Source organism: Pseudomonas sp. HMSC076A11, from assembly GCF_001810205.1.
In the GTDB taxonomy this organism is placed as follows: domain Bacteria; phylum Pseudomonadota; class Gammaproteobacteria; order Pseudomonadales; family Pseudomonadaceae; genus Pseudomonas; species Pseudomonas aeruginosa.
The window spans coordinates 1-51,015 of sequence record NZ_KV800309.1 but is presented as its reverse complement, the minus strand read 5'-3'; the positions used below and the strand labels follow the sequence as shown (position 1 = coordinate 51,015).

The 51,015-nt window shown below is 62.2% G+C and carries 41 protein-coding genes and 1 pseudogene; 29 read left to right on the top strand and 13 right to left on the bottom strand.

The genetic code is table 11. The features are described 5' to 3' along the window. Positions 1 to 258 precede the first annotated feature (258 nt). The 3 genes from HMPREF2716_RS15250 to HMPREF2716_RS15240 all read left to right on the top strand — a co-directional run bounded on the left by HMPREF2716_RS15250 (position 259) and on the right by HMPREF2716_RS15240 (position 4,141). A complete protein-coding gene (locus tag HMPREF2716_RS15250) occupies positions 259 to 783 on the top strand; it encodes an RNA polymerase sigma factor (RefSeq protein ID WP_003449595.1) in 525 nt (174 codons plus the stop codon). Beyond that, positions 780 to 1,622 carry a FecR family protein gene (locus tag HMPREF2716_RS15245; RefSeq protein WP_003101998.1) on the top strand — a complete coding sequence of 281 codons (843 nt, stop codon included), beginning with the start codon at positions 780 to 782 and terminating at the stop codon, positions 1,620 to 1,622. Before HMPREF2716_RS15250 ends, HMPREF2716_RS15245 begins: the two co-directional genes overlap by 4 nt. A gap of 77 nt (positions 1,623 to 1,699) precedes the next feature. Further along, complete coding sequence (locus HMPREF2716_RS15240) at positions 1,700 to 4,141, top strand: TonB-dependent receptor (RefSeq protein WP_070621944.1); 2,442 nt, start codon at positions 1,700 to 1,702, stop codon at positions 4,139 to 4,141. 161 nt (positions 4,142 to 4,302) lie between these two features. Here HMPREF2716_RS15240 and HMPREF2716_RS15235 read toward each other — a convergent pair whose 3' ends face one another. The 3 genes from HMPREF2716_RS15235 to HMPREF2716_RS15225 form a co-directional block, all read right to left on the bottom strand. After that, positions 4,303 to 5,139, bottom strand: a complete 837-nt coding sequence (locus tag HMPREF2716_RS15235; RefSeq protein WP_003102004.1) for a PhzF family phenazine biosynthesis protein — start codon at positions 5,137 to 5,139, stop codon at positions 4,303 to 4,305. A 218-nt stretch (positions 5,140 to 5,357) separates the two neighbouring features. Then, a complete protein-coding gene (locus HMPREF2716_RS15230) occupies positions 5,358 to 5,831 on the bottom strand; it encodes a methyltransferase family protein (protein ID WP_003086935.1) in 474 nt (157 codons plus the stop codon). Between the two features lie 21 nt (positions 5,832 to 5,852). Then, complete coding sequence (locus HMPREF2716_RS15225; protein ID WP_003086934.1) at positions 5,853 to 6,746, bottom strand: NAD(P)/FAD-dependent oxidoreductase; 894 nt, start codon at positions 6,744 to 6,746, stop codon at positions 5,853 to 5,855. Positions 6,747 to 6,857: 111 nt separating this feature from the next. Here HMPREF2716_RS15225 and HMPREF2716_RS15220 point away from each other — a divergent pair, with 111 nt between their 5' ends. Further along, complete coding sequence (locus tag HMPREF2716_RS15220; RefSeq protein ID WP_016253668.1) at positions 6,858 to 7,502, top strand: TetR/AcrR family transcriptional regulator; 645 nt, start codon at positions 6,858 to 6,860, stop codon at positions 7,500 to 7,502. Positions 7,503 to 8,067: 565 nt separating this feature from the next. Here HMPREF2716_RS15220 and HMPREF2716_RS15215 read toward each other — a convergent pair. From HMPREF2716_RS15215 to HMPREF2716_RS15200, 4 genes are all read right to left on the bottom strand, one after another. Continuing rightward, positions 8,068 to 8,874, bottom strand: a complete 807-nt coding sequence (locus HMPREF2716_RS15215; protein ID WP_003124979.1) for an oxidoreductase — start codon at positions 8,872 to 8,874, stop codon at positions 8,068 to 8,070. Positions 8,875 to 8,904: 30 nt separating this feature from the next. Further along, positions 8,905 to 11,994 carry an efflux RND transporter permease subunit gene (locus tag HMPREF2716_RS15210; RefSeq protein WP_016253667.1) on the bottom strand — a complete coding sequence of 1,030 codons (3,090 nt, stop codon included), beginning with the start codon at positions 11,992 to 11,994 and terminating at the stop codon, positions 8,905 to 8,907. Next, positions 11,991 to 13,106, bottom strand: coding sequence for an efflux RND transporter periplasmic adaptor subunit (locus HMPREF2716_RS15205; protein WP_003162328.1), 1,116 nt, complete (start codon positions 13,104 to 13,106; stop codon positions 11,991 to 11,993). Before HMPREF2716_RS15205 ends, HMPREF2716_RS15210 begins: the two co-directional genes overlap by 4 nt. Before the next feature lie 71 nt (positions 13,107 to 13,177). Continuing rightward, the gene (locus HMPREF2716_RS15200; protein WP_003133334.1) at positions 13,178 to 13,795 is read right to left on the bottom strand and encodes a TetR/AcrR family transcriptional regulator; all 618 of its coding nucleotides are present in this window, start codon (positions 13,793 to 13,795) and stop codon (positions 13,178 to 13,180) included. Between the two features lie 102 nt (positions 13,796 to 13,897). Here HMPREF2716_RS15200 and HMPREF2716_RS15195 point away from each other — a divergent pair, with 102 nt between their 5' ends. Together HMPREF2716_RS15195 and HMPREF2716_RS28805 are read left to right on the top strand one after the other, a co-directional pair. Continuing rightward, entirely contained in the window at positions 13,898 to 15,352 is a 1,455-nt protein-coding gene (locus HMPREF2716_RS15195; protein ID WP_016253666.1) for an efflux transporter outer membrane subunit, read from the top strand. Between the two features lie 652 nt (positions 15,353 to 16,004). Beyond that, positions 16,005 to 16,478 carry a GNAT family N-acetyltransferase gene (locus HMPREF2716_RS28805; RefSeq protein WP_071534053.1) on the top strand — a complete coding sequence of 158 codons (474 nt, stop codon included), beginning with the start codon at positions 16,005 to 16,007 and terminating at the stop codon, positions 16,476 to 16,478. Between the two features lie 363 nt (positions 16,479 to 16,841). Here HMPREF2716_RS28805 and HMPREF2716_RS15185 read toward each other — a convergent pair whose 3' ends face one another. Together HMPREF2716_RS15185 and fabF are read right to left on the bottom strand one after the other, a co-directional pair. Continuing rightward, positions 16,842 to 17,396 (bottom strand): hypothetical protein, encoded by a 555-nt coding sequence (locus tag HMPREF2716_RS15185; RefSeq protein WP_031758982.1) that lies wholly within the window; start codon positions 17,394 to 17,396, stop codon positions 16,842 to 16,844. A 319-nt stretch (positions 17,397 to 17,715) separates the two neighbouring features. Next, on the bottom strand, positions 17,716 to 18,984 hold the full coding sequence (gene fabF / locus HMPREF2716_RS15180; RefSeq protein ID WP_070621943.1) for a beta-ketoacyl-ACP synthase II: 1,269 nt from the start codon (positions 18,982 to 18,984) through the stop codon (positions 17,716 to 17,718). A gap of 108 nt (positions 18,985 to 19,092) precedes the next feature. Here fabF and HMPREF2716_RS15175 point away from each other — a divergent pair, with 108 nt between their 5' ends. Together HMPREF2716_RS15175 and pdxB are read left to right on the top strand one after the other, a co-directional pair. Continuing rightward, entirely contained in the window at positions 19,093 to 19,599 is a 507-nt protein-coding gene (locus HMPREF2716_RS15175; protein WP_070621942.1) for a winged helix-turn-helix transcriptional regulator, read from the top strand. A 214-nt stretch (positions 19,600 to 19,813) separates the two neighbouring features. Next, positions 19,814 to 20,956 carry a 4-phosphoerythronate dehydrogenase PdxB gene (gene pdxB / locus HMPREF2716_RS15170; protein WP_023119638.1) on the top strand — a complete coding sequence of 381 codons (1,143 nt, stop codon included), beginning with the start codon at positions 19,814 to 19,816 and terminating at the stop codon, positions 20,954 to 20,956. A gap of 20 nt (positions 20,957 to 20,976) precedes the next feature. On the opposite strand, the gene aceK is transcribed toward pdxB, so the two are convergent. After that, positions 20,977 to 22,710: a bifunctional isocitrate dehydrogenase kinase/phosphatase gene (aceK, locus tag HMPREF2716_RS15165; RefSeq protein WP_016263728.1), complete on the bottom strand. Its 1,734-nt coding sequence runs from the start codon at positions 22,708 to 22,710 to the stop codon at positions 20,977 to 20,979. Positions 22,711 to 22,845: 135 nt separating this feature from the next. Here aceK and HMPREF2716_RS15160 point away from each other — a divergent pair, with 135 nt between their 5' ends. Then, on the top strand, positions 22,846 to 23,379 hold the full coding sequence (locus HMPREF2716_RS15160; protein WP_003082887.1) for a GNAT family N-acetyltransferase: 534 nt from the start codon (positions 22,846 to 22,848) through the stop codon (positions 23,377 to 23,379). Positions 23,380 to 23,521: 142 nt separating this feature from the next. Further along, positions 23,522 to 23,884, top strand: coding sequence for a hypothetical protein (locus HMPREF2716_RS15155; RefSeq protein WP_003122979.1), 363 nt, complete (start codon positions 23,522 to 23,524; stop codon positions 23,882 to 23,884). Positions 23,885 to 23,973: 89 nt separating this feature from the next. Here HMPREF2716_RS15155 and HMPREF2716_RS15150 read toward each other — a convergent pair whose 3' ends face one another. Then, positions 23,974 to 24,807 carry an oxidoreductase gene (locus HMPREF2716_RS15150; RefSeq protein ID WP_034002602.1) on the bottom strand — a complete coding sequence of 278 codons (834 nt, stop codon included), beginning with the start codon at positions 24,805 to 24,807 and terminating at the stop codon, positions 23,974 to 23,976. Positions 24,808 to 24,898: 91 nt separating this feature from the next. On the opposite strand from HMPREF2716_RS15150, the gene HMPREF2716_RS15145 reads away from it, so the two are divergent. From HMPREF2716_RS15145 to HMPREF2716_RS15085, 13 genes are all read left to right on the top strand, one after another. After that, a complete protein-coding gene (locus HMPREF2716_RS15145; RefSeq protein WP_070621941.1) occupies positions 24,899 to 25,864 on the top strand; it encodes an AraC family transcriptional regulator in 966 nt (321 codons plus the stop codon). Positions 25,865 to 26,224: 360 nt separating this feature from the next. Further along, a complete protein-coding gene (locus tag HMPREF2716_RS15140) occupies positions 26,225 to 26,716 on the top strand; it encodes a hypothetical protein (RefSeq protein WP_033938632.1) in 492 nt (163 codons plus the stop codon). Continuing rightward, positions 26,700 to 28,979 (top strand): type II secretion system protein GspD, encoded by a 2,280-nt coding sequence (locus tag HMPREF2716_RS15135; RefSeq protein ID WP_033938626.1) that lies wholly within the window; start codon positions 26,700 to 26,702, stop codon positions 28,977 to 28,979. The genes HMPREF2716_RS15140 and HMPREF2716_RS15135 overlap by 17 nt, the downstream gene beginning before the upstream one ends. Positions 28,980 to 29,497: 518 nt before the next feature. After that, complete coding sequence (locus HMPREF2716_RS15130) at positions 29,498 to 31,303, top strand: hypothetical protein (RefSeq protein ID WP_073650819.1); 1,806 nt, start codon at positions 29,498 to 29,500, stop codon at positions 31,301 to 31,303. A gap of 147 nt (positions 31,304 to 31,450) precedes the next feature. Continuing rightward, positions 31,451 to 32,464 (top strand): UDP-glucose 4-epimerase GalE, encoded by a 1,014-nt coding sequence (galE, locus tag HMPREF2716_RS15125; RefSeq protein ID WP_016263724.1) that lies wholly within the window; start codon positions 31,451 to 31,453, stop codon positions 32,462 to 32,464. Positions 32,465 to 32,487: 23 nt separating this feature from the next. Continuing rightward, complete coding sequence (locus HMPREF2716_RS15120) at positions 32,488 to 33,612, top strand: glycosyltransferase family 4 protein (RefSeq protein ID WP_031627961.1); 1,125 nt, start codon at positions 32,488 to 32,490, stop codon at positions 33,610 to 33,612. 19 nt (positions 33,613 to 33,631) lie between these two features. Continuing rightward, positions 33,632 to 34,900, top strand: a complete 1,269-nt coding sequence (locus HMPREF2716_RS15115) for an ABC transporter ATP-binding protein (RefSeq protein WP_031627960.1) — start codon at positions 33,632 to 33,634, stop codon at positions 34,898 to 34,900. A 146-nt stretch (positions 34,901 to 35,046) separates the two neighbouring features. After that, entirely contained in the window at positions 35,047 to 36,603 is a 1,557-nt protein-coding gene (locus HMPREF2716_RS15110) for a sulfotransferase (protein WP_034037189.1), read from the top strand. Between the two features lie 16 nt (positions 36,604 to 36,619). Continuing rightward, complete coding sequence (locus tag HMPREF2716_RS15105) at positions 36,620 to 37,348, top strand: glycosyltransferase family A protein (protein WP_023085035.1); 729 nt, start codon at positions 36,620 to 36,622, stop codon at positions 37,346 to 37,348. A gap of 96 nt (positions 37,349 to 37,444) precedes the next feature. Then, on the top strand, positions 37,445 to 38,929 hold the full coding sequence (locus HMPREF2716_RS15100) for a glycosyltransferase family 4 protein (RefSeq protein ID WP_003122969.1): 1,485 nt from the start codon (positions 37,445 to 37,447) through the stop codon (positions 38,927 to 38,929). A gap of 5 nt (positions 38,930 to 38,934) precedes the next feature. Next, positions 38,935 to 40,149 carry a glycosyltransferase family 2 protein gene (locus HMPREF2716_RS15095; protein ID WP_170869040.1) on the top strand — a complete coding sequence of 405 codons (1,215 nt, stop codon included), beginning with the start codon at positions 38,935 to 38,937 and terminating at the stop codon, positions 40,147 to 40,149. After that, positions 40,146 to 41,918 carry a glycosyltransferase family 4 protein gene (locus HMPREF2716_RS15090; RefSeq protein ID WP_043495217.1) on the top strand — a complete coding sequence of 591 codons (1,773 nt, stop codon included), beginning with the start codon at positions 40,146 to 40,148 and terminating at the stop codon, positions 41,916 to 41,918. Before HMPREF2716_RS15095 ends, HMPREF2716_RS15090 begins: the two co-directional genes overlap by 4 nt. Before the next feature lie 21 nt (positions 41,919 to 41,939). Further along, the gene (locus HMPREF2716_RS15085) at positions 41,940 to 43,163 is read left to right on the top strand and encodes a sulfotransferase family protein (RefSeq protein ID WP_170869039.1); all 1,224 of its coding nucleotides are present in this window, start codon (positions 41,940 to 41,942) and stop codon (positions 43,161 to 43,163) included. 56 nt (positions 43,164 to 43,219) lie between these two features. Here the strand turns inward: HMPREF2716_RS15085 and cysC are convergent, their stop codons facing one another. After that, positions 43,220 to 43,810 carry an adenylyl-sulfate kinase gene (cysC, locus tag HMPREF2716_RS15080; protein WP_017002019.1) on the bottom strand — a complete coding sequence of 197 codons (591 nt, stop codon included), beginning with the start codon at positions 43,808 to 43,810 and terminating at the stop codon, positions 43,220 to 43,222. Between the two features lie 505 nt (positions 43,811 to 44,315). On the opposite strand from cysC, the gene HMPREF2716_RS15075 reads away from it, so the two are divergent. Both HMPREF2716_RS15075 and HMPREF2716_RS15070 read left to right on the top strand, forming a co-directional pair. After that, the gene (locus HMPREF2716_RS15075; protein ID WP_010792040.1) at positions 44,316 to 44,570 is read left to right on the top strand and encodes a hypothetical protein; all 255 of its coding nucleotides are present in this window, start codon (positions 44,316 to 44,318) and stop codon (positions 44,568 to 44,570) included. A gap of 15 nt (positions 44,571 to 44,585) precedes the next feature. Next, the gene (locus HMPREF2716_RS15070; RefSeq protein WP_003082897.1) at positions 44,586 to 45,002 is read left to right on the top strand and encodes a hypothetical protein; all 417 of its coding nucleotides are present in this window, start codon (positions 44,586 to 44,588) and stop codon (positions 45,000 to 45,002) included. Between the two features lie 26 nt (positions 45,003 to 45,028). Here the strand turns inward: HMPREF2716_RS15070 and HMPREF2716_RS15065 are convergent, their stop codons facing one another. Then, complete coding sequence (locus HMPREF2716_RS15065; protein ID WP_042931409.1) at positions 45,029 to 46,651, bottom strand: two-component system sensor histidine kinase; 1,623 nt, start codon at positions 46,649 to 46,651, stop codon at positions 45,029 to 45,031. 145 nt (positions 46,652 to 46,796) lie between these two features. On the opposite strand from HMPREF2716_RS15065, the gene HMPREF2716_RS15060 reads away from it, so the two are divergent. The 4 genes and pseudogenes from HMPREF2716_RS15060 to HMPREF2716_RS15045 form a co-directional block, all read left to right on the top strand. Then, on the top strand, positions 46,797 to 47,429 hold the full coding sequence (locus HMPREF2716_RS15060; RefSeq protein ID WP_009876145.1) for a response regulator: 633 nt from the start codon (positions 46,797 to 46,799) through the stop codon (positions 47,427 to 47,429). Positions 47,430 to 47,734: 305 nt separating this feature from the next. Continuing rightward, entirely contained in the window at positions 47,735 to 49,810 is a 2,076-nt protein-coding gene (locus HMPREF2716_RS15055) for a type VI secretion system Vgr family protein (RefSeq protein ID WP_023518516.1), read from the top strand. Then, positions 49,807 to 50,655, top strand: a complete 849-nt coding sequence (locus HMPREF2716_RS15050) for a DUF4123 domain-containing protein (protein WP_023518517.1) — start codon at positions 49,807 to 49,809, stop codon at positions 50,653 to 50,655. The genes HMPREF2716_RS15055 and HMPREF2716_RS15050 overlap by 4 nt, the downstream gene beginning before the upstream one ends. Further along, positions 50,652 to 51,015 (top strand): annotated as a pseudogene (locus HMPREF2716_RS15045) (hypothetical protein); the annotation flags it as partial. The gene HMPREF2716_RS15050 and the pseudogene HMPREF2716_RS15045, both read left to right, overlap by 4 nt.

Below are 51,015 nucleotides of genomic sequence, written 5' to 3'. Positions count from 1 at the left end.
GAGGCGGAATACGCACGCAGACACCGATAACCGAAGGAGGCGGTGCCCCCCGGCAAGGCCGGGGGGTTGAGTAGCGGGGCGAAAAGGGGATCCCTCTCCGCCCTGGCTCGGCAGTTGCGCGGTCGGGCGAAAGCCACCCGCCCGCTACGCACGCCAGCCCAGGCAATCCCTGACGATGACCGGTCTTTCATCTGCGACTGTTTCTCATTTACACTCGCCCCCCATTCTTCGGAGCCAGGCTCCTTTCCTGGGTGCATCGTGCCGTTCGATCCCGCCAAGCCGACGCTGTTGTCCACACTGGTTCGTCACTACGAGGAACTGGTCGACCATGTTCGCCGGCGCTTCGGCGACCGGGGCATGGCGCGCGAAGTGGTGCACGACGTGTGCGTGCAGTTGCTCGAACGCGACGAGAAGGAGGACGTGCACACGCCCCTGGCCCTGCTGCGGAAAATCTCCCACGACACCGCCGTGAGCCGCTATCGTAGCGACCGTCGTCGAACCGCCTGGGTGGAAGCCGTCGCCGAGCTTCCGGAAGTCGCCTGCATGGCGGCGACGCCCATGGGTCGCCATGAGGCCGAGCGCGAGTTCCAGGCACTGGTCGACGCCATCGCCACGCTTCCTCCTCGCTGCCAGGCCGTTTTCGTCATGCACAAGATCCACGAAGTTCCCCAGGCGCAAGTCGCCGACCGCCTCGGCATCTCCGTCAAGACCGTGGAAAAGCACCTGCGCCTCGGACTGGCGGCCTGCCGGGAACGGCTCGGCCGCGGCGAGGCACGGCCATGACCCAGCCCTCGAAACGGAATGGGCAGGTTCCGCTGGACGACGCCCTGGAGCGCCATCGCGACGCGCTGAAGGACCTGTTCCCGCTGCCGCCCTCCCGGCCGAAATCGCGCAAGGCAAGCAAGGCGGCCGGCGTCGCGCTATTGCTGGCGCTGGCCATCGGCGCCCTGGCCTGGCTGGACCCGGCCTACAAGCGCGAGCGCTTCGCCACCGCCATCGGTGAGCGGCGCGACGTGACCCTGGCCGACGGCAGCCAGCTCCTGCTCGACAGCGGCAGCCAGATCGAGGTCAGTTGGCACCCGCTCAGCCGCCGGGTCGCGTTGCGCGCGGGGCAGGTGCTTTTCGAGGTATCCCCGGCGCGCTATCGGCCCTTCGTGGTGTCCGCGGGTTCGACCGACATCCGCGTGCTCGGCACCCGGTTCAACGTGCGCCGCCTGGACGACGATGTCCGCGTGACCCTGGAGCGTGGCCGGGTGGAGGTCGGCACCTCGGCTACGGCGCAAGCGCCAGTCGTGCTCCTGCCGGGCCAGCAGGTCGATGCCATTGGCGGGCAACTGATGCCGCTGGCCAAGGTCGATGCCGCCACGGCGATGGCCTGGAAAGACGACCGCCTGGTCTTCGAGCGCACGCCCCTGGGCGAAGCCGTCGCGCTGCTGCGCCATTATCGCAAGGCGCCCATTCTCCTGGACGACCCCAGCCTGGCCTCCCTCCGGCTGACCGGCGTCTTCGCCGCGCACAACGCCGACCGGCTGCTCGACCTGCTGCCGAGCATCCTTCCCGTGGCCGTGTCGCGGCAGGAGGACGGCAGCGTCGAGATCCAACGCAAATCGACGCGAAAATAATTCTCGGACGCAGGTAGGGTTTCCCGCGCGCCGTGGCGGCTATCCAGGAAAAGCCAACCTGCATAGGAAATCGAGACGTGCATTTTTCCCTCCGCAGTCGCCACCTGCGTCCTTCATTGCTCGCCAGCAGCCTGCTCCTGGCGGTGTCGGCCCAGGGCCAGGAAAAGCTCGACGTGGATCTGCCCGCCGCGCCGCTCGGCCAGGCGATCAACGCCCTCGCGCAACAATCCTCGGTACAGATCCTTTTCGCCGGCGATCTCGGCGCCGGCCGCCAGGCGCCCGCGCTGAAGGGGCGTTTCACCCCCGAAGAGGCATTGCGCCAGTTGCTCAGGGATAGCGGCCTGAAGGCGCAGGCCAGGGACGAACATACCTTCATCGTCGTTCCGGCCAGCGAAGCCGCCGTGCCCGCTACGCAAGCCCGCAGCGAACCGCTGGACATGGAGCAGATGGAAATCACCGCCTCGCGCACCAGCAGCGACCTGGTCTCCGCCACGCGCCAGTCCACCGTCATCGAGCATGCCCAACTGGAGGAGCTGCGCCAGGGCTCCGACAGCCTGGCCACCGTGCTGGCCAAGGCGGTGCCGGGGATGTCCGATTCCAGCCGCACCATCACCGAATACGGCCAGACCCTGCGCGGGCGCAGCATGCTGGTGATGGTCGATGGCGTGCCGCTGAACACCAACCGCGACTCCTCGCGCAACCTGGCCAATATCGACCCGGCGCTGATCGAGCGGATCGAGGTCATCCGTGGCAGCAGCGCCATCTACGGCAGTGGCGCCACCGGCGGGATCATCTCCATCACCACCCGTCCGGCCGGCGGCGAGAACCGCGCGGAGACCCGTCTCAGCGCCACCTCGCCGCTGACCCGGCTGGGCAGCGATGGCCTCGGCGGCCAGTTCCAGCAATACTTCGCCGGCTCCCTGGGGGCGCTCGACTATTCGTTCGACTTCGGCACCCGCCACGTCGGCGCTTCCTACGACGCCCATGGCGACCGCATCGCCCCGGAACCCAGCCAGGGCGACCTGTTCGACTCGAACGTCTACAACATCGGCGGCAAGCTCGGCCTGCGCATCGACGAGAACCAGCGCGTGCAGCTCGCCCTCAGCCACTACGACGCCCGCCAGGACACCGACTACGCCACCGACCCGAGGGTCGCCAGGCTGCCGCCGGGCTCGGTCCCGGCCAACGCGATCAAGGGCCTGGAGCTGGACGAGCAGAACCGCATCCGCAACACCCTGGCGAACCTCGAGTACGAGAACCTCGACATCCTCGGCAGCCGGCTCTCCGCGCAGCTCTACTACCGCGACTATTTCACCCGCTTCACTCCGTTCGACGCCCGCGCCGTCTCCACCCGCGGCGGCAATGTCGACCAGATCATGCAGAACAGCGAAGTGTTCGGCAGCCGCCTGACCCTGCGCACGCCGCTGGGCGAAAGCGGCAATACCGAACTGGTCTGGGGCGGCGACTACAACCAGGAACGCAGCGACATGCCGCTCGACGTGTTCGACCCGGCGGCCTACGACGCCAGCGGCGGGCTGGTCTTCGACAAGATCGGCAAGCTCACCTACATGCCGCCGCTACGCACCCGCAGCGCCGGCGCGTTCGCCCAGTTGCAGCATCGCTTCGACGAACACTGGTCGATCGACGGCGGCCTGCGCTACGAATACTCCACCGCCGAATTCGACGACTTCGTCCCGCTCTCCGAGTCCAAGGCCGCCTCGCCGGTGACCGTCAAGGGCGGCGACCTCGACTACGACGCGGTGCTGTCGAACCTCGGCATCGTCTATTCGCCGGTGGCTGGCCAGGAAATCTATGCCTCCTTCAGCCAGGGCTTCCAGCTGCCCGATGTCGGCATCCAGCTGCGCAACGCCCACCGTGGCTTCGATATCGGCTCCTCGAACCTCGAACCGGTGAAGACCAACAACTACGAACTCGGCTGGCGTGGCGCCATCGGCGGCAACACCCTGGGCAGCCTGGCGCTGTTCTACACCACCTCCAAGCTGGGCGACGTGCAGAGCTTCAACAACGGCCTGATCCTCACCCGCACCAAGGAGCGCATCTACGGCGTCGAGGCCAGCGCCGACTGGCTCAGCGACGACGAAGTCTGGGGCGCGGGCGGCAGCGCCACCTGGATGCGCGGACGCGAGAAGCCGGACGGCAAGGACTGGCAGGACATGACCGGCTACCGCGTGCCGCCGCTGAAGCTGACCGCCTACCTGCAATACAAGCCGGATGCCGACTGGAACAACCGCCTGCAGGCCACCTTCTTCGACTCCAAGGACTACCGTCTCGACGGCGTGGAAAGCTTCGGCCGGCGCCAGGTCAGCACCTACACCACGGTCGACCTGGTCAGCCAGTACCGCATCACCCCCGACGACCAGTTGAGCCTGGGCATCCAGAACCTGTTCAACCGCGACTACTACCCGCTCTACAGCCAGTTGCTGCGCAACAACAACAACACCAGCCACCTGCCGGCGCCGGGCACGGTGCTGACGGCGAGCTATACGCACAACTGGTGAGGGGGAGGGCGGAGCCACCGGGCCTGGGCGGGCCCGGTGGGCAGGGAGGGTGCTTCCAGAGGGAAGGCGGCCCCGTTGTCATGGGCAGGCATTTCCGTCCAATGCCGGACGCCGATCCAGGTCGGCCAGGTAATGGGGAAGGACAGGGTACGCCGTCCCGCTCAGAACACGACCTGCCCCGACATGCCCGGCTGCACCTCACCGCCGATCCAGATATCGCCGCCGATCTGCTCGACGCTTATCCGCCCCCGGCGACCCAAGGCCGTGCCCTGGCTCGCCGTGTAGCGCCCGGGCATGACTCCCGTGCCGATCAGCCATTGCGCCAGGCTCGCGTTGAGGCTGCCGGTGACGGGGTCTTCATTGAGCTCCTCGCCCATGAAGGCGCGCACTTCCACATCCGCCTCCGCCTGGGGACCTTGCCAGGGCGCGACCACGCCCACGTTGAGCCCGTCGAGCTTCGCGTAGTCCGGGCGAATGGCCAGGACCTCGTCACGCGTGGCCAGCCGAACGGCGACCCAGCCGGGTCCGTTGTCCACCCATTGGCTGCCGAGTACCTGCCCCGGGGACAGGCCAAGCCCGCTCTCGATCCGTCGCAACACCTCGTCTTCGACTGCTCCGCCACGAAGCAGGGGAGGCGCCGCGAACGACAGCAAGGCGCCCTTGCGGCGGATGCGGATCAGGCCCGCCAGACATTCCTGGACGATCTCGTCAGCAGCATTGCCGCCCCCCTGGTTCAGCCAGACCTGGCAGCTCCCCAGCGTCGGATGCCCGGCAAAGGGCAACTCCCGCAACGGGGTGAAGATTCTTACGCGGTAGTCTGCTTCGGCAGTGGTCGGCCGCAACAGGAAGGTCGTCTCGCTCAACTGGGTCCAGGCGGCGAACTCCAGCATCTGCCGGCTGCTCAGGCGGTCGGCGCCAATCACCACGGCAACGGCGTTGCCTTTGAAGGGCTGTTCGGAGAAGACATCGACTTGCTCGAAGGGTAACGAAACCGGCATGGAACCTCCTGTTGTTGTGGCGGGGGAGGATAGGCTAGAGAGCTGCCGTCCGAAACCGGAGGGGGAACTTTCGAGGGGGCTTGGGGGCTCTCGTCAGGGGCTGCAATCGGCCAGAAGCGACCCTTGGTTATCTACGAACTCAGGGCCCATTCAGTAGCCGTGGCAAGAAAGTCGGTGTTGGTTATCAGAAAATCCCGCAGGCGGCAGTTGCGGAATAGTCAGAGCCAGCGGCGAACCTCGGCCTTGTAGCGGCGGTAGTCGTCGCCGAACTTTGCTTCGAGATAGCGCTCCTCGCGGGCGATCACCTGCGTCTGGATCGCGACCAACACCAACGGAAGCAACGCGAAGGCGATCGGTCCGTCGAAGCCGACCGCAAGGCCTGCATAGATAAGCGCCATGCCGAGATACATGGGATTGCGGGTCCACCGATAGGGACCGGTCGTTGCGATGAGGGTCGTTGGTCGCGACGGCGGAATGTTGGTGCCCAGACGCCGGAACAGCCCCGCCGCCGCAAGCATCATTACCGCGCCGGCAGCGAACGGCAGCGCGCCCATTGCGATCAGCAACCACCAATCGATGCCGAAAGAGTGCAGGGCGACGAACCGCTCCGCCGCCAGCCCCAACAGCAGCGCTCCCAGATAGATGAAGGGCGGAGGGAAGCGCACCCCCGCGCTGTCCGGCTCGACGGCCATGTTCATCTCCTCTCTATGGGCTCAAGCCAGCATCGACTGCTGGGCGAAAATACCCGCCATCGCGCCCTGCGATGATGCCTGGGTGACCGAGGGCAATATGGGGGTGGTGAGATCGCCGGCGGCATAGATGCCAGGCGTGCTGGTTTGGCGGCGCTCGTCGACCTTGAGCACGACGCCGGTGGGCGTATCCATCGTGGCAAGGCCCAACGATTCATGCAGGTTTGCGGACGGCTTGTTGCGCGGATGAGCAAACAGGATGTCGACCGCGACAGTGGAGCCAGTGTCGAGATTGACGGTAGCGATATGCCCCTGGTGATGGGCGATCTCGACGATCCGTCCGTCGACGACAGGTATGTTGCGGTGCGCCAGATCGGCCTGGATATCAGGTGTAATGTCGTGACCATCGGCAAAGACAGTCAACCTGTCGGTCCAATCGAGGAACAGCCTGACCTGGTTGTGCGATTGCGGGCCGGACCACACGAGGCCCCAATGCTGGCCGGCGGCTTCAAAGCCGTCGCAATAGGGGCAGGGGACGATGGACGTGCCCCAACTCTCGGCAAAGCCTGGAACATCAGGCATCTGATCGGCAACGCCATAGCTCAGGATCACGCGGCGGGCCTTTAGGCTTTCGTGATCGTCAGTGACAACGCAGAAATCGTCTATTACGCCAGAAATCTTCTCTGCCCGGGCATTGACTAGCCTGACCGTTGGATAGCGCGTCAACTGCTGCCGCGCCGCGGCCAGGATGTCCAGCGGCGGCGTGTGATCGTGACCGAGCAGACCATGCGAATGGCCGGCAAAGCGGTTACGCGGCCGACCGGTATCGAGAACGATGACCTTGCGACGGGCACGGCCGAGCTGCAAAGCGGCGGCGAGACCTGCAAAACTTCCGCCGATGATGATGACGTCATTCATGGTGATGGGCTCCGCTGGAGGGCAGGTTGTAGCCAAGCCCTTGGATTGCTCATTTAAGACACTGAGTGGTATCCTAAATCTTAAATTAAGATACTGTAAAGTACCAATATCATGACCGAAACCATACAGGCACGCCGCGGTCGGCCCACCAACGAGGCGCTTGCCCAAACGATACTCGACGCCGCGAGCGAACTTTTTGTGGAATTGGGTTTTCAAGCGACGACGTTGGACAAGGTCGCCCAGCGGGCGAAGATATCCAAGCTCAGCATCTATAGGCGTTTCGAGAACAAGGAGGCGCTGTTCAGCGCAGCCATCGCGGCCGGCTGCCAGCAGTCGTTTGCACCACAGGCCCTGCTTGAAGGTGTCGAAGGTTCGGTCGAAGACCAACTTATGGCGGTGGGAACATCACTGCTGCGCACGCTATTGAGACCAGACGTCAGCAGTATCGAAGCCATGGTCATGGCCGATAAAACGAGTCAAAACGCCCTGAGCAAGTGCCACTACGAAGCCGGCGCCGCTCATGTCATCGCCGACATCGATGCCTTGTTGCGCCAACTTCACGCGAAGGCGCTTCTCAACGTGCCCGATCCCCTCCAAGCCGCCCGCTTGTTTGCCGCGCTCTTCAAAGGCTCCGATCTATTGATGATCGCCCGATTCGATCAGGCGAGAGCAGAGGACGAAATAGAATCCTATTGCCGGTCGGCCGTCGCCATGTTCATCGCCGCGCACGGTCGCAGCGACCACGCGGGTGGATAAGCATTTAATTGCTCCGGGGCAGCTCGGCCCAGGCTTGTGTTTGCGCTTTAGGGGCCGCAGCGGAATCACAGGCTGCGTCCGATAACTGTCGCAGTACTGGCGCAAGTGCTCAACATCGTAGCCTGAATCGACCATAGATTCATCGACTCCTTCAAGCTGCTGTCTCTGGCCAGGAGCGGCTGCTATTGGCCGGAAGCTGACACTAGTGGCGGGCAGCTACGGCCGTAATCGGACGCTCCAACCGTTGTCAGAATCTAAGCTGACATCGCAAGTAGAGCGACAAAATGAAGTTCGTCTTCGCTTTGGGCACTCAGAGTTTCGATGTCTTAGACACGTCCAAATGGCCTATGCATAGACTTGGGCGAAGATTTCGACGGCTGCAGCTAGCCGCGCTTTGCTAACTGCCGAGGGGCTGCTGCAGTCTAGGCCCGAGTGGCCGGCCTGCAGGCGCGTCCATACCGTCTCGCTGCCACAGCATAGAGGGCTGACGATGCCCAGGCCGGTAACGACGATACGTGTGCTGTGTTCTCTGTGCATGGTGTGGTCTCGTACGTGAAGAGGTGAATCAGCCGAGGCCGAAGGTCTTGCGCAGGCCCGAGTCGACTGGGCCTGCCGGCATAAAGCGGCGCAGGCGTCTGAGCAGGGTGGCCTCGCCTTTGGGGGTGTGGCGCATTTTCCACGCGCCCAGGGCGGCCTCGACGATGGTCGCGGCGACCGCATCGGGCAAAGGTGCCTTCTGCACGTTCATCTGGATGGCCTGGGAGACGGTTGCCCGCTCGCTGTCGTAGGTAGCGATACGCAGGGCGGCCTGTGGCGCGTTGAGGTCCAGGCTGGTCTTGGTGAACGAAGGCTCGACCAACGCGACGCGAATGCCGAAGCGCCGCACCTCGTGATCCAGGGTCTCGGACAAACCCTCCACTGCATGTTTGGAAGCCGAGTACAGGCCCATGTAGGGTGCTGGCAGGAAGCCGAGCACCGAACTGACGTTGACGATGCGCCCTGCGCTTTGCTTGCGCATCTGCGGCAGTACCGCCTGGGTAACGCGCAGGACGCCGAAGACGTTGGTGTCGAACAGCGCCTGGGCCTCGTCGATGGCGGTTTCCTCTGTCGCACCGAGCAGTGTGGTGCCAGCATTGTTGACCAGTACGTCGATGCGCCCAGCTTCTGCAATCACATGTTCGATGCTCTGGCGAATCGAGGCTTCGTCACGAATATCCAGGTGAATCAGCTCGACACCGGGGATGGCCTGCGCAGTGGCCGGGTTGCGCACGCTGCCGAACACGCGGCAACCGCGTCCGGCGAACTGTTCGGCCGCCGTGCGACCGATGCCTGATGACACGCCGGTTATGACGACCACTGGGGAGTTGGGCATGGCAGTTACTCTCGATCAGGGAAGGGCTGTTCATGCAGGTTGTGCCTGCGCGAGTGGCTCGTGGGGGATGGGGCGGATGCCGAACCAGATGGCGTACATGGCCGGCAGGAACACCAGGGTCAGCACGGTGCCGGCGAAGGTGCCGCCGATCAGGGTGTAGGCGAGGGTGCCCCAGAACACGGAATGCGTAAGTGGGATGAACGCCAGGATCGCCGCCAGCGCGGTGAGGATCACCGGCCGAGCGCGTTGCACGGTGGCTTCGACCACGGCGCGGAACGGATCGAGACCCGCCGCTTCGTTCTGGCGAATCTGCCCGATCAGGATCAGCGTGTTACGCATGAGGATGCCGGACAGCGCGATCAGCCCGACCAGCGCGTTGATGCCGAACGGCTGCTGGAACAGGATCAGCGTCGGCACTACGCCGATCAGCCCCAGCGGGCTGGTGAGAAAGACCATGATCATCGCGGCGATCGAGCGCACCTGCAGGATGATGATGATCAACGTGACGGCCAGCATGATCGGGAACAGCGGCAGCATGGCCTTGCTGGCTTTGCCCGATTCCTCGATGGAGCCCGCTTGCTCGATGCGATAGCCGCTCGGCAGCCTGTCGATGATGGGTTGCAACTGCTGGCTGATGGCGGTCGACACGTCTGGCGGTTGCAAGCCTTCGGCGATATCGCCACGCACTGTGATAGTCGGCACCCGGTCGCGCCAGCGCATGATCGGCTCTTCCATGCGTACCTCCACTTCGCCAATCTGCGACAGCGGGATGCGCTGACCATTGGTGCCGGCCAGGGTGAAATCCATCACCCGTGCCGGGTCGAGGCGAATATCGCCAGCGGCACGGGCCATGACCTGCACCGTGCGGATGTCTTCGCGTACGGCGGTGACGGGCACGCCGCTGAGCAAAAACTGCAGCTGCTGCGCAACGGCACTGGAGGTTAGCCCCACCGCTTGCAGGCGATCTTGCTGCAGATTGAAGTGCAGCGTGGGAGCGCGGGTGCCCCAGTCGGTATTGACCGTCCGCATCAGCGGGCTGGCATCCATCACTTGGCGCACCTCGCTGGCGATCTCGCGCAGGCGTTGCGGATCCGGGCCGCTAATCCGGTAGGCCACCGGGTAGGGCGAGTAGGGGCCGAACACCAATTGACTGACGCGCACCTGCGCCTCGCTGGCCAGACCCTCGGCAATCGCCTTGCGCAGCCTGTGCTTGAGTGCCTCGCGCTCATCCGGGTTGTCGGTGCGTACGACGATCTTGGCGAACGACGGATCCGGCAGTTCCGGGCTCATGGCCATGAAGAAGCGCGGTGCGCCCTGGCCGATGTACGCCGTGACGATCTTCGCCTCTGCCTGCTGGGCCAGCCAGGCTTCGACTTTTTCCGCAGCTGCGCTGGTCTGGAGGATCGAGGTGCCATAAGGCATCTGTACCTCGACCATGACTTCGGGGCGGTCGGAGATGGGGAAGAACTGTTTCTTGACCAGCGCCATGCCGAGCACGGCCGTCACGAACAGCCCTATCACTGAACCTGCGACCAGCCACTTGTGGGCGATCACCTTACCCAGAATCCGACGAAAGTGGTTGTAGCGCGGAGTGTCGTAGATGGCGTCGTGACCGCCCTCGACCTTCTTGATCTCGGGCAGCAGCTTGACGCCGAAGTACGGCGTGAAGATCACCGCGACCAGCCAGGAAGCGATCAGCGCGATGCCGACGATCCAGAACATGTTGCTGGTGTATTCGCCGGCCGTGGAGCGGGCGAAGCCGTTGGGCATGAAGCCGACGGCGGTAACCAGGGTGCCGGAGAGCATCGGCGCCGCTGTGTGGCTCCAGGCATAGGCGGAGGCCCGCACACGGTCGTAGCCTTCCTCCATTTTCACCACCATCATCTCGATGGCGATGATGGCGTCGTCTACCAGCAGGCCAAGGGCGAGGATCAGCGAGCCCAGGGTTATGCGGTCGAAGTTCTTGCCAGTGGCGGCCATCACCACGAAGACCATCGCCAGAGTCAGCGGCACTGCCACCGCGACTACCACGCCGACGCGCCAGCCCATGCTGACGAAGCACACCAGCATCACCACCAGCAGCGCGACGAAGAACTTGATCATGAACTCGTCGACGGACGCGCTGATGTTGACGGCCTGGTCGGTGACCTTGCTCAGGCTCATGCCCAGCGGCAGCTCAGCGTTGATCTGCTGCACTTCATCGTTCAAGGCCTTGCCCAGGTCGAGCCCGTTCCAGCCTTCACGCATGATGATGCCGAGCAACAGGGCCGGTTCGCCGCCGTTGCGAATCAGAAAGGTGGCCGGGTCTTCGTAGCCGCGCTTGACCGTGGCAACATCGGAAAGCTTCAAGGTGCGGCCTTGGGCGATGATCGGAGTGTCACGAATCTTCTCTAGCTCATCGAAGGCACCGTCCAGACGCAGGAACACGTCGGGGCCACGGGTTTCCACGGAGCCGGCCGGGGTCAGGGCGTTCTGCCCGTTGAGCGCGGCGAACACGTCCTGGGGACCGATGCCCAGGGTGGCCAGGCGCTCGTGGGAGAACTCGACGAAGATGCGCTCGGCCTGTTCGCCGATGATGTTGACCTTCTTCACGCCCGGTACATGCAGCAGGCGCTGACGCAGGGTCTCGGCGTCGCGCACCAGGTGGCGTTGCGGCTCGCCCCTGGCTTTGAGCGCGAACAGGGCGAAGGTGACGTCCGAATACTCATCGTTGACCAGCGGGCCGATCACCCCGGTAGGCAGCGTCTTGGCCTCGTCGCTGATCTTCTTGCGCGCCTGGTAGAACTCCTCGAGCACCTCCGAGGGTGGGGTGGTGTCGAGCAGCGACAGGGTGGTGAAGGCCAGCCCCGGGCGTGTATAGGTTTCGCTGCGGTCGTACCAGCGCAGTTCCTGCAGGCGCTTCTCGATCTTCTCGGCGACCTGATCCTGCATTTCCTGGGCGGTGGCGCCCGGCCAGGCGGTGACGATGGTCATGACCTTGATGGTGAAGGCCGGGTCTTCGGCACGCCCCAGCTTGAAGAAGGCGACGAGACCCGCCAGGGAGATCAGGCAGACCAGGAACAGGGTGACGGAGCGCTCGCGCACGGCGAGGGCGGAGAGGTTGAAACGACCTTCGCTCATGGCTGGCCTTCCTCGGCTGCCGCCACGGTGGCCGGCTCGGCCAGGCGAACGGCCTGGCCGTCGCGCAGCAGGTGCGCGCCCAGGGCGACGATCTGGTCGCCCGGCTTGATCGCGCCGCTGATGCGAGCGCTCTCATCATCCAGCGACTGAACGTTTACGGGCGTCCACGCCACCTCTGCGGGCTCTCCGCGAATCATCCAGATGCCAGGCCCGTTGCCTGCGTCGTACAGCGCGGCGATGGGCACCTGCACTGTGCTTGGTGAAGCAGTTTGCGGATCGCTGATTTGCACGGTGATGGTGGTGCCCAGCGGCGCGTCGGACAGCTCGCCTTCGAGCACGTAACGCGCCTCGAAAGTGCGGGTCTGGCGGTCGGCGACATCCGACAGCTGGCGCAGTCGGGTGGCGACGCTGACGTCTTGCCTGCCGAAGAGCTTGGCCTCAGCGCTGGAACCGACTGCTGGACGCAGGGTTTCCGGCAGTTGCACCAGGGCTTCGCGTGGGCCGGCATGTGCAAGCCGTACCACGGCCTGGCCGGCGCTGACCACCTGGCCTGGCTCGGCCAGTGTCTCCATGACGATACCGTCGGCATCGGCGAGCAGCTCGGCGTAGCGGGTGGCGTTACCGGCAACCTTGGCTTGGGCCTCGGCTGCACTGAGTTGCGCGCGAGCCGCATCCGCCGCTGCCTTGTATTGGTCGTAGGCAGATGCCGATACCGCGCCAGTGCCGCGCAGGGCGCGGTAACGAGCTTCGTCATCGCTGGCCTGCTGAGCCCGTGCCCGCGCTGCGGTCACCGCCTCGCGCTGGGCATGGGCGGCGAGTTGCAGGTCGATAGGATCGAGGCGCAAAAGCACCTGGCCACGCTTGACGGTCTGGCCGGTATCGACCAGGCGCTGCAACACCTTGCCGGACACGCGGAAACCCAGGTCGCTCTGCACCCTGGCCGCGACGATGCCGGTGAAGGCGCGCGATGTAGCGGTTGCCGACTGGATGGTGGTGATGCGAACCAGTGGCGCGTCAGTGCGGGGATCGGGGGGCGTCTGGTCGCTACAGGCGAGCAGCACGAACGGAATTACACCGACCAGGGGGGACAGAAGGAGGTTGCGCCGGCGCATGAGGAACCCGTTGCGAAGTCGTAGGGAGCCTCACTTTGATTCTTGTGACCAATTTAGTCAATAGTCACTAATCAGGGTGACAGACTGCGCAACACCAGGCTGGACAGCAGGGCCGGCGCTTCATCGGTGGTTTCGAGCCCGTACTGGAGCAGCAGCGGGTTGAAATAGGGGCGCATGATCAGGTGGATCGCGCGGGTGGTTTCATCCAGAGGCGTCTTGCGCTCGAAGTCGCCGCTCTGCCGGCCCTGCTGCAGGATCTCGCGAAGGGTCTGCTCGATGAAGCCTTCGTAGAGCAGGGTTGCCGGCCAGCGCCCGGAGGCGGCGGAGGCGGCGATTTCGTAGAGTTTGCGATCCTGGAAGAACAGCCGCAGGCAGGCTTCCATCAGCACCTTGAGCATGCGCCTCAGCTTCTCCGGCGGGCTGTCCACCTCATGGATGGCAGCATTCACCTCGGTCTGTATCTGCTGCAGGCAGCTCGAGCAGATCATCTCGCCGATGGCCTGCTTGGACTCGAAGAACTTGTAGATATAGGCCTTGGAAAAACCGATGGCCTTGGCCAGGTCGGAAACCGTGGTCTTCTCGTAGCCATACAGGCGGAAGTGCTCGGTCGCCGCTGCCACGATCTGATCACGCACCTCGTGATCCACCGGACCACGTGCTGCAACTTTGGGGGAGGGGGTCTTGTTCATGGGGGATAGCCTACAGAGCGGCAGGGTGATAGACAATTAGTGACCAAAAAGTATTATGGTCACAATTTCTGCAATCTCCTCCCTTGCCCTGGAAGAACATCCATGCTGTCGAAGCGACTCCTCGTTGTACTGATCAGTACCGACCTGGTGGCAGGCTGCGCGGTTGGCCCCGATTACCAGCGTCCCGAGATTTCCCTGTCCGAGCGCTTCCTGGGGCAGGAGGCTGTCGAGCAGCGGCCTGTGAGTTCCATGGGCGATTTGATCGATTGGTGGGCGGGCTTTGGCGACCCGCAATTGACTCGCTTCGTAACGCTCGCACTGCAGCAGAACCTGGATCTGGCCCAGGCCGAGGCACGTATCGCCCAAGCCCGCGCCGGCCTGGGTGCGGCCAATGCGGCACTGTTGCCGTCCGGCTCCGTCAGCGGCCAGGCGGCACGCGCCTACCAATCGGTGGAGACGCCGTTGGGCCAGGTACTCGATTCCACGCCAGGATTCGACCGCTATGGCAACAGCTATGAAGCCGATCTTGGCGCCAGTTGGGAGCTGGATGTTTTCGGAGGTCGGCGTCGTGATCGCGAGGCTGCGCTGGCGGAATATCAGGCCTCGCAGGCGGGAGTCACTGCTACCCGACTGGCTATCGCAGCGCAGACCGCCGATACCTACATCAGCATTCACGGCCTGCAAACCCGTATCGCCGTGGCACGTCAGCAGGTGAAGACGCAACAGGAACTGGTGGCCACCATCGAGTTGCTGCAAGGCCAGGGGCTGGCTGCCGAATTGCAGGTGCATCAGGCCCACGGCGCACTGGCTCAGGTAAGCGCCTCGGTACCGGTGCTGGAGACCGGATTGGATGCTGCGATGAACGCTCTCGACGTGCTGCTTGGTGCGCAACCTGGCACGTATCGCGCCGAGTTGGTCGGGAGCGAGGCTATCCCGATGACACCGCAGATCGCTGCGAGCGGTACACCTGGCGACCTGCTGCGTCGTCGGCCCGACCTGATCGTCGCTGAGCGTCGCCTGGCTGCTTCGAACGCCCGCATTGGTGCGGCCATTGCCGAGTACTACCCGAAGTTTTCGCTGAGCGGGCTGATCGGCAGTGCCACGTCGGTGTCCGATGGCAACCTGTTCAGCAGCGGCGCCAGCCAGATGAGTGGTGTGCTGGGGCTACGTTGGCGCCTGTTTGACTTCGGCCGCATCGATGCCCAGATCGACCTGGCCAAAGGGCAGGAAGCCGAGCAACTGGCGGCTTACCGCCTCGCCGTGCTGCGCGCCACCGAGGACGTGGAAAACGCCTTCTCGGCACTGGTCAAGCGTGAGCAGCAAGCCAACGTGCTTGAGCAGGGCGTGGATTCGCTCAGCCGCGCGCGGCAGGCATCGTTCGAGGCCTACCAGCAGGGCGTCGTCAGCTTGATCGAAGTGCTGCAGGCCGACGACAACCTGCTGCGCGCCGCCGATGCCCGAGCCCAGGCGCAAACCGAGTCGGCCCGCACTGGCGTTGCGGCATTCAAAGCGTTGGGCGGTGGCTGGAAGGTGCCCGAGGCGCTTGCGGCCAAGTGATTGCAATGCTGTATCAGGTAGTTGCTTTGTGCTGATCTTCAGTAACTAGTGATGGCGATGCCGACAGTCCGTTATTGGCCGTAGCTGCCCGCCACTAGTGTCAGCTTCCGGTCAAGAGCGGACTTACCCTTTCGTTTAGATTGATCTGCCCAGCAGGGAGTCAGTAAGGAAATGGAATGATCGAAGGCCGCTGAATTGATCTTGCTTACTCAATCATGATGGCCATCGCCCTTGGACTTTATGTCAGTGCAAGCGGTGTATTGCAGCGTGCTCTCGTGGGGAGCGTGACGAGCCAGCGTTAGCTGTCCTCCACGAGAAGCGGCTAGGGCTCGGAAGCTGCCGTTCGACCAAAGAAGACGAACTACCTAACAGAGTTTGCACCATGAGTTGCCCTCGGCAATGATCGGCAGGCTCTCGGGTCGAATAGCCGACCCAGATGTTTACCAGACTTAAGAGAGACGATACGGTAAACTCTCATGGGCGGGTGTAAGTCTGGTCTTTCCGTTAGTGCTGGCGGAACCCTTTCGGGCTCTATCGTAAGATGCTGTCATGCCTTTGGCAGCTGATTATTATCGCGCTAGCGCTGTGAAGTTCTCACTTTTAGAATACTTATGTTCTGCCAAGAAAAAACATTAAAAAATGGAAGCGTCCAATGATCTCTTTAAGACCTATGCGAGAAAGCGAATTCTCAGGTTATCTCGATTATTTTGTCCCTGCCTATGCATCTGAGATTTCATCCAGTCATAGGCTTTCGTACAGTGAATCTCTTGTGCAAGCCAAATTGGAAATAGCAGATGATTTACCTGACGGTATCAATACGGCTAGACAATCTTTGCTGTGCCTGTACGATCCGGCAGATGGCCCCGAAGAAGTCATAGGATATCTGTGGTACGAAGAGGATCTGTCCCTGCACTTGGCATTTATAAATGATTTCCACATTCTTCCCGTCCACCAGGGAAAAGGTCTCGCCAAGCAGGCCTTGGAGTCTTTGGAGCGGGATCTTAAACTTCGAGGATTTCAACAGATAAAATTACGAGTAGCTGGCGACAACGAACGAGCCAAACATGTTTATGAAGGTAGTGGCTTTTGTGTGACCGGTATCAATATGAGCAAGCCGCTCGTTTAGTAGTGAGGTTGCTACCGTTCGCGTACTGGCGTTTGATTACAATGAGTTCGAGGTAACGATGCGAAATTGCCCATCAGAGTAAGCGCTATTGCCGGCACTTTGGCAGATATCTGAGCGTGCGGTGGAGCATACCACGCTTCGCTGCACTGCTCTGCGATAGCTCTATGAGTCGCGGTAGGGTTTTGTGTAGACATGGATTTTTAGTTTTGGGTTGAACGTGTCCTTGGCTTGGCTTCACAAACTCCTTGTGGCCTTTTCTGTCAGCGGCTGACGGCAGCCAGGGGACGAAAGCAGCCGGTAATGAGCGATAGCTACCGGCCACAAGCGGGCAGTAGCCTCTGAGTGTTGAAAAGCGCTAACTTTCTACGCTCCCAACGAAACAGCGATATCTATCATTGCCAAGGGTAGATACACCAGTGTCAGTGGCGCGTAAAAGCGGCGAGAGCGAGAGAAGAACGCTGCCAGCGATACTGTGAACATGACCAAATCCAACGCACCCCATAGCTGGAATGGTGAGGCGAACAGGATATTGGTCGTACTTCCTAATCCTAGATAAATGCAGATCGCCAATAGGGCAAAGCGTCCATCTTGTTCAAAGTAGACCTGAAGGCCATCGGCCTCGTCTTCGCTGCGACTTGGCAATATCAACGCCGCCGCACTAAACAGCGATAGTGACAGGCAGACCAAAAGCAGGAACTCGATGAACGAAAAGGCATTCTTTAAGGTGGGGAGGTCGTTTAGGGCCCACCAGAACTGCAGTTGGAACAGGAAAAGCACGAGTGCCCAAGCAAGTGCGACCCAGTCTGGCTGTGCCGTGCGGCGAATCCTGAAAACGGTCATGGCGCACAACAGAACCCTGGTGATGGACAAGCCCAGAATCATCGAAAGCACGGTCGCCAGAATATGGAAGTTTTCCACGACTGCCCCCTTGCTTGGACTTCGCTCTCGCCTGCCGCGTGCTTCACACCGCAGCCTGCCAAATCCCGACTGATGACATTAGTAATAGACTACGCAACGCCACAGGTAAGATTCAGCCCAAATCGAGCGGCTGCTTCTGGCCGAAAGCGGTCATTGAACGCCCACTCCACAAGCAATTGCCCCACGAATCCAGATCGCGCCTAGACCATCACGACGCAGTTACAGCATAGGAAAACCCACACGCTCTGGGGCAATGCGACATGAGTGGCTTCCCCTCCGCCAGCGTGCTCAGGAACGACTGGCAGAGGGGTCGCCCACCCTACACCCAACGCCGGAACAACAGGCTGGCATTCACCCCGCCGAAGCCGAAGCCATTGGACAGCGCGTGTTCCATCGGCCAGCGCCGGGCTTCGCCGCGAACCAGGTCGAGGCCCTCGGCGTCGGTGTCGGGCGTTTCCAGGTTTAGCGTGGCGGGGGCGAGCTGGTCGCGCAGTGCCAGGACCGTGAAGATCGCCTCGATGCCGCCGGCGGCGCCCAGGAGGTGGCCGGTGGCGGATTTGGTCGCGCTGATGGCGAGCCCGCTGCCGGTGCCGAACACGGCCTTGATGGCGGCCAGTTCGCCCTTGTCGCCTACCTGGGTGGAGGTGGCGTGGGCATTCAGGTGCTGCACCGCGGCCGCTTCCACGCCGGCCTGGCGCAGCGCCTGCTGCATGGCCCGGCGGGCGCCGCTGCCATCTTCCGGCCCGGCGGTCATGTGGTAGGCGTCGGCGCTGGTGCCGTAGCCCACCAGCTCGGCGATGGGCCTGGCGCCGCGCGCCAGGGCGTGCTCCAGTTCCTCGATGACCAGTAGGCCGGCGCCTTCGCCCATGACGAAGCCGTCGCGGGCCTGGTCGAAGGGGCGCGAGGCGCGCTCGGGGCTGTCGTTGAAATCGCTGGACAGGGCGCGCGCGGCGGCGAAGCCGGCCAGGCTCACCCGGTGGATGGTCGCTTCCGCGCCGCCGCAGAGCGCCACGTCGACCTCTCCCGCGCGGATCATCCGCGCCGCGTCGCCGATGGCCTGCACGCCCGCCGCGCAGGCGGTCACCGGGGCGCCCAGCGGTCCCTTGAAGCCATGGCGGATCGACACATGGGCGGCCGCCATGTTGCAGAGAAAGGACGGGATGGTGAAGGGCGACAGGCGTCGCGGTCCCTTGCCGTCGGTGGTCCGCACCGCTTCGGCGATGGCATGAAAGCCGCCCACCCCGGAGGCGATGACGGTCGCCGTGCGCTCCTGCGCCTCGGCGCTCTGCGGCGCCCAGCCGGCCTGCACCAGGGCCTCTTGCGCGGCGGCCAGGGCGAAGAGGATGAAGCGGTCCATCTTGCGTTGTTCCTTGGCGGCCAGCAGCAGGTCGGGATCGAAGCCGGCCTGCGGGTCCTGGGCACGGTCGGGGACCTGGCCGCCGATGCTGATGGGCAGGTCGCCGATCAGCTCCGCTGGGAGCGTGGCGATGCCCGATTGCCCGGCCAGCAGGCGTTGCCATATGGGTTCGACTCCGCAGCCCGGCGGGCTGACCGCGCCCATGCCGGTGACGACGATACGTTTGCTCATGAGGGTCCGAGTCCTTCTGTTCCGATGGAATAGCAGTCAGTGGACGTAACTATCATCATGAAAGTAACATGCGGACCAGCACTTTGTGAGCCTCGCCAAGGAAGAACCATGCAACGCAAGACCTTCGCCGATGCCGAATGCCCCATAGCCCGCAGCCTGGAACGGGTCGGCGAATGGTGGAGCATCCTGATCATGCGCGATGCGCTACAGGGCCTGCGCCGCTTCGACGAATTTTCCCGCAGCCTGGATATCGCGCCGAACATGCTCACCCGGCGCCTGAACGCGCTGGTGGAGGCGGGCCTGCTCGAACGCCAGCCCTACAGCCAGCGTCCGCTGCGCTATCAGTACGTGCCCACGGCCAAGGGCGAGGATTTTCGCGTCGTGCTCATGGCTTTCGTCGCCTGGGGCAATCGCCATTACGCAGAGGAAGGGCAGAGCGTGCAGCTCGTCGAGCGAACAAGCGGGTGGCCGGTGCGCTCGTTCATGGCGGCTCTCGCCGATGGCCGAACGGTACCGCTGGAGCAATGCACCGTGCAGGCCGGGCCTGCCGCCAGCGAGGAAATGCGCCAGCGCCTGGCGGCCATGCCGGAGCGGAGCGAGCTACCGGCTCGATGAACGGGCTCCCTGGCGTACGCCGCCTGGTCGAGGAGGCGGACGAGGCGTTCGCGGTTCTGTTCCTTGTAGCTGGCCATCGTTCGCGGTCGTGGTTGGGAGAAACGCGATCGTCGAGGCTTGCGCATGGCGCTGGCAGGTCCGCCTCGCGAGCCGTTCGGCAACACCGCGAGCCCTCGGCCTGCTAGAGTGTGCAGCCTCGTTCGCGGAGGTCTGCATGCGTATTCTCGCCGATGAAAACATTCCCGTGGTCGACGCCTTCTTCGCCGACCAGGGCTCCATTCGCCGCTTGCCCGGGCGCGCCATCGACTGCGCGGCGCTGGCCGAGGTCGACGTGCTGCTGGTGCGCTCGGTCACCGAGGTCAGCCGCGCCGCGCTGGCCGGCTCGCCGGTGCGCTTCGTCGGCACCTGCACCATCGGCACCGACCACCTCGACCTCGACTACTTCGCCGAGGCCGGCATCGCCTGGTCCAGCGCGCCCGGCTGCAACGCCCGCGGGGTGGTGGACTACGTGCTCGGCTGCCTGCTGGCGATGGCCGAGGTGCGCGGCGCCGACCTGGCCGAACGCACCTATGGGGTGGTCGGCGCCGGGCAGGTCGGCGGGCGGCTGGTGGAGGTGCTGCGCGGGCTGGGCTGGAAAGTGCTGGTCTGCGATCCGCCGCGCCAGGCACGCGAGCCGGACGGCGAATTCGTCTCGCTGGAACGGCTGCTGGCCGAGGCCGACGTGATCAGCCTGCACACTCCGCTGAACCGCGACGGCGAACACCCGACCCGCCACCTGCTGGATGAGCCCCGCCTGGCCGCCCTGCGTCCCGGCACCTGGCTGGTCAACGCCAGCCGTGGCGCGGTGGTCGACAACCAGGCCCTGCGCCGCCTGCTCGAAGGCGGCGCCGACCTGGAAGTGGCGCTGGACGTCTGGGAAGGCGAACCGCAGGCCGACCCCGAACTGGCCGCGCGCTGCCTGATCGCCACGCCGCACATCGCCGGCTACAGCCTGGAAGGCAAGCTGCGCGGCACCGCACAGATCTACCAGGCCTACTGCGCCTGGCGCGGCATCGCCGAACGCGTGAGCCTGCAAGACGTGCTGCCGGAAACCTGGCTCGCCGGCCTGCAACTCAACCCCGGCTGCGACCCGGCCTGGGCGCTGGCCACGCTGTGCCGCGCGGTATACGACCCGCGCAGCGACGACGCCGCCTTCCGTCGCAGCCTGACCGGCGACAGCGCCACCCGCCGCGCCGCCTTCGACGCCCTGCGCAAACACTACCCGCCGCGCCGCGAGATCACCGGCCTGCGCGTCGCCACCGGTGGACGGGCGGAGTTGCAGCGGGTGGTGCGGGCGCTGGGGGCGCAGTTGGTCTAGGAATGGGCGGCTGGTTCGGTCTACTTGAGCAACTGCTCAGGCGTCTCCTGCCGCCGATAGGGAAACACGTCGATCACCTTGCCCTCGCGGATCTGCTCCTGCAGGCCCTGCCAGTATTTGGCGTCGTAGAGGTTGCCGTGCAGCTTGGCGAATAGCCGGCGCTGGTTGAGGTCGACGAACAGGAAGCGCGGAAATTCTTCCGGGAACACGTCGTTGGGCCCCACCGAATACCAGGGCTCGGACGACATCTCGTCCTCTGGGAAGCGCGGCTCGGGGATGTAGCGGAAGTTCACCTCGGTGAGGTAGCAGATCTCGTCGTAGTCGTAGAACACCACCCGGCCATGGCGGGTCACGCCGAAGTTCTTCAGCAGCATGTCGCCGGGGAAGATGTTCGCCGCCGCCAGTTGCTTGATCGCCAGCCCGTAGTCGTTCAGCGCCTCGCGGGTCTGTGCCTCGCTGGCGTTCTCCAGGTAGATGTTCAGCGGGGTCATGCGCCGCTCGGTCCAGCAGTGGCGGATCAGCACCACGTCGCCTTCCACCACCACCGTCGACGGCGCCACTTCCAGCAGTTCGGCCAGGCACTCCGGCTCGAACTTGCTCACCGGGAAGCGGAAGTCGGCGAACTGCTGGGTGTCGGCCAGGCGTCCGACCCGGTCGTGGTTCTTCACCAACTGGTACTTCTGGATCACCGTGGCGTGGTCGACGCTCTTCGAGGGGTTGAAGCGGTCCTTGATGATCTTGAACACCGTGTTGAAGCCGGGCAGGGTGAACACGCTCATCACCATGCCGCGCACGCCGGGGGCCATGACGAAGCGGTCGTCGGTGGTCGCCAGGTGGTTGATCAGGGCGCGGTAGAACTCGCTCTTGCCCTGCTTGTAGAAGCCGATCGAGGTGTACAGCTCGGCCAGGTGCTTGCCCGGCAGCAGGCGCTTGAGGAAGGCCACCAGCTCGGCCGGCACCGGCACGTCGACCATGAAGTAGGAGCGGGTGAAGGAGAAGATGATCGAGACTTCCGCCTCGTCGGTGATCACCGTGTCGAACTGGATGCCGTGGCCCTCGCGGTGCAGCAGCGGGAACACCAGCGGCCACTGCTCGTCCGGGGTGAACAGGCGGCCCACCAGGTAGGCGCCCTTGTTGCGATAGAACACCGAGCCGATCAGCTCGATGGCCAGGTCCGGGTCCTTGCACACCCAGTCCGGCAGGTTGCTGTGCAGCAGTGCGTCGATCCGTTCGAGGTCGCGCTCGCGGTCGTCGTAGGGCACGTCGAAGCGGTAGTCGTCGAAGATCTTCTCCAGCGCCTGGCGCAGGTCGCCGCCTGGCCGGTAGGTGCGGGTGTAGGGCGCGCGGGCGTGGGCGCGCAGCGAGGGCCGGGTGGTGTGCACGAACATCGTGCCGTCGCTGATGTTGTCGTGGCTGAACAGCCCGCAGAAGATCGAGTTGAACCAGGTCTCGGCCAGCTCGTCGTCCAGCCGCAGGTCGATCTGCGCGATGTAGGCGCTCTTGATGATCGGCCAGCGCTCCACGTCCAGCAGCTCGCTGTCGGCCAGCCCCGCGCGCAGCCCGGCCACCGTCTCGGCGACCTTTTCCTCGTAGAGGTTGATCCGCTGCGCCGAGGCGCGCTGCGCTTCCTGCCACTGCGCCTGCTCGAAGCGGGCACGGGCGCCGTCGGTGATCTCGCGGAACTGCTCTCGGTAATCGTCGAAACCGCGCAGGATGAGGGCGGCGATTTCGCTGGCTGGGGCGCTCTGGACCATGCTGGCGTCCTTTCGTTGTTCGAAGGTCGAGCTTAGCCAGAGCCGCGCGGCAGGGAAAGCGCGATCTCCGACCGGCTGGTCGAGCCCGGCGCAGACGCTTATGCTGGGTGGCCAGACAGCCCAGGGATGACCGCAATGACCGCCGAATCGCCGACGATCCGCCTCGAACGCTACAGCGAACGCCATGTGGAAGGCCTCACCGCCCTGTACAACGACCCCGCCGTGGCCCGCCAGGTCCTGCAGATGCCCTACCAGTCGGTGGAGCAGCGCCGCAAGCGCCTGCACGACAGCGCGGACGACGACCGCCTGCTGATCCTCGTCGCCCTGCACCAGGGCGACGTCATCGGCAGCGCCAGCCTCGAACAGCACCCGCGCATCCGCCGCAGCCACAGCGGCAGCATCGGCATGGGCGTCGCCGTCGCCTGGCAGGGCAAGGGCGTCGGCAGCCGCCTGCTCGGCGAACTGCTGGACATCGCCGACAACTGGATGAACCTGCGCCGCGTCGAACTCACCGTCTACACCGACAACGCCCCGGCGCTGGCGCTGTATCGCAAGTTCGGCTTCGAGACCGAAGGAGAGATGCGCGACTACGCGGTGCGGGACGGGCGCTTCGTGGATGTGTACAGCATGGCGCGCTTGCGGAGGGTCGAGGGGCGGGTGGGGGAGTGAGGGGCGGGCGCGACGAGAGGCTGCGGACCGGCGCGACCTCCTGGCTCGCCGGGCTTCCGTTCCACGACAGGTTCGTCCTGGGCTTCGGGCATACGGTGACAGTGGACAAGCAGCGCGGCTGTTATCTGGGAGGCGAGGGCGCGTGACGAAGGATCCTGCGACGGACAGCGGCCTGAACGTGCGCCTGGTCGCCGCGTTCGCCGGCTGGAAAGGCATTCCCTGGCTATGCTGGGCCCACAGCGACCTGTCCCCGCGGCTGGTCCTGCATGCGGACCGTGTCGAGTTCCGCGTCATTCGCACGCGCTCGAAGCCGTATTCCAGCATTTCCCGGGTGGACTACCGGAAATGGCACTACACCGAGAACATCGTGCTGGAGTTCACCGACTCGCTGACGACCTTCATCGGCAATACGATGAACCCCGCCACGGCACGGCAGGCGATTCGGTACTTGCAGGAAAAGGGCTGTCTGTTGTCGGAGCGGGCCAGCAACCTGGCCATGGCGTAGGGCGGATAACCGCAGTGCGGTTATCCGCCGGTTCGGCGCGGTATCGGCGGATAATGCCGTGGAATTATCCGTCTACGACTTTCCAAACCTCATCCATCCGTCGACCGCGTGACCTCTTCCCACGCCGCGATTTCCTCCTCCAGCGCCTTCAGCTTCTGCCGCACCAGCCCCAGTGCATCGCTGCCCAGCAGCAGGTGCGCCGGCGGGTTTTCCGCGTCGATGGCCTGGAGCATGGCGCGCGCGGCCTTGCGCGGGTCGCCCGGTTGCTTGCCGCTCTTTTCCTGGCGAGCCTGGCGGACCGGGTCGAAGAGCGCGTCGTAGTCGGCGATGGTGCGCGGGCTGCGGACCATCGAACGGCCGGCCCAGTCGGTGCGGAAGGAGCCGGGGGCCACGGCGGTGACGGCGATGCCGAGGCTGGCTACCTCCTTGCCCAAGGCTTCGGAAAGCCCTTCCAGGGCGAACTTGCTGCCGCAGTAGTAGGCGATGCCGGACATGGTGATGTAGCCGCCCATGGAAGTGATGTTGAGGATATGACCGCGGCGGCGCCGACGCATGTAGGGCAGCACGGCCTGGATCATCGCGACCGCGCCGAACAGGTTGACCTCGAACTGCCGGCGCATCTCGGCCAGCGGCGACTCCTCGAGGATGCCTTCATGACCATAGCCGGCACTGTTCACCAGCACGTCCAGCGGACCGATGTCGCGCTCGATGGCTGCGACCGTCGGCTCGATGGCGGCAAGGTCGGTGACGTCCAGCAGCCGGCCGAAGGCCTGGCCCGGCGCCACGGCTTCCAGTGCGCTCCTGGCCTCCTCGCTGCGCACCGTGCCCACCACGCGGTGACCGGAATTCAGGGCCTCGCGGGCCAGGGCCTGGCCGAAGCCGCTGCTGGCGCCGGTGATCAACAGGGTCTTGCGAAACGACATGGTGTGACTCCGTTATGGGGGAATGAGTGCACAATACGCAGAAATGTCCCTATCTCAGAGACCGGAATCTCTCGTTTCATTGCCTGATTCTATGAGCGCATCACCGTCTGATTCAGAAGCTATCCGCTCCGCCGACCGACAGCGCATGGTCGCGTTGCTCGAAAACCTGGCGCCCCGGGAGGGCTACAACCTCACCGGGCTCGACAGCGTCCGCCTGCTGCGTTCGGACCGACCGCTGGCGCGGACGCCGGTGCTCTACGATCCGGGGATCGTCATCGTTTGCCAGGGGCGAAAGCGCGGCTATTTCGGCGAGCAGGTCTACCTGTACGACGAGCAGCACTACCTGGCCGTGGCGGTGCCGGTGCCGTTCACCATGGAGACCGATGCCACGCCAGAGCGACCGCTGCTGGCGATCTACCTGCACCTGGATTTCCCGCTGGCGGCCGGGCTGGCGGTGGAGATCGACCGTCAGCGCGCGCCTGCACAGGTCGAGGCACCGCGCAGTCTGCTGTCCAGCCCTATGGACGCGCCGCTGCGGGCATCGGTGTTGCGCTTCCTGGAGGCGCTGGGCGATCCGCTGGAGACAGCGATCCTCGCCCCTGCGCTACTGCGCGAGCTGTACTTCCGCGTGCTCACCGGCCCCCAGGGCGGCGCCATGCGCGCGGCACTGGCCATGCGCGGGCGCTTCGGCAACATTGCCCGGGCGCTGCGTCGCATCCACGCGCAATACGCCGAGCCGCTCGAGCTGGCGCAACTGGCGGGCGAGGCGGGGATGAGCGTGCCGTCGTTCCACAGCCATTTCAAGGCGATCACCCAGACCTCGCCGATGCAGTACCTGAAGTGCACACGCCTGCACCAGGCGCGTCTGCTGATGGTGCGCCAGGGCATGAGCGCCCAGGCCGCCTGCCATGCGGTCGGCTACGCCAGCGCTTCGCAGTTCAACCGCGAATTCAAGCGTCTGTTCGGCCGTTCGCCACTGGCCGAGGCCCGACGCCTGCGCGCGGGTTTCTCGCTGCCGCCGGCGCAGGGGGGGGCGGAGTACGTGTCGTCGCATTAGGGCGAGCGTGGAGTCGGTTCGCCTTCCTGCTCTTGGCCGAGTTCGCTAGGTGAATGTCGGTTGCATTGCCGCTGTTGGCGTCTCGGTGCAGTGACAGTCCTGGCCGAGTGACGCGAATCCTGCGCGGGGTGTGCAAGCCGTTACCCGTACCGACTGCACTGTTTGCCTATCCATCCGGTGCCGCCTGCCGTAATGGTCGGGTCCTTGCGTGCTTGGCGATGGAGTCTCGAAATGATTGGGTTTTACGACTTGTAAGTTGGGAGTTTTCTTACTTCTAACTCAGGATTTTCAATTTTCTATAAATGCCACACTTCCCGCATCTTCAACTCATCGCTTTCCATCCTGCCATTTGCAAACCCAATGACGCCTCATGCCTTTGCTCGCTGGAATCTTCTGCTTCTGGTCGCTTCCATCTTTGCCGGACTTGTCTTTGCTCCGAGTGCCGATCTTTCCGCCTTGCCCACTCCTGAAGCCCGGAAGTGGGTTCTGGCGGAAGTTCCGTCCGTTGCGGTTGATACGACGGTTGCCGGCAAGTTGGCTGGAATGTCGTGGTGGGGGAGAGCCGTGGACGAGGAGCGCGAAGCTGAATCGAAGCGGGTTTCGGTGGGCGTGGATGGAGTGGCGCTAATCAAGGTCGATTGGCTGCTACGCGGCATTGTCCGCGATGAAGGCGGCATCTTCGCCCTTGTTGCCAAAAGCGCCGAGGAGCCTCTGCGGCGTTTTGCGGCGGGCGCCACTCTGCCTGGCGGCGAGCGTCTGGAGAGCATCACTGAACAAGGAATCCGCTTCTCGTTCTCGCAGGACGGGAACACCCAGGGTTTTGAAAGGAAACTGTATGCACCCTTGCCATAGGCCGAGCTTTGCCTTCTTGCGCCACCCGTTGTCCGTTGTCGTCTGTCTGGCCATATTGGCAGGTTGCAGTACTTCCCCATTGCAGTTTCCCGAACCATTGCTCGCGAAGTCGGAAAAAGCCAAGGCAACCGAGGGCGTAGCCCTGCTGAGCGACGACGGAAAGAAAGCTCCGGCATCGTTGGCTGTTCCGAAGACGGAGTTCAGTGGCACGCCCACATCGCCTCGGTCGATCGTAGGCGGTGTAGTCGATCGAATGGACAAGGCGATCCTCGACGACAAGAAGGCTGACATCAGTCTGAACGTGGAGGACGTACAGCTTGCCGCATTCATCAACGAGGTATTCGGCAACATCCTCGGTTTGCCGTTTGAGATCGAAAGCGCTCTGAAGGAAAAGACTGATCGCGTGACCGTTCGTTTGGAACAGCCGCAGACTGCACAGATGGTTTACGAAGTCGCGCGCCAGGTGCTCGTCAACTACGGCGTGGAGATACTCCACCAAGGCGATATCTATCGCTTCCAGATCAAGCAGGTAGGGCTCAGCCCGGACGAGCCGCCCATTCTCATCAGTGGCGAAGCACGGCCTAGCGTGCCGATTGCCTATCGGCCGGTATTTCAATTCGTGGCGTTGCACAGCGTCGACCCCAAGGAGGTGATTCCCTGGTTGAACAGCGCCTACGAAAAATCCGGCCTGAGCGTGATGGCCGATGGTGCGCGGAGTGGCTTGATGCTCAAGGGCATGTCTTCCATCGTCAACCAGGCCACCGAAGCCGTCCGCCTTCTCGATCAACCTTTCATGCGTGGACGTCACAGCCTGCGTATCGATCCGGCCTTCGTCAGTGCTGCCGACATGGCCAGTCAACTCAAGACCGTGATTGCGGCGCAAGGATACAGCGTCGGTATCGGCGAAGCGGTCGGCAGCATAATGCTGGTACCGCTGGAAAGTTCCAATGGCCTCATCGTCTTCGCCAACGATGGCCAACTTCTCGACTTGGTGCGCGAGTGGGCACAGCAGGTCGACAGGGCTCCGATGGCGGTTGCCGCAGGTATCGGCGAGGAGAAGGAAGGACTGTTCTTCTACGAAGCTCGCAATACCCGTGTCACCGAACTGGCCAAGTCGTTGCGGGCATTGGTATCGGGGTTCGCCGGGGAGGGTGCCTACGGGATCACCTCCGGACTGCAAAGCAGCGCTTCCAAGCGATCTGGCGGTGGCAGGCGCGCCGGAGACGATGGTGCGGCACCGGCGGTGGCTCCCTTGCTGCAAGCCGCAGGTGCCGCCGCGTTGGTGGGGGGCGATGGTGCTAACGGTTTGCTCGGTGGCTTGGCGGCCGGTATCAGCGGCAGCGGCACCATAGTGGAGGACGAGAATCGAAACGCCATCTTGTTCCGAGGAGCGGCGCGTACCTGGCAGCAGATGCAGGGCTTGCTCCGGGAAATAGACAAGCCGGCCCGCCAGGTATTGATCGAGGTGACGGTGGCCAGCGTAAGTCTCAGCGACACCCAGGAGTTGGGCGTGGAGTGGGAGATGCTCAACGGCAGCTTCAATAGCGCGACCTCGACCGGAAGCAAGGGCAGCGCCGGGAAAGGAGGTTTCAACTACGTCATCAACACCGCCGGAGGCAATACCGCAGCCATCCAGGCAATGGCGGACAATCAACGAGTCCGGGTACTCGCCACTCCCCGTATCTTGGTCAAGAGCGGCGAGCAGGCCAACATCAATGTCGGTCGGGATATTCCTATCCCAACGGCCCAGGTCAATGACGACAGCACCACTGCTGGAAGCACCAACCTGCGCAATGAAATTGCCTACCGCTCTACCGGCACAATTCTGAATGTCGCCCCCGTAGTCTACTCGGATAGTCGGGTCGATCTTACGGTCAGCCAGGAGTTGAGCGACAGTGGCGGCTCTTCCGGCGGCGGTGGCAAGGCCAGTGGAGGAGGAATTAGCGCTCCGGAGATTTCCAGGACGTCGCTGGAAACATCGCTTACGTTGAAAAGCGGTGGGTCGGTGCTGATGGGGGGGCTGATTCGGGACAACATAACGGACTCCAACGCTGGCGTGCCTCTCCTGAAGGACATTCCCGGGATCGGTTTCCTCTTCGGACGCCAGAAAGCCGTGAAGACCCGTGAAGAAGTCATCATGTTGATCCAGCCTTACGTGCTGGAAAGTGATGCCGATGCCAGGGAAGTGACGGAAAAGCTGCGCGGCATGCTGAGCAAGACACTGGCCTGCTCCGATAGACCGGGCGCCTGCCGTATGGAATGAGGTCGGTCGCCTGCAACACTCATCTAGACGACTCTCGTCGTGATCCCCGATAGGCCTGGAACTTTCCGGGCCTTATCCATCCATAAAAATCTATTGCGAATCTTCTTTCTAAATGCTCAGAAGTAGCCTTTTACTTCTGGGTGTGACCCGGTTTTTAGAAGCGTTTATCCGTGATCACTTGGATATTCTTAAGAATTTTCTCTAATTTACGGTTTTTGTTTTTACCTTCTTCCGTAGGAAAATTCATTTATTAAATAGGAAGAGGTGAAAACGCACTTTTTGCTATTGCTGAGGTGCTTTGGCAATTATATAAAGCCATCCGTTGGTGCCTGTGTGGCCACTTCAGGTAGTGGCTGGGCGTCAATTCGATCGGTGTCACCGGAATGATTGGAAGTATTCATGGTGTCAGGCCTGTCGATGTGTTGGTTGATTACCGATACATGATCATTAGCGTGTCGTCCAAAGATGGACACTTGACTGGAATGCTCAATATAAACGCTTCAAGGAGTTATTTTCTCATGCTCAAAAGAACACTACTCAGCGCCGCTGTAGCTTCGGCACTGTTTGCTGGAGTCGCGAACGCTGCCGGAGTGGTTGCTATTGCCACAAGCCCCACTCTGGAGGCGAACTCGCCTGGTGCAACCGAGCAGTACGGGCCAGAACAGGCCAACTATGTCGTCGGCAAGAGTGTGGAAAATGGTGCCAACCTCGACAGCAAGGCGGCCAACATCACCCTGGCTCAGGAGATTTTCGGCAACAAGTCCGAAGAAACTACCTTTGACCTACCCAGCGTTACCTACACCATCGATCCAGTGAAGGCTGGAAATGCCGCTGCGGGCCACACCATCAAGCTGACCCTTGGTCGTACCGTCGTGCGCTTCGCCAAGGCCGTGACCGCCAACCAGATCAAGATCGGCGCCCTGGCTGCGGGTAGCGGCTTCGTCATCACCAGCGGCACTGGCGCCACCGACAACACGCTTGAGCTGCGCCTCGACCAGGCGGGTGCCGACATGATCAAGCAGACCGCGACCGGCGGCAACGTGGTGTTCTTCAACTTCCGCGAGCCGAGCAGCCAGGACAGCCAGCCTGCCAAGGTCACCAACATGCGCGCTCCGCTTCAGGGCGATGCCACCTTCGTGGCTGGATCCTGGAATCCGAAAGTGAGCCTGCAGAACGACCCGCTGAACGAATTGCGTTTCCAAGTCACGGTTTCCGCACAGTTCGATACCACCACTGGCGCCGATGCCGGCAACCCTGCGAATAACGATTCTGCACCGCCCCTGACCATTTTCACTTCGCTGCCCGCGGTTTACTGGGACGTTCTCAACACCAACCAGTATGGGCAGAATCGCGTCCTGCATCCGTTGAACCTGAACAATCAGGATCGCTCCTTCGATACCACGGTGTCCGTCGGTGGCGATAACACCGATTATTATGGTGCCAACTATGCGCGTCTGGGCGCCGTACGGCTCGGCATCAATACGGATGTGCTCAACGAGGCGGGTCGAACCGTGTTTGGTTTCGCCGGTGGCGACAAGGTGACCAGCACCCTGTCGGGTAACTTCAACGGGATCAGCGACATCGGCCTGACCACCGGGAACTGCTCCGCCTTTGCCGCCAATCCGGGGTCTGCCGCCAAGCTCTGGAATTCTGCCGCCATCGAAGGTGTAGTGGATGCGCAGGGCAACGGTACTTTGCCGGTATCGTTCGACAACTCGAATATCAACCAGACCTACAACGTCTGCGTGAAGGCTTCCGGCACCGTGCCGATGCAGGCGCTGCAACGTTTCGACGTGGGTGATCTGAAGGTCGACTTCGAGAACGTACGCTATGTCGACCGTACCATTGCAGGCAACCGTCTCGACGAGTTCTGGAAGAACAGTTGCGTCGCCAGTCTGTTCAATCTGCCTGGCTCCAATGTTTCCGACCAGTTCTTCATTCGTCTGACCAACACCAGCGACGATGGTCGGGACGGCAAGGTGCGCGGGGTACTGTTCGACCAGAACGGTAAGCGTTATCCGGCGACTGGCAGCACCTACCTGACCGACTCGAGCGGGAAGACCGCCCTGAAAGCGCACGAAACCGGTGTGTACACCGTAACCGAAGTAGCCAAGGCCTTCGGTATCGACGGTACCAACTGGAACGGTGCCAACGGTCGCGCACGTCTGGTCCTGGAAGGCGAGTTCCCAACTTGCGAGGCGCTCGGCCTGATCCGCTCTGCCAATGGCACCATCACCAACATGACCTCCACCACCCAAGGCAACTTCAACGAAGATGGCTCGTCCACCTCGGAGAACCACAAGGCTGGTAACAACCGCAACTAAGTCGCTTTAGCTGCAGGCCAAAGGAGGCGATCTCCTCGATCGCCTCCTTTTCCACTGGGTAAGTAGAAAGAGAGTGCGTTACAGACGGGCTCGATGGGAGTTCTTACCCCTGAAAACCCAGCTCTGTACGTATCAAGGTGAGGCGAGATGCGCGTATTGGTCACAGGAGGTGCAGGATTCATTGGCTCTCATGTGTTGGTCGAACTCTTAGGCCAAGGCGCCAAGGTTGTGGTTCTGGATAATCTTGTCAACGGTTCTTCGGAATCTCTAAAGCGAGTGGAAAGAATAACCGGGCATCCGGTTGGCTTCGTACTGGGAGATATTAGAGACAGTCTTCTTGTTGAGCGCCTGCTGATCGATGAGAAGGTTGATGCGGTCATTCATCTGGCGGGGTTGAAAGCTGTTGGAGAAAGCGTTGATGACCCGCTGGAGTATTACGAGAGCAACGTTCAGGGAACTATTTCGCTGCTACGCGCCATGCAGAGGGTCGGGGTATTCAAGATTGTCTTCAGTTCTTCCGCAACGATCTATCAGATGCCTGGCACCTTGCCTATATCCGAGAGTTCGAAAGTGGGAGGCGTGGCCAGTCCCTATGGCCGGACAAAACTGACTGCCGAGCACATGCTCGATGACCTGGCTCGCTCCGATGCGCGTTGGTCCATCGCGGTGCTCAGATACTTCAACCCCATCGGTGCTCATGAAAGCGGCCTCATCGGTGAGGACCCATGCGGTACCCCAAACAATCTGCTGCCCTATATCGCCCAGGTTGCAGTCGGACGTTTGAGTCGGTTGACGGTACATGGCGGCGACTATCCGACTATCGACGGGACGGGAGTCCGGGACTACATCCATGTTTGCGACCTGGCAGCAGGACATACCAGGGCGCTCGAGTACCTGCGGCAGGGGCACGGCTACCACGTCTGGAATCTTGGGACGGGCACCGGCTATTCGGTCTTGCAGATCATCGAAGCTTTCGAGCGAGTCTCTGGCAGGCGCATTCCCTTTACGGTGTCCGGTCGCCGCCCAGGTGATGTGGCCGAGTGCTGGGCGGATGTTTCCAAGGCGGAGCGAGAGTTGGGCTGGAAGGCGGGGCTGGGCCTCGAATGCATGATTGCGGATGCCTGGCGCTGGCAGGTTTCCAATCCGAGTGGGTATTCATGAATCACGCCGCTGTTGTCGATGGGTTGCCTTTTAGCAACCTTGCGCTGATCTCCAATCAGGCTTTTTCAATCTACAATTTTCGTGGCGATTTCATTCGTGAGGTCGTACGTCGAGGAGCGAAGGTCTACGCTTTCGCTCCAGACTATGACGAGGTGACAAGCCGTCAAGTTTCGGAGCTTGGAGCAATTCCGGTTTCCTACAGCTTGAAACGTGCGGGCATGAATCCCTTTCAGGAGTTGCACGCGCTCCTGAGCCTGATCTGCAAGCTGCGGGCGCTGAAGATCGATGCCGTGTTCAGTTACTTTATAAAGCCCGTTATCTACGGTGGTATCGCGGCTTTTTTGACGGGTGTCAGATTACGCTATTCGATGATCGAAGGCGCTGGTTTCATCTATTCGGAAGAAGGCTATACCCATTTTCTACGGAAGCTACTTAGGTATGTCGTGACCTGTTCGATCAGGTTGGTCCTTCGGTTCTCGTCTCGTGTATTTCTGCTCAATCAGGATGACTATGACCTGTTTGTGAGCCCTCGGCTGGCCAAGACGGGACGTGCCTTGATATTGCCGGGTATAGGCGTCGATCTTGATTATTTTGCCGCGAGTTCTCCCGTGTTGCGGCCTATTACTTTCGTGTTTGTCGCTCGTCTTCTCAAGGAGAAAGGTATCTATGATTTTGTGGAAGCCGCGAGAATCGTTAGAAAACGTAGTCCGCTCGCGCGTTTTCTGGTCTTGGGAGGCGTCGACAGTAATCCAGGAAAGGTTTCACGGGAGGAAATGAACCAGTGGGTAGCCGAAGGCTTGTTGGAGTGGCCTGGCCATGTGCATGACATCAAGGCATGGGTGGTCAATACAAGTGTATTCGTGCTGCCATCCTATTATAGAGAAGGTGTGCCGAGAAGTAGTCAGGAGGCCATGTCCCTGGGGAAGCCTGTGATAACGACTGACTGGACGGGATGTCGTGAAACGGTACTGGATGGTGTCAATGGGTTTCTGGTACCGATCAAGAGTCCGCAGAGTTTAGCCGCGGCAATGTTGAAGTTCATCGAGTCGCCTTCGCTCATCGCACGTATGGGAGAAGCCAGTAGATCGCTGGCGGAACAGCGCTATGACGTTTTCAGGATAAACAATACGATGCTTTCTGCGTTGTAGGGATCTGGCTGTGAGTTGTATGAATGGTAAGGCACCGGTACTTGCGGCCGTAGATATAAGCAAGGGTTTTAGAGTCTACAGGGCTCCTCATCAAAGGATGTTGCAGGCCATCTGGGGTGAGAGAAAGAAGTTTTATTCGGAATTCTGGGCTCTGCGGAATGTGAGTTTCCAGGTTTTTCCTGGGGAGGTGGTTGGAGTAATCGGCTGCAACGGCTCCGGGAAGTCCACCTTGCTGCAGATACTTGCGGGTACCTTGCGCCCTACGAGTGGACAGGTGGTTCGCCCAGAAAGGGTAGCGGCATTGTTGGAGCTGGGGGCCGGTTTCAACATGGAGTACACCGGCAGGGAAAACATAATCTTCAATGCCATGCTTCTTGGACTGGGCGAGCAGGAGATTTCTGAACGCCTTGACGAGATAATCCAGTTTGCCGATATCGGTGAGTTCATCGATCGTCCGGTTAGAACATATTCGAGCGGTATGTTCGTGCGTTTGGCTTTCTCCATTGCGGCATATGTCGATGCCGATGTGCTGATCGTGGACGAGGCCCTGGCGGTAGGTGACGCCGCGTTTCAGTTCAAATGCCTGAACCGGCTTGAAGAACTGCTGCTGAAAGGCATCACCATCCTGCTGGTCTCCCACGATATACAGTTGATCAAGAGTTATTGTAGTCGAGCGATCTATCTATCCAAAGGTAGAGTGATATTCGATGGCGACTGTGAAACAGCCACGGAACTCTATCTGCGGGACAGTATAGAGACACAGCGGGCGGAAGTCCGCTCAGGAAGCCTGATCGCTTCTGGCGAACACGGGAACTCGGTAATTGCATATGGAAATGGGCAGGGCAGGTTTCTATCCATCCGCATGGGTGTACTTGACGAAGCCCGGGATTACTTCGATTCGGGCGAACGTGTCTGGGTCGAGGTACTTGTGCAATTTGACCTACCCGTCCCGGAGCACCCAAAGATCACCCTGACTATCCGTGACCAGCGCGGTTACAACCTCTATGGCATAAACAATTTATTGCAGGGCAAGGCTCTGAATGTCGAGCCTGACGGGCGCTTGAGAACACGTATCAGCTTCGACTGCGACTTGCAGGCCGGCGAATACGCCCTGACGTTTCGTCTGGAGAACTCTTTGTCGGAGTCCGTTTGCGAACTCATGGATAAACAGGTCAATGCGGCGATATTCAGGGTCTTCAATTCGCCCAAGTGCTTCGATGCAGTGGTGAATCTGCATGGAGCATTCGAGCCGGTTTCGTTCTGCTGCGAGACCCGGGCTACCCAATGAAGTCATCGTCTTTGACCATGGTATTCGTCGTCCACGCCGGCGAGCTGGAAATCAAGTCTGCCGTGTTGGCGGCTTCTCTACGCAAATGCTTTGGCTTTTCCATGGATATCATTGCCGCATGTCCATCGGGAAAGGCTGACTGGGGTGTGCCAAGCGATGCATCCCGGCGCTTATATGAGCGTTTGGGCATTCCTCTTTTGCCTATGGATAGTCCTTTCGGGCCAGAGTATCCAATAGGCAACAAGTTTTCGGCGTTGGCGCTGGGGCCGGCTGTTGGGCATACGTTGTTTCTCGACAGTGACATGATCTGTGTCGATGCATTCGAAGCTGACATGCTTTGTCGTTTCGACGCGGCACTCAAACCTGCCGATATGGCATTGGTGGCAAAACAGAACGATTACTGGCAACGCATATACACCCATGCGGGATCGGCATTGCCTGGAGATCGGGTAGTGACCACTTGTTCCGGGGAAGCGATGCCTGCGTACTATAACGCTGGCTTTATCCTGGTACGTGATGCCAGGCGTTTCGCCGAAGTCTGGTACAGGCTCGCCGAACGCGTCCATGCGGACCCGCTGATCACCAACAAGATGCCCTGGCTGGACCAGCTGACGCTACCCGTCGCTCTGCACGCGTTGAACTACAAGACGAGAGCGCTCAGCGAACGGTTCAATTATCCGCTTCATATCAAGCCGCTATCCGCTGCGTCCCTACCGCCCTTCTTCTGCCACTACCATTCTCTCGACACACTTGTCCGCGAGCGTTCGCTATGGGCCGAACTGGACGAACTGGGCAAGCGTTTCCCTGAGCTGCGCGAAGTGCTTGCGCTGGATGCCAACTGGAAGAAAGCAATCCTGGCTCCTGCGCCTCGGCTGGCTTTCTCGGAAGGTGATTCCAGCGGCACTGTCGAGGCCGGACAGGACCTGGTGATCACCGGGATTCCCCGGAGCGGAACCAGCCATCTATGCCGTCTGCTCTCCCAGCAGCCCGACACCGTGGTGCTCAATGAACCTCCTCAGGTATTCGAAGCGCTGAAACTCTCGCCTCTTCCTTGGGGACTGCCACGCTACTACGCAGAGTTACGTCGCGACATCCTGGCGGGCAAGCCCGTGCCGAACAAGCATGTGAATGGCCGCCTGGTCGACGACACTGCCAGGGGCAACGATCAGTCCAGCGACTATTTCGCTGAGGTGCGGGGGGCTTCGTTTCACCTGGGAACGAAGAACACGCTTGCCTATATCGCCCGGCTGCCCCTGATCCGCAAGGTCATGCCGACGGCGTTGCTGATCGCAACCATCCGTCATCCCTACGACACCCTGAACTCCTGGGCGAACACCTTCGAGCACCTGCGCCAGGCTGCCGTCGAACGCCAGCCGTTCGGATGTCCCGATGACCTGGCCCTCACGGGATGGCAGCGCAAGGCACTGCTGGCCATTGCCGATACCGACCACCTAGCTGTCCGGCGTGCTCTGTGGTGGCGTTACCTGGCACTGCAACTGGAGGACGCCGGGGATTACGTCCAGTTGTTGCGCTGCGAGGACTTCGTCGAGGCGCCGCAAACGACCTTGGCCGCTCTGCGAAACGCCCGCCCCTTGCCTTTCGACGAGCCTGTGGCATGGAGCAAGGGGCTGGCGCCGGACGAGCAGGAGCTGGTTGCCAACATAGTCTGCGACGTTGCCGAGCGATTCCACTACGTCTTGTAGAGCCGGGAGAACCCTTATGCCGGATATCAGTTTAATCATGAATTTCCATGCGGAAGACGTGCTGGCGCATTGGAGCCTGCTGGGTTTTCAACGCATGCGTGAATTCGCGTCGCACCATGGGGTTTCCGTGCAGTTGGTGGCGGTGCTCGACCGCGCCTCGCAAACGACTCGGCGAATTGTCAGGCAGCATCCGATCCTGCGCGAGGGCGACAAGGTCCTTCAGGTCGAGCATGGTGATCTCGGGCTTTCCCGGAACGCCGGGATCGATAGCGCGGATGCGTCCACGGTGGGGGTGTTGGATGGCGACGACTACTGCTCGGCGAACTGGTTGGTCGAAGCCCTGCAGGTGGTATCCGAGAAGGGCAATGGCGTCGTGGTCCATCCCGAGTACACGGTGAGCCATGGAGCCTGCCATTTGCTGGGGCGTTCGGTAGATCAACTGAGCGAAGACTATCCCGTGGAAAGTTGCTTCAAGCATCACCCATGGGTTTCCGTTGCCGTAGCCGAGAAAGCCGTATTCCAGGAGCTTCCATACCTGGAGACCCGAGTCGGGAAATCCGGCTTCGGTTATGAAGATTGGCATTGGAATCTTGAGGTGATTGCGTCCGGTCGGAAGCACACCCTGGCTAGCGGCACCTGCCTGTTCTATCGCCGCAAGGAAGCATCGATGCTGGCCGCCATGGGCGCGCTGAACGCAGTGGTTCGCCCCGGACGATTCTTCGATGGACGGTGTTTCGATCACTAGCCGGCTTCTCTGGGGCCGGGGAGGCACATGCCTGCCGCGGCAGCCCCGCATCGATGAGCCGAGCATCCAGCACTTCTACCAAGTGGAACTTTCCTGATGAGCCTGAACGGCAGACTGAAAGCTCGTGCGGCCAGCTTCGCTCGCACAGCCTATCCACCTATTCTTGGATCGTTGCGGCGGGTGCTCTCCGAGCGCCAACTACAACGCTTCATACTGGTCTGCGACCGTTTGAAGGGCTGGTTGCTCAAGGAGGCAGTCGTCGTACCGTCACCCTCTCCGATGGCGCTGCCGCCATGGATAGTCGACGAAATGAAGGCGTTGGCCCGGATCGAGCCTGCCCTGTATCCCTCGGCGGCGAAGCTGCGCGTTTTCACTTCCTGGAAGGCCCCGATAGATAACGGACCGGCGCAGCTGTACCGGGGATGTCTGGCGGACTTCATCGAATATGCGCCGGATATGGTCTTCCTCGTCCCGCATTTGCAGCGTGGTGGCGCTGACCTGGGAATCCTGCATCATGTGCGGTTATGCGCCGAGATGGGCGTGAAGGTGACGGTAGTGGTCACGCGGGATGTGGTGTCTCCCTGGCTCAACCGGCTTCCGGCGGAGGTTCGGGTGGTGGAGTTCGGACGCCTGGGCAATCTGCTCGGCGAGGAGGACCGGCGCCTGGTACTGCTGCGCCTTTTGCTGCAATGTCCTGCCAGGAGTATCCACATCATCAACTCGCAACTGGCCTGGGAACTGCTCGAGCGGCATGGCAAGACGTTGACGTTCGAGGGTAAGCGGATTTACGCCAGCGTCTTTTGCGACGACCTGGACGGCAATGCGGTTCGCTGCGGCTATGCCAGCGAGTTCCTCCCACGGTCCTGGATGCACCTGGCGGGCCTGCTTTCGGATAACCGGACCTTCCTCCAACAGATTCACGAGCGGGACGGCATTCCGCCGGAGCTCATGCATGGGCTCTACTTTCCCGCCAGCGACCATGCAGAGGCGATTCCGACCGCAGGCTCGACGATTCTTTGGGCCAGCCGTATCTCGCCGCAGAAAAGGCCGGACCTGCTCTACGAGATTGCCCTGGCGCTTCCCGAATACCTGTTCGAAGTCCACGGCGAGGTCGATCCTGCTTGCAGGGGAGAAACCCAGAGGAAGCTGCGACGCCTGCCGAATGTCAGGCTTCATGGGCGTTACGACTCCTTCCAGGCCCTGGCTCGGCAGGGGCGATATGCGATGTTGCTGTATACCTCTCGCTATGACGGCTTGCCGAACATCCTGCTCGAAGCCACTGCTGCAGGGCTGCCCATAGTCGCCCCCGACGTCGGGGGTATCGCTGAGTTCCTGAATACCGAAACGGGCTATCTGGTCGGCGCTGACGCCGATGCCGGCGAGTTCGCAAGGGCAATCAGGAGTGCGCTGGGCAATCCCGGGGAGACGGCGAGACGGGTGAAACGCGCCCGCGAGTTGCTGACGCGACGTCATGGCTGGGCCGCATTCAGGGACGCGGCCAGGAACATACCCGGCTACCTGCCTGGGGGCGTGCGGCCGGAACAAGAGGTCTCCATGGAAACCGAACCGGTGTCCGGGTGAAGGGCGTGAGATCGGCCCATTTTCTGCAGCGCCTGATATTTTCCCTACCGCCTGCTTTTCGTTCGTGGCTGGGAGAGAAGGGAAGGCACCTGGTCCATCTTGTCCTCGATATCGGTTCGGCCTCGGCGCTCCGGCAGGATTCCGGGCACGCCACTCAGTGGGATCCGCAGAAGCCCCTGCTGAGCGTGGTCATTCCCTGCTTCAACCATGGGAGGTATTTGAGGCGCGCGCTTGATAGCCTGGCTCGGCAGAGCTTCCAGGACTTCGAGATCATTCTGGTCGACGATGGTTCTGATGACCCTTCGACCCTGGGCCTCCTCGAGGCTCTCCAGGAGCCCGGCATGACGATCCTGCGCCAGCCCAATCGTGGGCCATCCGCCGCGCGGAATGCCGGTGTGGCGCGGGCGAGGGGGCGTTATATCTGCTGCCTGGATGCGGATGACTGGCTGGCGTCCACCTATTTGGAAAAGTGCCTGGTCTTGCTGGAGGGAAACTCTGGCGTCCGCCTGGCGTACAGCTGGGTCCAGGTGGTGGGAGAGGAGCATCGGCTGCATCGTTCCGCCGGCTTTCATCCCGGACTGTTGCGTTACTTCAATCCGTTCTGTGTCTCCGCGATCTTTCATCGCGATGACTGGCTGGCGGTAGGCGGTTTCGACGAAGCCAGGGAGGCACAGTTCGAGGATTGGGATTTCTGGATCGCCCTGGTCGGATGTGGGGTGCGAGGCAGGCTGATCAGGGAACCCCTGTTGTTCTATCACCGCCAGGTCGGCTCCAGACTTGAGACCGGCAAACGTCATGCCTTGAGTTCTTACAAGCGCATGCGGACTCGCCATCCTCGCTTCTATCGAGGGAGTCCATTTCTTCGAGCGCAGCGGCAAGGCTATTACGACTGCTGGGCATATCCTCCTCTGCTCAACCTCTCCCGCGCCGACCAATACAACGCCGTCCTATCCGATGCGGTAGCCGTGGTGGCCGACGCGCCGCTCACCGAGGACTGGAACGCATGGCGTCGACAATTCGATGAGCTGCCAGCGTCCTCGACGGTTTTCGTCATTGCCGGTGGATGCCGGAAGCTCCCGGGCTGGCTGCTGGAGAGGGCGAGCGCCATCTACTGGCTGGACGACCTGCTGCACGAGCGGCAATGGTCGGCTTTCATCGATAACTTCAGGCGGACCCGCGGAATCTCCAAGGTGTTTTCCGTGGGCAGGACGGCGTGGTGAAGGTTCTTTCGCGAGGTCCCGTCGCCGATGCCGTGCCGTTGCTGTCCATCCTCACGGCCTGCGATTGCAGCGTGGAGGAACTCGAACGAATCGCCGCATTTCTCGAGACGCAGACGCTGAAACGCTGGCGCTGGCTTCATTGCCCAGGAGTGGACAGTGACTGTCTTCCGGTAGAGGGGGTGGCGGTACTGTACTTGCCGCGAGCACCGGCAGCCCTGAGGGCGACTGCTCTGGAAGAGGCGATCTGGTTCCTGCTGTCCCGACCGACCCTGCCGTGGGTCGAACTTCGCGAAGATGCGCGCCGCGGCGACCTCTTCGTCAGTCGCAGATCGTTGCCCGAGGGCCGTATTGGCGCAAGGCTGAACGGGCGCAGGCAGCCTTGCTCGCCGGCCATGCTGGCGCCGGGGGGCTTGCCTAAGGCACCGGGAAAGCGCCTGTTGCTGCTGGCGCCCTGGCTTGAGCCAGGCGGAGCGGATCGTTGCAATCTGGATATGCTTCGAGCCTTGGCCCGGGAGGGCTGGATGCTGACGGTGGTCGCCAGCCTGGCGGCCGAGCATAGGTGGCGGGATCGTTTTACCGCGCTCACTGCGGATGTCTGGGTGCTCCCGGACTTTCTGGCTGCCGAGAAAGCTTGCGGCTTCCTTGCTTATCTGGTGGACAGTCGACAACCCGACCTGATGCTGCTTTCCAACTCTGCATTCGCCTATGACGTGCTGGGGTACGTCCGGACCCGCTACCCGGGCTTGCCCGTGGTCGACCTCAATCATATGGAGGAGGGCTGGGACGATGGCGGCCATCCGGGCAGAGCCGCGCGATGCACTGCCTTGCTGGACAGGCACTGGGTCGTATCCGGGCACCTGCGCCACTGGCTGCTCGACCGTGGCGTCGAGGCGAGCAAGGTCGAGGTGTTGCACTGGTTCGCCGATGTGGACTCGTGGAAACCCGACAGCCTGACGCGCGCGAAGGTCCGGGCGCGCCTGGGAATAGCTCCGCAGTGCGTAGTGATCGCCTATGCGGGGCGGCTCTGCGCGCAGAAACGACCGGAGCTGTTTGCCGCCAGCCTTGGCGAGTTGGCGCGCCGTGGTAGTGATTTCGTCGCGTTGGTACTGGGCGATGGCGAGCTGGCAGGGGAGCTGCGGAACGACCTCCGGCGCCATGGCTTGGCCGGGCGGGTACGGATGCTGGGCTGGCAGGACGAGGCTGCGTTGCGCGAGTTGTTCCAGGCCTCCGATATATTTTTCCTGCCATCGGCCGGCGAAGGTATCGCACTGGTTCTCTACGAGGCGATGGCGTGCGGAATGGCCATAGTCGCAGCCGATGTCGGCGGTCACGCAGAACTGGTCTCTGCCCACTGCGGCTTCCTTGTTCCGCGGCGCGATGCCGAACGAGAGGCCAGGGATTACGCCGCTAGGCTCGAGAGCCTCATGCGCGAACCGGAAATGCTGAGGCGGATGGGGCAGAACTCCGCACGCCGCATCCGCGAAGCATTCACCTTGTCTCTTTTCGAGCGGCGTTTGCGGGAGTTGCTGGAACGCGTGCCGGTTTCGACTCCATGCGGCGTTTGCACGGATAGTCCGGTGCCTGCCCTGGGGGCGGCCAGGCTGTCCATGCAATGGGCTTCCTACCGACTGGCAAACGGATTGCGCTGCCGGCTGGATATCCAGAAGCACGGCCGTTTTTCAAGATTCCTGGAGCGATGCGCGAAGGGGATGTTCTTCTTGCGCACATTCGGGGCGAAGGCGCTTTGGCAAAAGATCAGGAAGCACTGAATGAATAGGGAGGTTTCATCCATGAAGCCCAAGGTGGTGGTGATTCTCGGCATGCATCGCTCCGGTACGAGCGTACTTTCCGCCGGACTCGAGGCGCTCGGGGTCGAGTTTGGCGAGAATCTGATCCCACCCAGGCCGGACAACCCCAAGGGATACTGGGAAGATGCCCGCCTGGTGGCTTTCAATGACAGAGTCCTGTCCCTGTGCGGGTTTTCGTCGGGCGACGTCGGGTTGTCCAGTCGCCGGGTGTTGGGCGTCGAGCGATTCGAAGAGATCGTCCAGCAGGCCATGGCGCTTTTGACTGAGCTACTGGCAGGCAAGGCGCTGCTGGGTATCAAGGATCCGCGTATGCCGCGTCTGATGCCGATCTGGCAAGCCGCGTTCGATGCATTGGGGCTATGGGTCGACTATGTCATTGCGGTTCGCCATCCTCTTAGCGTCGCGGAGTCTCTTGCTGCCCGTGACCACTTGAGTCGGGAAAAGAGCCTGATGCTCTGGTACGAACATTCCTGTCGCTCGATGCAGTGGGCGCTCCACAAGGGGGCCGTGGTGGTCGACTACGATCGATTGCTGGCTCTGCCGCGACAGGAACTGGGCCGTATTGGCCATCGACTTTCCTTGCCGGTGGACGAGTCGGCTTGCGCCCGCTTCGTCGGTGATGTCCTGGATGTCGAATTGCGTCACTCATCCCATGATGCGAGCGCGTTGGCTGCCGCAGCGGGAAGCTTTCAGGCGCTGCTCGAGGTGCACGAGGCACTGCAGCAGCTTGCCGTGGACCGGTTCGACATCGAAGGGTGGAAGGGCCTGGAGCGGGAATTCAGCAGAGCGATGCCGTTGCTGGAGTACGTGGGGGAACTGGACAGGCAACTCTGGCAATCGGCTTCGTCCCACAACGAGAGCATGACGCGGTTCAGCGAGCAGGTGGCTGACCTGGCCATGAGCTGTACCGCACAGAGGCAACTGAATGATGGACTGAGAGATCGCTTGCTTGAGGCCGGTGCTCGGATCGAACAGAACGAACGAGCCATGCGGGAACTTTCTCGGCGATTGTCGGCGTGTCGCGAAGAGCTTGCTTCCGCTCAGCGCAATCTCGCCGAAATGGACAACTTGCTACGGCGCACGCAGGTAGATCGCGATGATACTCACGCCCGTTTGTTGGCTATATTGGACAGTCGCTTCTGGCGTTTCACGAAACCCTTGCGAAACCTGTCCCGTCTGTTCGGCAGCGAGACAGGGTGTCCCTGAGCGCAAGCTGGAAGTGGGGCTGCGGACGGTTCGTGCCTCCAGGCCCAGTCATCTTGTCAGGCTGGCTGGTTCGTCTCCAGGTAGGAAATGATTCGCTTCACCGCCAGGTCGGGGTCTTCTGAAAGTGTATCGATCGTTATGTTCGGCTGTGCGGGCGTTTCGTAGATCGAGTCGATCCCGGTGAAGTTTTCGATCTTGCCCGAGCGTGCTTTCCTGTACAGGCCTTTGGGATCTCTTCTCTCGCATTCCGAGAGCGGCGTATCGACAAAGACCTCAATGAAATGCTCGATGCCGATAAGTTCCCGAGAGAGGTTCCTGTCTCGCGAAAATGGCGAGATGGTTGCCACGATCACGATAAGGCCGGCTTTCAGCAGGATTTTTGCCACTTCCGCGATTCTTCGAATGTTCTCGGTGCGATCTTCGTCGCTGTAGCCAAGGTTTCGGCACAGGCCAAGGCGCAGATCGTCGCCGTCCAGGAGAAACGTATGTTTCTTCTGTTCGAAAAGCGCTAGTTCCAGGGCATTCGCAATAGTGGATTTTCCAGCGCCACTCAACCCGGTCAGCCAGACGACCGCTGGGCGTTGGTGCTTGAGCGCACTGCGTGTCTCGTTATCGATCGATCGTTTTCCATGTTCACGAGGGTTCATCGCTGTTTCTGCCTGGAGGATTGGTTAACTGCATGGGAAGGGGGGCCTCCCGAAGTTGGACTTGGATTCCGTTGGGGGCCGGTACTTCTTCTAATGCGCGGTCAGGGCGTGTTTGTGCAGTTAGTTAAGTTAACGTTGCGCCAAATAAGTGCGTATAAGAAATTTCTTTATTTTCAGTAGGATGTTCTTTCCCTTAGGTATTTAAGCAAGTGGCTGGTTTCACTTGTCTTCCAGCCATGGCCGTGCAGTGTTCGGTCGCGAGGGTGCTGTTGGAGACCGAGAAAGCAGGGGAACGCATCCAGCGTTTTCCGGGGCGCAGAGTTGGTCGATGGAATGGCGCAGCTTCGACCGGAACTCACCGCAGGTGACTTCCCGATCGGACGAGCCGAGAAAATAGTACCTCTGTGCTATTCGAGCTTCTTCGCCGCGACGCTATAGTCCCGCCCTTGATCCCCGCGTTTCGCGGAAACCGGTTGTGCAGGACGCACGCGACTTGGAAGGAACCATGACTCGGCAATCCGTACTCGCCACCGGCCCGGAGGCCAGCGATTGGTGGTGCTTCGGCAGCGGCGACGAGCCGGCGCGCGAGTCGTTCTCTGCCGGTGGGCGTTCGCTTGCGGCGTCGAGGAAACCCGTCGGCGCACAGAGCGGAATGGCCGTGGCCGAGCAGGCGAACCGCGCGCAAGCGTCCGGGCAGGACGCCGCGCCGGGCCTGCGAACCTTCGACCTGCTGCCTGGCAACCCGCCGAAGAACCCTTAGACACGGAGTCAACCCATGCGCCGGATATTCATCGCGCCGTTACTGGCGTCGCTTTCCCTGGGCGGCTGCATCCAGATGGACACGCTGCCCGAGGTCTACGCCCGCAGCCAGTGGAAGGGCCGTTCCGCCGAGGAAGCGATAGCCTTCTTCGGTACGCCGCAGAACATGGAGCGCACCGCCGACGGCTCGCAGGTGGTGATGCAGTGGTACACCGACACCAGCTATTCCCGCTATGAAGTGGTGGGCTCCAGCTCGGAGATGCAGGGCAACGTGATGGTGAACACCAACTACTGGGATACCGTCAACCACCCCAATCGCTGCATCATTTCCGTCACCGTCGACAAGAGCAAGCGGATCACCCAGTTCGAGGCCGACGACGGCGAGTTGCTGCTGTCCCACGGCTGCGCTGGCATCAAGTACGGCCCGCCGTAGGCCTGCGTTCCTCGACCGGCCTTATCTCAGGAAGCGTGGCTGGCGGCCACCGGGCGCTCGCGCAGGGCGCGCAGGGTGGCGCGCAATTCCGTGGGGCGCACGGGCTTGGAGAGCAGGGCGATGTCGGTGTCTTCGACGCTGGCCTGGATACGCTCGATGTCGTGGCCGCTGATCACCAGCGCCGGTATCGCCTCTCCGCGTTGCCGCCGTACCCGCTCGATGCACTCGACGCCGGAGGCGTGGGGGCCGAGGTCGTAGTCGACGACGAGGATGTCGCAATCGGTTCGCCAGCCGTCCGCCTCGATTTCCGCCTGGACCGTGCAGCCCCAGCGTTCGAGCAACGCCGAGGTGGCGCGCAGGACGTTGCGATCATCTTCCACCAGGCACACCCGCAAGCCGGTGAGCAGGCCGGCCTGCAGGGGATCGTCGCGGCGGGGCAGGGCTTGCGCGGCGACCGCCGGCAGGCCGTGCAGGGTCACCGCGGTGCCGCGTCCGACCCGCGAGCGCAGCGTCACCTCGATCCCGGTCAACTGCCCCAGGCGGCGGACGATGGACAGCCCCAGGCCGATTCCCTCGACGTCGCGGTCGCGCGTCTCGCGTACCCGGTAGAACTCCTCGAACACCCGCGGCAGGTGTTCCTCCGCGATCCCCCGGCCCTGGTCGTAGATGGCTACGGCCAGGCCGTCGCCTCGCCGCCGCACGCCGATCAGCAGCGGGCGCTCGGCGGCGTACTTGAGGCTGTTGGAGAGCAGGTTCTGCAGCATGGTGGACAGCAGCCCCGGATCGGTTCGCGTCCACAGGCGGCAAGGGCGCAGGCGCAGTTCCACCCCGGCCCAGCGCGCCGCTTCGGCGTTGCGCCGGACCAGGTCGCGCAGCAACTCGCCCAGGTGGACGTTCTCCTGCTTGGGTTGGAGCCGGCCGTTGTCGAGGGTGTAGAGATCGAGGATGGAGCGGAACAGTTGCGAGACGTTGAGCAGCGAGCGGTCGATGTTGTCCACCAGGCGCCGTTCCTCGTCGCCCAGGCGGGCGTCGCGCAGGCAGGCGGTGAACAGGCCGATGGAGTGGATCGGCTGGCGCAGGTCGTGGCTGGCCTGGGCCAGCAGGCGCGATTTCTCCTGGTTCGCCTGCAACGCTTCCTCGGTGGCCTTGCGCGTGCGCTCCAGCAGGAGGTGCGCGTAGAAGGGAATGACGGTACTGGTGGTCATCAGCATCAGCACCATGAACGGCTGAGCCTGCCAGGCCGGGGTCAGGCGATAGATGACCAGTAGCGCGAGCAGCGCCAGGGCGGTGGCGATGGCCAGGTAGCGCGAGCCGTAGCGCATGCCGTTGCCCAGGTTGATCCAGACCATCACCGCGTACAGCGGCAGCGCTGCCTCGCCGCCCACGATCAGGCCGAACGAGGTGCCGGCGTAGTCGTGCAGCATGCAGAAGATCCGCCGCGCCGGGTAGTGCCCCGGCCAGCGCACGATGGCCTGGCGCAGCAGTATGGAGGCGATCAGGAACAGGCCGTAGTAGGCAACGATCGGCAGGTAGGTCTCGACCTTCAGGCCGGGCAGCAGGCCGATCAGCACCACGTAGAGAATCGCGCAGGTGGCCACGATCAGTCGCAGGTTGGCCTGGTCCAGCTCGGTATTCTTCTCGAACTTCATGTGCACCTCCGTGTGCATGGGAGCGCCGCGCGCCTTTTCCTCTGTTTCGCCCCCTTCGTCACGAAGACGGACGAAGGGTGGGCGCGGCGGTAGCGGGCTAAGGTAGCATGCGCGGCGGAAACTGCGACTCCTGGAGACTACAAGAATGACTGGCCGCATCATCGTCGCCGATGATCATCCGCTGTTTCGCGAGGGCATGCTGAGTATCCTCCAGCGCCTGCTGCCCGAGGCCAGGATCGAGGAGGCCGGCGATCTCGCCGGGGTCCTGCGCCTGGCTGGTGAAGGCGAGCAGCCCGATTCGCTGATCCTCGACCTGCGTTTCCCCGGCCTGACCCGCATCGAGATGCTCGCCGACCTGCGCCGCCGGTTCCCGCGCACCACCCTGATCGTCGTCTCGATGGTCGACGACCCGCAGCTCATCGGCGAAGTGATGAATGCAGGGGCCGACGGCTTCCTCGGCAAGAGCATCGCGCCCGAGGAACTCGGCCAGGCGATTCTGGCCATCCGCGCCGGGGAAGTGCTGGTGCGCTACGAACCCTCCGGCCTCCTGCCGCTGCAGCCCAGCCCGCGCCTGGAGGGGCTCACCGAGCGCCAACTGGATGTCCTGCGCCTGCTGGCCCAGGGCAAGAGCAACAAGGAGATCGGCCGCGCCCTGGACATCTCCCACTACACGGTGCGCATCCATGTGTCGTCGCTGCTGCGGGCGCTGGACGTGCCGTCGCGGACCGCGGCGGCGGTGAAGTACCGGGCGGCTCTGGGGCATGGCGACGGGGAGTAGCGGCAGCGATGGGCCCGGCGCCGATCAGACGTCGTGCGCCTTGTCCTGCCGCCGGCATGGGGCCTTGGTCCTAACAGGCCAAGACCATGCGGCTCGGCACGTTCAGTAGCGTTGCGAGCATGGCTTGACAGTCGCTTGACTGCCTGAGTGAGACGGCAGCAGGTCCCGACAGAACCACTTCTGGTCAGACAGCGTTTTCAGAATTTTCTGCGCATACGTTCGAAGGGCGACTTGCTAGAGTCCTCGCTCCATGCCCGCGCAGCCGCATTTTTACAAGTGCGCTGTCCAGCTTAAGGAAAAGCAAAATGTTCGCGCCAGCCAATAGTGCGCACTTTGCGCTATCGATCCCCTCCGTACGCAACGACTTCAAGGTACTGGCTTTCGATGGCACCGAAGCCATCAGCACCCTGTATGCCCTCCGTATCGAACTGCTCAGCGAGAACCCCGATTTCGACCTGGAGGGTTTGCTCGGTCAACCGGCATTTCTCCAGTTCGGCCTGAGCGGCGAAGGGATCCATGGGCATATCGAAGACGTGTACGTGGGCGAAGCCGGTAGGCGCCTGGCGCGCTATCACCTGATCCTGGTGCCGGTATTGCACTATCTGCAATTCAGCTTCAACCAGCGCATTTTCCAGCACCTGACAGTACCGCAGATCATCGCACAGGTGCTGGCAGGCCATGGTATCCAGCCTGATGTCTACGTCTTCAATGTCCACTCCAGCCCGGAACGCGAATACTGCACCCAGTACGGTGAAAGCGATTTCGATTTCATCCAGCGGCTGTGTGCCGAGGACGGCATCGCTTGGCACCACCAGCATTCAGCGGATAATCACCTGCTGGTGTTCACCGAGGACCAGGCCTGGTTCCCCGTGCTGGGATGCACGCCATACCGCCAGGATACTGGAACGGTCGCCGATCATCCGGTGGTCAATCGGTTTTCCCAGCGTTTCAGTTCCCGCACCAGCAAGGTGACTCGCCGCGACTACGACCTGAAGCGGCCAAGCCTGTTGCTGGAAAGCCAGTTCACCGCGGAGTTCGAGCCGGCCCTCGAGGACTATCGTTATCCTTCGCCGATCACCACGCTGGAGCGTGGACAGGTGTTGGCCAGACAGGCTCTGGAACGGCATCGTGTCGATTACCAGTTGGCCGAAGGCCAGAGCGATCAGCCGACGTTGCGCAGCGGTCACTTCTTCAAGCTAACCGAACATCCGCGCAAGACATGCAACGAACTGTGGTTGTTGCTGAGCGTCACGCACTCTGGTCGGCAACCCCAGTCACTCGAAGAGTCCGTGACCGGGGATAGCCAGGCAGAAGACGGCTTCACCCAGGGTTATCGCAATACCTTCACCGCCATTCCATGGGATGTGTTTTTCCGGCCGCCGCTGCTGACGCGCCGACCCCTGCCGGGGTGCCAGACCGCTCGGGTCACCGGTCCGGCCGGCGAGGAGATCTTCTGTGATGAATACGGGCGGGTGAAGGTCGAGCTGCATTGGGACAGACGGGAACTGGGAAGCGACAAAAGCAGTTGCTGGCTGCGGGTTGCTTCCAGTTGGGCAGGCGAGCGTTTCGGCGCGGTGACCATTCCGCGCATTGGCATGGAAGTGGTGGTGAGCTTCCTCGAAGGCAACCCGGACCGCCCGCTGATTACCGGTGTCGTGCCGAACAAGACCACGCCTGTGCCCTACGCGCTGCCGGCGAACAAAAGCAGAACCGTATTGCGTAGCCGAAGTACGCCGAACAGCGGCGGTTACAACGAACTTTCGATCGAAGACCGGGCAGGCCAGGAAAAGATCTTCCTGCGCGCGCAGCGCGATATCGAGCAACTGATCCTCAACGACAGTCACGCCAGCATCGGCAATGACCGTCACGAACGGATAAGCCGGGACAGCCGCAGCCTGGTCGAAAACGACCGCTTTGAGCAGGTGAACATGAACAGTTCCAGCCTGATCAAGGGCGATGAGCTGCATACCACCCAGGGTGAGCGCCACACCCGGATCGGCGGCAACGAACTGCTTTCCATCAGCGGCGCCGGCAGCATCGCCGTGGACGGCACCTGGGTCGTGCAAGCCGGATCACAGGCCCGCGTCACCGCCACCAATGTGCTGGTCGATGCCGGCGTGAACCTGACACTCAAGGCCGGTGGACAGCATATCGTCATCAACTCCGCGGGGATTTTCAGCAGCGTGCCGATCGTGCAGGGCGGAGCCCCCATGGCCGGCATCGCACCGCAGCAGGCACTCCAGGCTCTGGCCGAAGCAGCACAGACCGTCGTCGCCAATTCGCTGCCTCTCGTGGCTGCCGCCAGGCAACGCGCCGCGGACTTCTGCCCGCTCTGCGAAATCTGTCGCGATGGACTGTGCCGTGTTGGAGGTGCCGCATGACCACGGCCGAACAATGGCTGCAGAAACAAGGCGAGCTGGGCCGATACCTGTACCTGGTACTGGACTCCGATGGCCAGATCGACGAGCGCGATGCCTTGCTCGAAGGGCGCGAACCCCATCAGTACGGCAATCTGTATAGCGGTACGCCCGCCAGTTCGCTGGCGGCGATAGGTCCCTACCTGTTCCGGCTCGATGCGCTGGACCATCCGGTCATTCAGGCGTTGCTCAAGTCGCCCGAACGTCATTGGGGCTGGCTGGCCAGCAGCGTGAGCAGCGATCTGGAGTCGCTGGCCCGGCATTGGCGCGCTCGCCTGGTAACGGGCGAGCGGCCAAACCAGGCGCTTTATCGCTTTCACGACAGTCGCGTGCTGGGTCGCGCCCTGGCACACCTGCAGCCGGAGCAGCGCCCGGCGTTCCTTGGACCGATCTCCAGCGCGTGCTACTGGCTGGCCGGGCGATGGCTCCATGCCGACAACCCCGCCCCTGGCGACCATCCCGTGCCGGCCGAACCGGCGTGGCTCGTTGTCCCCACGGCTTCGGAGACGGCGGCAGGTATTCAGTTCGACAACGCCTGGCGCTACCTGATCGCCGAGTGGACGGAGCCGTTTGCGGAATTGGCCGGGCAGCGGGATGCCGACGCCTGGCTTCGGGCGCAGTTGGAACTGGCCCGCACATGGGGCTGGCGGGCGCCTGAACAGATCCGCTTTCTACTGCTTCAACGCCTGTTCGCATCGGATGACGCCCTGCCCAGGTCCTGGTCACCCCTGCCTGACGAAACCCCCACGACGCATTTCGAGCGTGTGTATCAGGAGGTGCGGTTCTGGCAAGGAGACGCCCCCGTATGAACTGCACCCTTAAAAACATGACCCTTGCCAGTTGCCTTGTGCTGGCACAGGGCTGCACTGCCTTGGGCACGTCCAACAGTTTTACCGTTACGGCGGACCTGCCGCCTGAGTTCACTTATGAAGCCACGGCAACTTATGTGCCGGCCAAAGGTGAAACCTGCACGGTGCCGGGGGGAAAGGATACGCAAATTGGCTACAACTCGGGGCGGGAAAAATATGAACGGGATTCGAAGATATTGTTACGTCGTACGGTCAGTGGCTGCCCTTTGGTACTGCAAAACATCGATTTCTATATCTATGGCTGGTATGGCAAGAGTTGGAGGGATTTCGGGCGTGACTCGGCCCTGATCGTCGTACGAG

What these genes read in the sequence shown, in the direction of transcription:
- HMPREF2716_RS15245 (WP_003101998.1), top strand. Translation starts at nt 780, where the DNA reads ATGACCCAGCCCTCGAAACGGAATGGGCAGGTTCCGCTGGACGACGCC.
- HMPREF2716_RS15235 (WP_003102004.1), bottom strand. Translation starts at nt 5,139, where the DNA reads ATGCCGGTTTCGTTACCCTTCGAGCAAGTCGATGTCTTCTCCGAACAG.
- HMPREF2716_RS15230 (WP_003086935.1), bottom strand. Translation starts at nt 5,831, where the DNA reads ATGGCCGTCGAGCCGGACAGCGCGGGGGTGCGCTTCCCTCCGCCCTTC.
- HMPREF2716_RS15225 (WP_003086934.1), bottom strand. Translation starts at nt 6,746, where the DNA reads ATGAATGACGTCATCATCATCGGCGGAAGTTTTGCAGGTCTCGCCGCC.
- HMPREF2716_RS15220 (WP_016253668.1), top strand. Translation starts at nt 6,858, where the DNA reads ATGACCGAAACCATACAGGCACGCCGCGGTCGGCCCACCAACGAGGCG.
- HMPREF2716_RS15215 (WP_003124979.1), bottom strand. Translation starts at nt 8,874, where the DNA reads ATGCCCAACTCCCCAGTGGTCGTCATAACCGGCGTGTCATCAGGCATC.
- HMPREF2716_RS15210 (WP_016253667.1), bottom strand. Translation starts at nt 11,994, where the DNA reads ATGAGCGAAGGTCGTTTCAACCTCTCCGCCCTCGCCGTGCGCGAGCGC.
- HMPREF2716_RS15205 (WP_003162328.1), bottom strand. Translation starts at nt 13,106, where the DNA reads ATGCGCCGGCGCAACCTCCTTCTGTCCCCCCTGGTCGGTGTAATTCCG.
- HMPREF2716_RS15200 (WP_003133334.1), bottom strand. Translation starts at nt 13,795, where the DNA reads ATGAACAAGACCCCCTCCCCCAAAGTTGCAGCACGTGGTCCGGTGGAT.
- HMPREF2716_RS15195 (WP_016253666.1), top strand. Translation starts at nt 13,898, where the DNA reads ATGCTGTCGAAGCGACTCCTCGTTGTACTGATCAGTACCGACCTGGTG.
- HMPREF2716_RS28805 (WP_071534053.1), top strand. Translation starts at nt 16,005, where the DNA reads ATGATCTCTTTAAGACCTATGCGAGAAAGCGAATTCTCAGGTTATCTC.
- fabF (WP_070621943.1), bottom strand. Translation starts at nt 18,984, where the DNA reads ATGAGCAAACGTATCGTCGTCACCGGCATGGGCGCGGTCAGCCCGCCG.
- HMPREF2716_RS15175 (WP_070621942.1), top strand. Translation starts at nt 19,093, where the DNA reads ATGCAACGCAAGACCTTCGCCGATGCCGAATGCCCCATAGCCCGCAGC.
- pdxB (WP_023119638.1), top strand. Translation starts at nt 19,814, where the DNA reads ATGCGTATTCTCGCCGATGAAAACATTCCCGTGGTCGACGCCTTCTTC.
- aceK (WP_016263728.1), bottom strand. Translation starts at nt 22,710, where the DNA reads ATGGTCCAGAGCGCCCCAGCCAGCGAAATCGCCGCCCTCATCCTGCGC.
- HMPREF2716_RS15160 (WP_003082887.1), top strand. Translation starts at nt 22,846, where the DNA reads ATGACCGCCGAATCGCCGACGATCCGCCTCGAACGCTACAGCGAACGC.
- HMPREF2716_RS15150 (WP_034002602.1), bottom strand. Translation starts at nt 24,807, where the DNA reads ATGTCGTTTCGCAAGACCCTGTTGATCACCGGCGCCAGCAGCGGCTTC.
- HMPREF2716_RS15145 (WP_070621941.1), top strand. Translation starts at nt 24,899, where the DNA reads ATGAGCGCATCACCGTCTGATTCAGAAGCTATCCGCTCCGCCGACCGA.
- HMPREF2716_RS15140 (WP_033938632.1), top strand. Translation starts at nt 26,225, where the DNA reads ATGACGCCTCATGCCTTTGCTCGCTGGAATCTTCTGCTTCTGGTCGCT.
- HMPREF2716_RS15135 (WP_033938626.1), top strand. Translation starts at nt 26,700, where the DNA reads ATGCACCCTTGCCATAGGCCGAGCTTTGCCTTCTTGCGCCACCCGTTG.
- HMPREF2716_RS15130 (WP_073650819.1), top strand. Translation starts at nt 29,498, where the DNA reads ATGCTCAAAAGAACACTACTCAGCGCCGCTGTAGCTTCGGCACTGTTT.
- galE (WP_016263724.1), top strand. Translation starts at nt 31,451, where the DNA reads ATGCGCGTATTGGTCACAGGAGGTGCAGGATTCATTGGCTCTCATGTG.
- HMPREF2716_RS15115 (WP_031627960.1), top strand. Translation starts at nt 33,632, where the DNA reads ATGAATGGTAAGGCACCGGTACTTGCGGCCGTAGATATAAGCAAGGGT.
- HMPREF2716_RS15105 (WP_023085035.1), top strand. Translation starts at nt 36,620, where the DNA reads ATGCCGGATATCAGTTTAATCATGAATTTCCATGCGGAAGACGTGCTG.
- HMPREF2716_RS15100 (WP_003122969.1), top strand. Translation starts at nt 37,445, where the DNA reads ATGAGCCTGAACGGCAGACTGAAAGCTCGTGCGGCCAGCTTCGCTCGC.
- HMPREF2716_RS15085 (WP_170869039.1), top strand. Translation starts at nt 41,940, where the DNA reads ATGAAGCCCAAGGTGGTGGTGATTCTCGGCATGCATCGCTCCGGTACG.
- cysC (WP_017002019.1), bottom strand. Translation starts at nt 43,810, where the DNA reads ATGAACCCTCGTGAACATGGAAAACGATCGATCGATAACGAGACACGC.
- HMPREF2716_RS15075 (WP_010792040.1), top strand. Translation starts at nt 44,316, where the DNA reads ATGACTCGGCAATCCGTACTCGCCACCGGCCCGGAGGCCAGCGATTGG.
- HMPREF2716_RS15070 (WP_003082897.1), top strand. Translation starts at nt 44,586, where the DNA reads ATGCGCCGGATATTCATCGCGCCGTTACTGGCGTCGCTTTCCCTGGGC.
- HMPREF2716_RS15065 (WP_042931409.1), bottom strand. Translation starts at nt 46,651, where the DNA reads ATGAAGTTCGAGAAGAATACCGAGCTGGACCAGGCCAACCTGCGACTG.
- HMPREF2716_RS15060 (WP_009876145.1), top strand. Translation starts at nt 46,797, where the DNA reads ATGACTGGCCGCATCATCGTCGCCGATGATCATCCGCTGTTTCGCGAG.
- HMPREF2716_RS15055 (WP_023518516.1), top strand. Translation starts at nt 47,735, where the DNA reads ATGTTCGCGCCAGCCAATAGTGCGCACTTTGCGCTATCGATCCCCTCC.
- HMPREF2716_RS15050 (WP_023518517.1), top strand. Translation starts at nt 49,807, where the DNA reads ATGACCACGGCCGAACAATGGCTGCAGAAACAAGGCGAGCTGGGCCGA.